The organism is Oligella urethralis DSM 7531, from assembly GCF_000372065.1.
Classification (GTDB): domain Bacteria; phylum Pseudomonadota; class Gammaproteobacteria; order Burkholderiales; family Burkholderiaceae_B; genus Oligella; species Oligella urethralis.
The window spans coordinates 1-57,671 of sequence record NZ_AQVB01000014.1 but is presented as its reverse complement, the minus strand read 5'-3'; the positions used below and the strand labels follow the sequence as shown (position 1 = coordinate 57,671).

Here is a 57,671-nt window from a genome sequence, read left to right as displayed (position 1 = left end):
TGCGTCACCGATGTAGTGGAGTCCAGTGCTTCCGTTGACATTGATGTAAATCGAGTACAGCCAATTTATCCTGAGGATTTTGAATTACCAGCAGACGGTTTAAATATCCGCTGGCCTGATACACCATTAGCACAAGAAGAACGTCTTAATAACTACCGTTGGTACGCTGCCCTTGCCTATGTACGTGCCAATAAAATTGACCGTATTGTGTTTGATTCACCTAATGCTAAATTCGGCATTATGACCGCCGGTAAGGCCTACCTGGATGTGCGTCAGGCCTTAATTGACTTAGGTTTAGACGAAAAAAATTGTACTACCCTTGGTATTCGCCTCTATAAGGTAGGCTGTGTCTGGCCCCTAGAGGCACAAGGGGCGCGCGAGTTTGCGACGGGTTTAGATGAGATTTTAGTCGTTGAAGAAAAACGTCAAATTATGGAGTATGCCATTAAGGAGGAGCTCTATAACTGGCGTGATGATGTACGTCCTGAGGTCTATGGTAAGTATGATGCCAAGGACGGTGGTGGCGGTGAATGGTCGGTACCGCGTGGGCCTTGGTTACTACCGCCAAATGCCGAATTATCGCCAGCCATTATTGCCAAAGCCATTGCTCAACGTCTATTAAAGCGTGAGATACCGGCAGAAATCCGTGCCACCATTGAGGCACGCATTGCCATTATCCGCGCCAAGGAAAAGGATGCGGCCCGTATCTCTGTGGTGAGCGAGCGCAAGCCTTGGTTCTGCTCTGGCTGTCCGCACAACACCTCAACTCGGGTACCTGAAGGCTCCCGTGCCGTTGCGGGCATTGGTTGCCACTATATGACCATCTGGATGGATCGCAATACCGACACCTTTACCCAAATGGGTGGTGAGGGCGTGACGTGGATTGGCCAACAGCATTTTACTAATACCAAGCACATTTTTGCCAATCTCGGCGATGGTACTTACTTCCACTCAGGCATTCTGGCCATTCGTGCCGCCATCGCCGCTAAGGCTAATATCACCTACCGGATTCTATACAATGACGCTGTTGCCATGACGGGTGGACAGCCAGTCGACGGCACCCTGACGGTCCCCATGATTAATGCCAGCTTGGTTGCCGAAGGGGTAAAAAAGGTGGTGATTGTCACGGACGAGCCTGAAAAATACAAAGGCGTTTCATTAGTTAATAACCCAGAAATTCGTCACCGTGATGATTACGATGCGGTCATGGAGGAAATGCGTAGCACGCCTGGTACTACCATTATCATCTACGACCAAACCTGTGCCACCGAGAAGCGTCGCCGCCGTAAGCGTGGCACCTACCCGGATCCGGCGCGCCGTGTCTTTATTAATGATGAGGTTTGTGAGGGCTGCGGTGATTGCAGTGTAAAATCGCATTGCTTATCGGTTGAGCCCTATGAAACACCGCTCGGCACCAAGCGTCAGATTAATCAATCGAGCTGTAATAAGGATTTCTCGTGTTTGAAGGGTTTTTGCCCAAGCTTTGTCACCGCTGAAGGTGCACAAATGATCAAGCCCAAGGTTGACGGCACCAGTCTGCCTAGCCTTGATAAAAACCTGCCCGCACCACAACTACCGGCCATTGACCGTGCTTTCAATATTCTAGTACCCGGCGTGGGTGGTACTGGCGTAGTAACAGTGGGTGCGATTTTAGGCATGGCGGCGCATTTAGAGTGTAAAGGCGTACATGTGTTGGATATTACCGGTCTTGCCCAAAAAGGCGGGGCGGTGATCAGTCACGTACAAATCGGTGAACAACCCGCAGATCTCTATGCCACACGGATTGGTATTGGTGAGGCAGATGTGATTTTAGGTTGCGATTCCTTGGTTGCAGCCTCTAAGGAAATTACCTCCAAAGCACAAAAAGGCCGCACCTGGGGTGCAATTAACCAGGCTAAAACGCCAACCGCAGAGATTATTGCCAACCGCAAATGGCGTTATCCAAGCAAAATCACAGAGCATGACATCCAAGATGTCCTCGGTGAAGATAATGTGCTGTTCTTTGACGCCAATCGTATGGCTTTAAAGCTACTAGGCGACACCATCTACGCCAACCCACTCTTGATGGGCTTTGCTTGGCAACATGGCAAAATCCCGCTTCATTACGAAAGCATTATGCGTGCCTTTGAGCTGAATAATGTCGCCGTGGATAAAAATAAAGAGGCCTTTGAATGGGGCCGTCATCTAGCGGTTCACGGCACCGATTCAGTTGTACCGGCCGCAGCTGAGGCACAGCTGAACATTGCAGATGAGCAAGGCCGCTCGACCCAAGCCATTCACTTTGCGGAAAACTTAGATGGTTTAATTGAGCGTTTAACTAAGCGTTTAGTGGACTATCAAAACCAAGCCTATGCCGATCGCTTTACGCAGGCGGTGGCTGCCGTGCGCGAGGTAGAACAGCGTGTTGCTGGTAAGCACGCCCGCCGTCTGACACAAACGGTGGCGCGTAATCTGCATAAGCTGATGGCTTATAAGGATGAGTACGAGGTGGCTAGGCTCTACTTAAGACCAGAGTTCTTTGAGCGCTTAAGACGTCAGTTTGAGGGTGAGCCTGGTAAAGACTATCAGCTTTATGTACATCTCTCGCCCCCGAGCTTAAAGCTTAAAGATGGTGAGGGTGCGCCGCGCAAGAAAAAGTTCGGCCCCTATATCTTTACCCTCTTTAAGGTGCTGAGCAAACTGAAGTTCCTCCGCGGTACCGCCTTTGACCCCTTTGGTAGACATCCAGACCGGGTCTTAGAGCGTCGACTGATCACGGATTATTTGACCATGCTAGATCAACTCAAATTATCACTCAATGAGAATAACTATGACCTAGCCTTGGAATTAGCCAATTATCCGGATGATATTCGCGGTTATGGCCACATCAAAGAGAAATCGGTTAAGGCAATGGAGCAAAAACGCGAGACGTTGCTAAAACAATTAATTTCCGGGAGAAATTTAGCCGCATAAGCCATTTTACTTGCACAAAAGTAGCTTAAAATAGGAAAATGGATCGTTGGATAAGGATAGATATAGATGCATTTTATCTATCTTTATCCACGGCCTTTTAATCTATTTTCCTATCACTATCATGAGCTATTTAGAAAATACTTTCACTCGATTTCACAAAATTAACCCGCATGAACCAGAGTTCACACAAGCGGTACACGAGGTTCTGGAGTCCTTAGAGCCTTTATTTGCTCGTGAGTCAAAATACGAAGATAATGGTATTTTAGAGCGCATTGTTGAGCCGGAGCGACAAATCGTTTTCCGTATTGCTTGGACTGATGATAGGGGTCGGGTTCGCGTTAACCGCGGCTTTCGTGTGCAGTCCAACTCAGCCTTAGGCCCGTACAAGGGCGGTCTTCGCTTCCACCCTAGCGTGTGCTCCAGTGTGATTAAGTTTTTAGGCTTCGAACAAATTTTCAAAAATGCACTCACTGGTTTAGCCATTGGTGGCGCCAAAGGGGGTGCAGACTTTGACCCCAAAGATAAATCCCCTGCTGAAATTATGCGTTTCTGCCAGGCCTTTATGACAGAGCTTTATCGCCATATCGGTGCGACCATTGATGTGCCTGCGGGTGATATTGGTGTAGGCTCACGCGAAATCGGCTATATGTTTGGTCAGTATAAGCGTCTCACCGGTCACTACGAGGGTGTACTGACTGGTAAGCGCCCGCTTTGGGGTGGTTCCTTAGCACGCACCGAGGCCACGGGCTATGGCTGCGTTTATTTTGCACAAAACATGCTCAAAGCCCATAATAAGGACTTAGAAGGTCGCATCTGTACCGTTTCCGGTGCCGGTAACGTAGCCATTTACACCATTGAAAAGCTGCAACAATTAGGCGCCATTCCAGTGACGTGTAGTGATTCCAGAGGCTTTATTTGGGATAAGCACGGCATCAACCTAAATACGCTTAAACGTCTCAAAGAAGGGGCCAATGAGAGCCTAGAAAGCTATCTTAAATACCGTCCAGATGCTGTGTATACACCTGTTGAGGACTATCCAGAGGGTCGAAATCCAGTGTGGTCGGTGCCTTGTGAATTAGCCTTTCCTTGCGCAACGCAAAATGAGCTTAATGAGCATGACGCAGAAACACTCTTAGCCAATGGCTGTATCTTGGTTTCAGAGGGCGCCAATATGCCAAGCACGCCTGAAGCGGTGCATAAATTCTTACAGGCAAAAATCCTCTATGGTCCAGGTAAGGCGGCTAATGCCGGCGGTGTCGCCACCAGCCAACTGGAAATGGCACAAAACGCAAGTATGCAACAATGGACTTTTGAAGAGGTTGATCACCGTCTCCGAATCATTATGGAAAATATTTACCGCCAATGCGCTAATACCGCTGAGGAGTTCGGTGAACCACATAACTTGGTTTTAGGTGCTAATATTGCCGGCTTCCGCAAAGTGGCCGATGCCATGATTGAACAAGGCGTGTATTAAGCGGAGTGCTTAGCTGACTTCGGCAATCTCAAAAGCGCTGCCCTGAATCATCAGAGGCAGCGCTTATCGTCTGATTCAAGACTCAATTAGTGCGGCTTTGCCCCGCTCACTGGGGCACCTAACATAAAATCAGGATGCCCTGAGCCTGAGCTGGGGCGAGTCCCAGTCGCAGGCGAACCCATCACGGACTCCGACATCATACTGCCCATGGCACCACTCGGATGGCCCCCACCCGCACCAAATATATCCGCCTCACGCTGTTTGATTAATTCAGCATAGGCTTCCGGATCACTAGCGGCTAATTTGGCTTCCTCAAGCTGCTCTTTAATCCAGATTTTATCTTCTTCTTGGATGCTTTTATCGGCTAATAATCGCTCCCAACTTTTGATCGCTTCAGCGTAATTACCCTGCTGGAACATGGCCCCACCTAAGAGCATCAAGGCATCAGGGTTATCCGCCTCCAGCGCCAATGCCTGACCGATCAACTCCAATGGCTTACCTTCAAAGCCACCGCGGTAAATAGCTAGGGCACCGGCAAAAAGGGCCAAATTATTCGGATCCTTTTCGATTAAGGGCCAAGCCTTACCAAAACGAGCGACAGACTCCTCGTAACGACCCATTGCCCGATAACTATGCGCTAACATCAACTGCCCCTTGTAGTCTTCAGGATTGGCCTCCACGCGCTGTTCTAACAAGGACACCGCATCAATAAACTGCGCGACATTACCCGTTCGCTCAAAAGTGGCCGCCGGATCCCGTTGATCCTTAAGATAAAGAAAGTAAAATACCCCACCGGCTATCAAGGGGATCACTAAAAAGCCCAAATACCAACTACGACCACTTTCTTTAGGTCGTAAACGCAAAAACAATACACTACAAATAAGCAGCGCTAAAATGACGCCGACAATAATCCAATAAGAACTATTCATTATTCTGCTGACTCCGAATCTCGCATATTTAAACCCTTACCCTGTTGACGGATGGTTCTGATTAAAAGCACTAACATAAGGCCTAACACCAGAGCAGGGCCCACCCATAATAAAAAAGTAGTGCTATTAAAGGCGGGTTTGTAATTAATAAATTCACCATAACGCTCAACCATATGCTGCACGATCTCCTCATCACTTTTGCCTAAGCTAAGCTGTAAGCGAATCTCTGCCTTCAGATCATCGGCCAGCCCCGCGCCCGAATCTGCGATGGATTGATTTTGACAGACTAAACAACGTAAATTCTTCGCCAACTGATGCTCACGTTGCTCCAGTTCCGGACTTAAGGTGATTGGTGCCATGCCCTCCTGAGCCTGCGCAGTTAGGGTCATTAAACTCAAAACAGCCGCAAAAAGGAGGCTTAATAATGTATGATTAAATAATTTTTTCATATCAAAATGACAACAATTAATCTGCCTGCTGTTGCGCTAAGGCACGCCGTACCGCTGGTAACAAATCCTGCGTCCAACTCTCTTCATCCAAAGCACCCACATGACGATGTGTAATGATGCCACGCTCATTAATCACAAAGGTTTCAGGCACACCATAAACACCCAAATCCAAGCCCAAACGACCCTGTTCATCTTGTAAGCTAAGACGATAAGGATCACCCCAGTCACGCAACCAACGTAAGGCTGGGCCACTTTGATCCTTATAATTCAAACCCACCAAGGCCACATTCTCGGGTAATGGCTGTTCAACAAAAATTTTATGCTCGTATTGACACGCCTCACACCAAGATGCCCAAACATTCAACACAAAAACCTGTCCACGAAATAAGGATTGATCATAGCGTTGATTTTGATTTTTCAACGACGGTAAATTAAATGCTGGCATCGCCTTACCGACCAAGGCCGATGACAGCGGCTTTTGCTCCCTACCCAAGCCTATCGCCAATAACAGTACTAGGGCGCCCAATAACAATAAGGGCCAAAAACGTTTAAGCCACATACTTACTCCGTTTGCTGTCGCTGCGTGTTCATCTTTGGACGCCGTAGCCCTTTAAAGGACAGTAAAGCGGCTAAGGCCATCATCATAAACCCAGCCCAGACCCAATTCATTAAAGGTTTATAATAAAAACGAATGGTCCAAGGACTAGTTTCAAAATCCGTGCCTTGCATCTCGCCCAAACTCATATATAAATCACGGAATACACCCCGATTAATCGACGTTTCTGTGGTCGGTTCGCCACCGGAAAAATACTGCCGCTTCTCTGGCCGTAGGCGTGCCAATAGCTTATCATCTTCCCACACCTCAAAATGCCCGATAAGCGAATCAAAATTAGGGCCGACCTTACCCTCTAGGTGCATAAAGCGAATCTCATAGTGCTCGATCTGTAGGCTTTGACGCGGATAAATCACCCGATTATATTCGACGGCATAGTTTTTAGCTGCTAAGGCGCCGATCACAAAAATTGCCAAGCCCAAATGCCCTAAATTCATGCCTATAAAATGTAACGGCAACTTCCACAGTGGTTGCTGGTTCCGTCGCATCCGATCAATTAACAAATAAATTGAGGCAAAAGCTACCCACCAGGCCGTTGTAAAACCTAGACCTAGCCACCAAGAAAAATCCTCCCACCACATTGGCATGCTCATACCAATGCAGCTGGCTGGTACTAGCGGAATAATTAAATCCTTAGACATACGTGCAACGCTGTCATACTTCCAACGGGCAAAAATAGCCAGCGGTATCAGCAATAACAACAATAACCACAAGGGTGCAAGCACCGACTCAAAATACGGTGCGCCTACCGAGAACTGACCAAGTTGAAAAGCTTCGGTAAGAAGTGGAAATAAAGTGCCCACCATCACGCTGACACAGGAGACCACCAGCAACACATTATTCAGCAGCAATAACGACTCGCGCGAAAATAAGGCAAAACCTTGTGCATTTTCCTGTAGTTTCGGAGCACGCCAAGCATACAGTGTTAAAGCCGCACCTATCACCACACATAAGAAGATTAAAATAGCGACCCCGCGAGTCGCATCGCTAGCAAAGGCATGCACCGAGGTTAACACACCTGAACGCACTAAAAAAGTACCCAATAAAGCCAAGGCAAAGGAGGCAATGCTTAATAAAATGCTCCAATGGCGGAATACCTGCCGTTTTTCTGCCACCAACAAGCAATGAATCAATGCGGTCAAACAAAACCAGGGCATTAAGGAGGCATTTTCCACTGGGTCCCAGAACCACCAACCACCCCAGCCTAGTTCATAATAGGCCCACATACTGCCGATTAAAATCCCAATCGATAAAAAGCCCCAAGCCGCCAATGCCCACGGACGACAACTGGCTGCCCAAGCTCTTCCCGCATCACCGCTAATTAAAGCGGCTAAGGATAAGGCAAAGACATGGGTTGTACCCACATAGCCCAGATATAAAAAGGGCGGATGGATAACCAAACCGATATCTTGCAATAAAGGATTTAAATCAGCCCCCTCAGGTGGTGCGGGTTCAATTAACTCAAAGGGACTGGAACCGGCCAAAATAAACAGCAAAAAACCGCTCATCACTGCGCTCAACACGCCCAATGCATTCAGTGCCATGCTTGCTGATAAAGCCCTGGCCCAACGCAAAAACACTTGATTCCAGATACCTAAGAGCAGCGCCCAGAATAAGAGCGAACCCTCATGGCCACCCCAAGCCGCTGAGATTTTATAAAACACAGGCAATTGACTATTCGAATGCTGAGCCACATAGCGCACATAAAACAGATCATTCAACAGCACAACGATGAGGGCAATAAAGGCGATTAGAACCAGTAAATTAGTGAGACTGCCACTTAGTCTAACCAAGGGCATCAGCACCTGTCGCTTCGCTGCCGCATAAAAGGCAGCAACAGCGGCAAACAATGAAAACATGAATCCTAGCAATAAGGCAAAGCTACCTAAATTCACCCAAATCATTGCGTCTCCCCTGCCTTAGATCCCTCAAGCGGGAGCGCACCACCAGTATATTGCTGATGCATCGTGGAGGCAGCTTTTTCTACCTCAGGAGGCATGTAGTTTTCATCGTGCTTAGCAAACACCCGTTGAGCGATAAATCGCTCACCATTCCACTCTCCTTCAAGCACTGCCCCCTGCCCCTCACCAAAGAGATCTGGCAATAAACCCTCATAGCTGACTGGAATCGCATCGCCATCATCAACCAACTCGAAGTCAATTTGTACCGAGTCCTTGTGCTTGACTAAACTGCCTGGTCTTACTAAACCACCGACACGCACGTACTGATGGGGGGCGACTTTGTGCGCCCGCACCTCGCTAGGCGTGTGAAAGAACACCATATTATTGCGTAAGGCATTAACCACTAAAACAGTACAAGCAATTAAACCAAGCACAAATACCAACACCCAAAGCAATCGCTTTTGTCGCTTATTCATTGAACACCTTTTTTGAAGCTAAGCGCTGAATTCTACGAACACGCTTCCGTGTTTTCTGCTTTAATTGCCTCAGGGACAGCCCCTCGACGACTAGCATCAACACGCACAATAAAACAACAGACCAGACATATACCCCATGACCACCCATGGTTAAAAACTCATTGACGGATTGCCAGTGCATTAATGACCCTCCTTCGCCAAGATGATTTGCTGTGCCCAATCGCTATGGGCATATTTATTTAAGAGCAGCCAACGCGCACGCGCCAAAATCATACCAATCGCATAGGCCCACGCCGCAAAGCTCATAAAAAGCAAGGCATATAACATATCGGGATGAATCGAAATGCCACGGCTCATGGTGATACTGGCGCCTTGATGTAAGGTATTCCACCAAATGACGGAGAAATAAATAATCGGCACATTCACGACCCCAACAATAGACCACAGCGCAGCCACTAAGTTCGCTCTTTGCTCGCTACGAATACTTTGCAACAAAGCAATTAAACCCAAATACAGAAACAATAACAATAACATGGCGGTTAAGCGCGCATCCCAGACCCAATAAGTACCCCACGTTGGTTTACCCCAAATGGCCCCACTCAGCAACGACAATAAGCACATCAAGGCCCCTGTAGGTGCCATAGCGCGCACCAATAAAATGGAAGTATGGGTGCGCCAAACCAAATAAATAATGGACCAAAAAGCCATCGCCACATAAATAATCATTGCCATCCAACTGCTGGGCACATGCAGAAACATGATTCGATAGCTATTACCCTGTACTGCATCTAAGGGCGCAAATAAAAAGCCGTAAACACAACCAATGATACCAAGCACGATGGCAATGCTCCAAGCCACGACTGCGCCACGTTTAGCAAAGCGCTCAAAGTACAGAGGACTGGCAAAACGACGCCAAGTGCTCGGTTGAGCTGAGGATTGATTGAAAGAGCTCATGTGTTTATTCATAGGTAGTTTTAAGCGCAAAACGCGATGCCCATGGAAAAAATAACCAAGAAAATAAAGCGCAAGCGATTAATAATTGCAAGTGGGCTAAATAATTCTGCTCATCTAAGGCCCCTGCCGCAAAAATCAGCGCAGGAACACACAGCGGAATATACAACAAGGCGGGCAATAAACTTTGCGATAAACCCACCGTCAACGCCGCCGCTAAGGTACCGATCGCTGTGAGAATCAAGCTAAAAAAGCACAATAAGGGCAAAACCAGAACAAATTGTTCAAACTCAAAATGATACTGTAGCGCTAATAACAAGGCCCCGAGTAATAAAGGCACGCAAATGCACAACCAGTGCGCAAGCATCTTACTATAAATAAAGTAAACCGCATCAATCGGCGACAACAACATTTGCGCTAAATTACCATCTTGAAAATCGTCCTCAAAGATCAGTGAAAGTGATAATAAATTAGCTAATAAAGCTGCAATCATCATCACGCCTAAGCCGATTTGTCGCAAAAACGCCGGCTCGCCACTGATGGCTAAAGGAAATAAGGCTGCTACCAATAACAAAAAGAAAACGCTTCGGTATATCGCTGAACGATTTTTGAGCATCAATCGCACTTCATGCGCAGTCAATGATAAAAACAACATCACGCCGCTACTCCCTCTCTCATACCGTGCCCGATAACCGCAATGTATGCACCGGCAAGGTCTGACATTGCTCGGTGTGACTCACCAAAATGGCCGCCCCACCGGTAGCGATATGCTCAGCTATCCAATGTTCAAGACGCTCAACCGCTAGCTGATCCAGGGAATTAAACGGCTCATCCAGAAGCCACAAAGCCCGTTGTCCAAATAAACGCAGTCGCGCTAAGGCGATTTGCTTTTTTTGACCTTGGGATAAGAAGGCAGCCGGCTCATCTAACAGTGCTAACAGCTCCACTTCCTCAGCCCACGTCAAAAGTTGTGCTGTCGAGAAGCGACTATTAGCCCACAGGGCTTGTCGCTCGATATTCTCACGCACGCTCAACCTCAGATTCACCGCCGTTTGTTGACGGCAATAGTGAAAGCACGCACGGCGCCTTGCGAGAGCCGGAGCAAAAACACCGTCCCGGGACGCTTGAGCGCCTGCTTCATACCAAAGCACCTCACCGCTATCAGCGCTCGTTAAACCGACTAAAACATCCAATAAGGAGCTTTTACCACTACCGTTCGGGCCACGTAGATGCCACAGCTGCGACGGGTAAATCTCAAAGCATAGCTGCTCAAAAAGCAATCGGTCTCGGCGCCTAAGACTCAGGTCTTGTGCCTTTAATAATGCCTTTGCCACGATTAGTGGAGGGTCTGCTTGTGACTCGGGGAGGCTGAAACTGCTGTATCGTCTTCAGTCAGCGCTTGCTCATTCGCAGGCTCATAACGCATGGCTTGGGCATCAGCACGCACATAGCTTAAGAGTAACTGACCCATGGCAGGATAAAAGGTATAACGCAAATGTGGAATTTGTTCGAGCCGTTCTGCCCACTGCGGCAACCAAGAAAGCAAGGCCTCGCTGAGGAATTCATACTGCTCATTGACCTGACGTTCAATCTCGTGCGGATCGTTTAACTCGGCCACCTCGCTACACCAATCCGCCATCACCGCCAAATAAACCACCAAATGATCAGCCGGTTCTCTGAAATCCTCGTGCAACTGCAACTGATTCCCTTGTAAAAAATCACTCATGCGCTGATTGGCTTCGCCGTAAAGCAACTTTTCTTCACTCAAATAATAGGAGGCATAGGGTAAGGCGGATTGACGACTATCCAACAAAAAGCAGGAGGCAAAATCCGCCATTAGCTCAATGCGCTCATCCTCTGTTCCCTCAAGTGTTGAGGTAAAAGCTTGCAAGCGTGCCACTTCCTGCTCGAAACCAATATGCTCAAGCACTGCCAATAAGCTATCTAGCTGTGCGCTGCTATAAAAGGCAAAGGCCTGTTTTGATAACTCGCTCGCAAAAGCGCCAGCAAACCAGCCATAAAAAGCGGCGCGTTGTTGGTTGATTTGTTTCCAGTGTTGTTCTAGCTCTAAATCCATCATTTGCTTAGCGTAAAAATAGAAAATCCAGCCTGTTGTTAGCGGATAATGTAATTGAATGCTTCAGTCACAAAAGGCTGCGCCACTTGTGCAGCCTTTTAGTAATTAAGTACTAATAGCGAAAGGCTTGACCTGTAAGGCTCCTGACGACGCAGGAGCCATTACACGCCCTAAGACAAGGCTTAAAGCGCTTTCTCCTCTTCCGGCTCCGGCTGTCGCTCCACTGGGTTACCATGGATATCGACCTCAATCGGACCACCGAAAGAAGTGACTGGCGGCGCTTCGCCACGGAAAAACTCCACTTCCACCAAGCAAGTATTGGCACTTGGTCCCTGCGCTAACTGCGAGGTACCAATATCCAGGGTCAAGGTATTCGGGTCACCGTAGGTATCCAAGGCGCCGATTTCTGGCCCTGTCGGACCATACCATGCCCCCTCTTGAATGCGTACAATACCCTTAGGGAAGTTAGGCGACACCACCAAACCGGCGAGCAATTGGCCGCGGTCATTAAATACCCGTACTAAATCACCAGACTTAAGACCGCGCGCCATCGCATCTTCGGGTCCCATATAGATTGGCTCTCGACCTTGCACCGTATAGACGGCACGACGAGTTTCGGATTCATTCGTTTGCGAGTGCAAGCGCGTATCCGGGTGCACCGACTGTAACCATAAAGGATACTTGTCAGAACCAGGTCCCCCATGCGAACGCTCGATCTTCTCCATCCAAATCGGATGGCCCGGGCAATCCTCGTAACCGTAGCTCGCAATACGACGACTAAAAATTTCAATGTAGCCAGACGGTGTCCCTAAGGCATTCACCTCTGGATCCTCGCGGAAGGCGGCATGACGTACCCAATTCGGCCCTTCTGGAAACAGCACATAGCCGGTTTCCCAAAACTCCTCAAACGGCGGCATCGGGATATCTTTGCGCATATTTTCTGCACGACACTCATCGTACAAGAAACGCACCCATTGCATCTCGTCCATATTGCGACTGTATTCGATATCGCGATTCATACGACGGGCAAAATCACGCCAAATATCAAAGTCGGAACGGGAGTGATACAAAGGATCGACTAATTTATGCATCGCAATAATCCCACGGTTCGAGTAGGAACCATAAGCATCTAAGTCATTGCGCTCATAGGGGGTACACGCCGGCAACACAATATCGGCAAAACGACATGTAGCGGTCCAGTTATAGTCTACTGATAGTACTGTCTCCAGCTCTAAATACGCCCGCTTCATGCGGTTACGATCCTGGTGACGGTGCCACTGGTTACTACCGGAGAAAACGGCCATTTTATAAGGTGGTAAGGTCACCTCATTGCCATTAAAGTTGATCTTTTTACCAGGCTCCAACAAGGCATCAACTACTCGAGCAACTGGAATCACTGAACTATAACCCTTATAGTCGGTGCTATTATGCTTTGGCGTACGTCCGGTATCCAAGTTTAAGGGGAAGCTACCCGGCATTGAGGCACCGGAGGAGTTAACCCCCACCGAGCTATAGTGGTGTGAGTAACTAATACCGCCACCCGGCAAACCAAACTGACCCAGCATGGTGGCAATAATCGCCCCCATCCAATATGGTTGCTCACCATGCTGTTGACGCTGAATAGCCCAACCAAACATCAATTGCGTGCGACTACCGGCCATTAAACGTGCTAATTCACGGATGCGTTCAGCCGGCACACCACAAATCGCTTCAGCCCACTCTGGCGTCTTTTCAACCATATCAATGGTTTTACCCATCAGATACGGTGTAAAGTCGTCAAAGCCCATAGCGTAATCATCAATAAACTGACGGTCATACAGCTCTTCGGTATAGAGGGTATGCGCAATCGCCAACATCAAGGCCACATCTGTCATTGGATTAACATAGAGCTGCTCACACTCAAGGTAATTTTGCGTTTTACTCTTGACCGGATCAACCGTGATCACCTTGATCTTGCCCTCGGCAATACGTGCTTTGAGCCTTTCAAGATAGGCAAAGGCCTCGTGTGTTTCGGTATTCCAACCGACTTGCAAATTCTTCACCGGGTCACTAGCCCAGAAAATCAAGGTCTCCGTTTCTTCTAAGATAATATCCCAGGAGGTACCCTGAGAATAAACCTCGGTCGAACCTAAAATATAGGGCATAATCATCTGCCCAGCCCCAGTAGAATAGTCACCTGCGGTACCAACACCATGACCATGCATACCCACCGCACGCAACATGTGGTTACCACAGCTATGTACCTGACCTACCGAACGCCAACCGACGTTAGCAATGTGTAAAGCCCACGGACCGTATTGGGTTTGAATGCGCTCTAGCTCTTCGTACAACAGATCCAGCGCCTCATCCCAACTGACGCGAATAAAACGATTATCACCACGTTGACTACGATCGCTATGTTGACGCTTACGATACCAATCCAAGCGCACCATAGGATAACGCACACGCGAGGCACTATAAATCACATCCATGGTGCCATCTAAAATAGGCGTCGGGTGCTTATCAAACTCAAAAGGCTTAATTTCAACCACACGGTCAGCTACCACACGGGCGCGGAAAGCCCCCCAGTGAGCACCAGAAAAGCGCCAACGACCCAACTTGGCATCAGGCATGGTCGTGCTTTCTTGTGCCTTAACAATGGAAGAACCGAGTAAAAAACTAGGCACTGAAGCCACACCCGCAGTGGCTGCCAACCCCTTAATAAATTGACGACGTGTAAACATAAAAATCCTCCTAAACCCTATGGACGCGCAGATTGAATCGTACCCTCAAGCGCTGATTGACTCGCGGTAGCAAAGTCAGAAGAATTCAGCTGTAAGTACTTAAGCACCACGTCGGCTGTCTCACTATCCATATTGGTGAAACCCACCATACCGGCAAATAGGCCCGGCCATTGGTTCGCATCATGCGACGCAGGTTGAGGCTGGCGGTGACACACACTACATGCGCTGTCATAACTATGACGTGCGATATCCCAAATTGGCTCCACACTGTTTAACAAGGTACCGGGCTCAATCCAAACACTCGCACTGACTTTTTGCCATTCCAAGCCAGTCATTTCATCCATGCGTGACTCAAGTACCTCAATAAAATCTGAATCCTTGAGAACATCACGATTTAAAATGGCATTGGTCACGTTCATACCGAAGCTGTTATACCAAACACGCGCTAGCCCCTTGTTTTTACGCCACAAATCCAATTCAACTTCTAAAGCACCATCAACGTTCTGTAAGATTTTGACAGGCGTACTGACTTCAATAGAACCGATTTCCTTAGTTAAGGTCTGATCTGCGTAGATTTTTTGTGGTACCACGGAAACATAATGACCGCCCGCTTTGACCGACACATGGCTGGCTTCAGATAACAAGGAGTCAAAGGCGGGGTTACCTGCACCCTTGATCTCAGGCAATTCGTGCGCAATACCACGGTGACAATCAACGCAGCTGGCATTACGCTCTGCTGCACTACGCATCATCATTTGCGAAGTAACCTTCATCTTGTCAAAGTCCATACTGTCGTAGTCATGGCAGTTACGACATTCCTTGGAATTATTTGCCTTGAAACGTGCCCATTCACGTTGCGCCAAGACGAGACGGTGCTCTAAAAACTTTTCACGGGTACCGATAGTTCCCACCACGTGGCTCAAGACCTCACGTGAGGCTTGCATTTTACGTGCAACTTTATCCGTGAAGCTATGTGGTACGTGACAATCCATACAGTAGGCACGAACCCCTGTACGATTCTTCCAGTGCACCGTCTTTTGAAGCTCTGGTAATAAGTTATCACCCATCGTATGACAGGAAATACAGAATTCCTCGGTGTTGGTGTAATTCATGCCGGCATTAAAACTGGCCCAAAATCCAATCCCAGCAATAAAACCGCCGGTGACCAACAATCCTAAACCAATGCGACGCGCTGGACGCGTAAACCAGTCGTAAATCCAGCGAAATAGATTCGCGATCGCACGAAATATAGCTTTGATAATTTTCATCGCTAAATTACCCTTAATTATGTGTGCAAAGACAAAGCAGACGAGTCAACCCCTTAACTTTGAGCCCATCTACTCTCAATAGAAAACCGCCGCCTATGCTCTCCACAAGCGTCATTAACACGGCGATAAAAACTCCTGCTTATGGTCCAGGCGGCCCCCAAAACAGCATTTGCCCGAACCAAACCGCAAAACCATAAGCACAGATGAGGAGCAAGGTAAAAATAGGCAATACGATAAAGCCCATTAATAAGAAGCGCTTCCACTCTGACACTTTTTTGCCGTCTGATTGAAGCGTCTTTTGATCCTGGATATTGGTAGATTGAGTTTGACTCATAGCGGACTCCAAAAAACTTCAAACAACAACGAAAAGTAGGCTAACAGAAAAATCACAATAACACAAAGGTGTTTATAGTGTAAGCAAATCAAATGACGCAATGAAGTCAATAAATACAACAATGGACTTAAGATTGGCGCTACATAATTTTGTGTCGAAAACCATCGCTAATCGTTCTAATACATCACAATGGCAGATTTTTGTAAAGAGAAATACTGCGTGACAATTAAAAGACTAGGGCTAACCCTAACAATTGTATTCTAAACCCTAGACTCACTGTCAAACGTTGAGCAAAATCAATGAATACACCAGTTTAGAGAGGCCGTATGTGCGCTAGTGTTAAGTTAAGGGAGTGCTTATTGTTTTCAGAAATCATCGATGTAGCAGCGACATCCTTCTTTGAATAGAATCCATGCTATAATTGCCACCACGAATGGTTCCTGAAACTTTTTTATGTCTTTTTTAAGCATCGTTCCTCAATTCTCTACACCCTTTCTTCAACATCACCATTTCTACGAAATCGGCTGGCGCGGCGGCCGATAGCGTCAATTCCTTCCTCTTAGTTGTCTTCCCTTTGTGTGTTTAATCGTCATTAACACACCATCTAGTTAACAATTCAGACGTATTGCAATTACAAGACGCTTATGGCGTGTACCATCACAGCAAAAAGCGACGTCTAAACGAGGTTCACATGTATTATTGGCTCATGTTATTTCTGGCAATCGTGGCAGAGGTAATTAGTACTATTGGCATGAAGTATGCATCCCTAAGTTCGCCGCTCCTTGGTTACCCCTTGATGGTGGCCATGATTTCATTTTCCTTTTATGCCTTTTCCCGTGCCGTCGTGCGCATTCCACTGGCCGTTTCTTACGCCATTTGGGAGGGCTTGGGCTTAAGCTTAACGACCATGGCGGGTATAATGCTCTTTGGCGAGTACCTTAATCTCAAAGAGATTATTGCCATTGGCTTAATGATGCTAGGACTCATGCTTATCACCTTTGATAGCACAGCGGATGAAAGCGCTAGTAAAGCAAAACCATCAGCAGAACAATCCACAAGCACGGAGGTGGCGCTATGATTATTCCCGCCTCTTTATTATTAGGATCCGTGACGCTCGATCTCCTCGCCAATTATTGCGTTAAACGCTCCAAAGGCTTTAAGAAAAAAGTCTGGGCCGCAGGCAGTATTATCTTTATTATCTTGGCCTTTGTTTTACTGAGTTTTGTCGTACGTTATATTCCTCTGGGCATCGCCTATGCTGTTTGGGGCAGCTTGGGTATTTTAGGTACCGTCGCCATTGATCGCATCCTCTTTAAGTCGCGCTTAGGCAGACAAGGCATCACTGGCGTGGCGATCATTGTGATGGGAATTATTATTCTGCAAATTTAGGGGCTATGGAGGCTGCGGCTGCTGATAAGTCTCTTCCAAGCCAAACGCTTTACCAATCTCCCTGAACAAACTAAAAAGGCCGAGATACACAAGCATCCCGGCCTTTACACTATCCGTACAAAAAATGACGGGCTATTCGCCCACTGCCTGTTCAGACTTTTGGGTTAATAAAGCAATCAGATGGGCAACTGTTTCGCGCATCTCCTTACGATGCACCACCATATCTAAGGCACCCTTTTGCAGCAGGAACTCGGCACGCTGGAAGCCCTCAGGCAATTGCTCACGCACTGTCTGCTCAATCACCCGTGGACCAGCAAAACCCACCAAAGCATTAGGCTCAGCCAGCACCACATCACCCATAAACGCAAAGCTAGCGGACACACCACCCATGGTCGGATCGGTCAGAATGCTGATAAAAGGTAAACCAGCCTCAGACAAACGAGTTAGCATCGCATTAGTCTTGGCCATTTGCATGAGCGAAAACAAGCTCTCCTGCATACGCGCCCCACCGGAGGCACTGACACAGACAAAGGCAGTGCGATTTTCAATCGCATGCTGGACCCCGCGCACAAATAGCTCACCCACCACCGAGCCCATTGAACCGCCCATAAAGCCGAATTCAAAACAAGCAAGGGTTGCCGGCATCCGCATAATGGTGCCACCCACTACCACCAGCGCATCACTTTCCTTGGTGTCTTTAACCGCTTCACTAAGACGCTCGGTATAGCGGCGAGAGTCCTTAAACTTCAGCGGATCGGCGGAGCGTAAATGCTCACCAATCTTTACCCTGCCCTCGGGATCCAATAAAGAATCAATCCGGGCACGGGCATTAAGACGCATATGGTGACCACAATTAGGGCACACATTCAGGGCCTTTTTTAGCTCATCACTATAAAGTGCCGAGTCACAGCTTGGACACTTAACCCAAACACCCTCGGGGACGCGTTTAGTATTTTTATCTTCGCGATTAATTCGCGGGGGTAAAATCTTATCTAACCAACTCATGAATATTACTCTTTTTCAAATGTATCAAGGCCTTGGCGAATATCGGCTAACCAAGCGCCGGCAGCGGCAGCTGCCAACTCGGCATGACGCTCCTCAGCTTGTCCCGCTAGTGCATCCTGTACGGTCGTAATTAACTTACTACCAATCACCACCGCATCTGCCACGGCAGCAATGGCGCGAGCACTGTCAACGTCCTGTATCCCGAAGCCCACACCGACGGGAATATTAACAAAGCGCTTGATATTTTGAACCTTGATTTTAACATCATCCGTATCTAAAGCGCCGGAGCCTGTCACCCCCTTAAGTGACACATAGTATACATAACCCTTGGCAATTTCACCGACCTTTTTAATACGCTCATCCGTAGAGGTCGGTGCGATCAAGAAAATTGGTGCCAACTCAGCTGCTTCAAAATAAGGCGCTACCTCAGCGAACTCCTCAGGTGGATAATCCACGATTAGCACACCATCCACACCAGCCTCTGCTGCCGCTTGCGTAAATTGCTCCCAGCCCATCGCTTCAATCGGATTAGCGTAACCCATAAACACAATAGGCGTATGCTGATTATCCTCACGGAACCGGCGCACCACCTCAATCACTCCCTTAAGCGTCATGCCATTAGCAATCGCCCGCTCGGTGGCTAATTGAATCACCTTACCGTCAGCCATTGGATCGGAAAAAGGCACACCCAATTCAATCACATCCACGCCACTTTTAACCATCGCATGCATCATCGCTAGCGTGGCTTCAGCACTCGGGTCACCGCAAGTAATAAAAGGGATTAATGCCGTGCGCTCACCACAACGTGCAAAAGCCTCATCAATTCGTTTAATAGACATGTATTGCCCCTACTACAACTGGATATTGCCATAGTCGGCAACGGTGTGAATATCCTTGTCGCCACGACCAGATAAATTCACCAAAATGATCTGATTCTGCGCCATTTGCGGTGCGATACGCACCGCATACGCTAATGCGTGCGAAGACTCTAAAGCCGGAATAATGCCCTCAATCGCACAACAATCGTGGAAAGCCTGAATGGCTTCGTCGTCATTAACGATTTCATAACTCGCCAAACCAAGCTCTTTTAATAAGGCATGTTCAGGGCCCACGCCGGGATAGTCTAAACCCGCCGAAATAGAATGGGTGCCTTGTACCTGACCATTCTCATCCTGAATCACCATGGTGCGATTACCATGCAGCACACCAACTTGCCCCGCATTAATCGAGGCTGAATGGAGCTTGGTATCGACCCCCTTACCGCCTGCCTCAACCCCGACTAAGCGCACATGCTCATTACTCAGGTAGGGATGGAAAATACCGATCGCATTCGAACCGCCACCCACAGCCGCTGTCACCACGTCGGGCTGACGACCAGCCGCTTCCTGCATCTGCTCAATCGCTTCACGCCCAATCACGCATTGGAAATCACGCACCATCTCTGGATAAGGCATGGGGCCAGCAACCGTACCGATAATATAGAAAGTATTATCGACATTGGTCACCCAGTCACGCATGGCTTCGTTTAAGGCATCCTTAAGCGTCTTGGAACCGCTATCGACAGGCACCACAGTAGCGCCTAACAGCTTCATGCGGTAGACGTTAAGCGCTTGCCGACGTACATCCTCGGCGCCCATATAGACCACGCATTCTAAGCCATAACGAGCGGCAACGGTAGCGGTAGCGACGCCGTGCTGACCAGCACCAGTCTCAGCGATAATGCGCGTCTTGCCCATACGACGGGCGAGTAAAATCTGACCGATACAATTATTAATCTTATGCGCTCCGGTGTGATTTAAATCCTCACGTTTGAACCAGATTTGCGCACCACCCAAGATCTCTGACCAGCGCTTAGCGTGGTACACGGGGCTAGGACGACCGACAAAATGCTTTAATTCATAATGAAATTCAGCTAGAAAATCGGGATCATCCTTGTATTTAGCATAGGCTTCCTTTAGTTCATCCAAGGCGTGCACTAAGGTCTCGGCCACAAAACGACCGCCAAACCGCCCGAAATGTCCTGATTCATCAGGATAGTTATACTCTCTCAAGAGACCTCCGCAGATTCATCGTATTCATATAAACTCTTGATTTTAACCTAAATTGCCCGAAGATATTTCAGACTAAGAACGATTCACAGAATGCACTTCAGGCATTTCCGCAATGGCATTCACAACCTTAGGCACTTGCTCACCGTCTTTAATCTCAACGGTAAATAATAAATTCACCACCCCTTGACGGCTTTGTGTATTTAAAGCGGCAACATTCATTTTGTGCTTAGCAAAAAGCTCGGTAATATCTCGAATCAAACCAGGACGATCGGAGGCGCTCACGGCGATATTGACCGGGTAAATACGGTCCGCCGTATTACCCCAATCTACCTCAATAATTCGCTCTGGATACTTTAGTTGCAAAGCCTTAAGACTTGGGCAGCCCTCACGGTGAATGGTCACACCACGACCACGGGTAATAAAACCATGAATTTTATCCGGCGGCACAGGATGGCAACAACGTGCTAATTGCGTCAGCAATGAATCCACCCCAACCACTAAGACCCCGTTTTTACTATCACTCTGACTGTGGCTATATTGGAGTCGCGCTAGCACCTCATCATCTGGTCCCACCGCTTCAGGCTCGGTAAAGGCTAAGCCGATATTTCTAAGGCTATACTCATCCTTTGCCACCGCCACAAAGAGATCCTCAGCTTGGCTAAAGCCCAGCTTTTCAGCTAAGTGCTCAAGATTGGTGGCGGTCTTGCCGAGACGCTGCAATTCCTTTTCAACCAATTCCTGACCGCTCACAATGCGTTTTTGCAATTCAATGGCATTAAACCAAAGACGCACTTTGGCACGGGCTCTCGGACTGGCCAGATAAGCCAATTGCGGATTTAACCAATCGCGTGAAGGACCACCTGATTTAGCCGCTATAATCTCCACCGTTTGCCCGGTTTGTAAAGGCGTATTAAGAGACACTAGCTGGCCGTCGACCCTGGCGCCCCGGCAACGGTGCCCTAAATCAGTATGCAAGCGATAGGCAAAGTCAACCGGCGTACTTCCCTCAGGCAACTCAATCACTCGTGCTTGCGGAGTTAGTACATAAATCCGTGCCGGCGCCGCCTCAGGCGCTTCGCTGTCTTTGTCAAGCGTTGCCTTAACTGGCTTGGCCTCTTTACTTTTAGGGGTATCGGTGGTGGCTGCCTTTGCCGTACAGCTAGTGCTTGCCGCAGGCTCAAGCGACAGCACCTCGTCCGTATCACCTGCCGCCAAGACCTGCTCTTGTAACTGCGTGGCCTCTTGTTCAGAAATACCCTCTTCACGACGCCACGACAATAACTGCCGCATCCAAGAAATCTGCCGATCGTAAAGACTAGATGCCGTGGTTTCGCCCCCTTTGGCGCCGGATTCCTTGTAGCGCCAATGTGCTGCCATACCGTATTCGGCAAACTGATGCATTTCGTGGGTGCGAATTTGCACTTCAAAATTACGTCCGCTTTCGTCCTGCACCACCGTATGCAGAGAGCGATAACCATTGGGTTTAGGACGGGCGATATAGTCATCAAACTCATCCATCACCGGGGTCCACAATGAATGCGTCAATGATAATACGGTATAACAATCACGCTCGGTCTCGGTGATAATACGTATCGCCTGTAAATCATAAATCTCCTCGAACGAGAGATTTTTATTGCGCATTTTATTGTAAATACTGTAGATGTGCTTCGCTCGCCCCGTCACTTCAGAATGAATATTAAGCTGCTGCAGATTGGTATTGAGCTTATCAATAAAGCGCTGCACCAATTCCTCACGCTCAGTCCGGCGCACCTCTAATTTATTGGCAATATCACGATAAATTGCCGGCTCTAAAAAACGGAAGGAAAGATCTTCTAGCTCCCATTTAATCTGCCAGATCCCCAAGCGATTAGCTAAGGGAGCATAAATATCACGCGTTTGTTGAGCCAATATCAGTGGACATGGCCGCTTGGAATCACTATACCAACGTAAGGTCTGTAGGCGTGAAGCCAAACGCAAGATGACAATGCGCAAATCACTAGCCAGAGCCAGCAGCATCTTACGCAACATCTCCTGCTGATCCTGCACTTGCTCACTGTCTTTTTTTTCAGCTAGCGTGGCTTGAGCCCCAATACGAATTAAGGTACGAGTGCCTTGGACTAAATTCAGCACCTCTAGCCCAAAAAGCGCCAAAATTTCTTGGCGAATCTCGTGTGCTTGCTTTGGATCCGGCTCGCTCGGCAATGAAGCCAAGATACCGGCAATCATTGAGGTCACATCCATTTGCAACAAGGATAAGGAGTGCAATACGCCTTTGGCATGACGCACACAAGGCTCAGTCGTAAACATGGACTTGCCAGTGAGATGCTTTTCAGCCCACTCAATCGCCAGCCGTAGTTTCGCTGCGTCTTCCTCAGTCAAGTCTTCATAAATAGGGCTTAACCAAGACTCACTAAAATGGTGGTCATCCTCACCTGCAAGCACTTTTTTAATCATGTAGATTACTTAAAAAATGGATCAATGAATGTAGTTTGCTACTGCAAGCCATCAGTCTACAATAAGGATTGATAAACTTAGGCTATATACTTATGCACCAGGGTCATTAACCATGGCGGTAGTGCATTACCATGATAACTATTGTACCGCTTACACTCGTTGCAACCGAGATTATTGAAAAGGCTTTGATATTTCATCACACTGCCCCTTAGCATGGAGTTGCCGATGCAAACTAAACATAAAACGCTACTCATTATTTGGCACAGCCGCACGGGCGCCTCCGAACAGGCGGCAAAGGCGGCAGCGGCAGCCGCTGAGGCATTGATTGATGAGTTAGCGAGTATGGATGATACGCCGTACCAAGTGCTCGTAAAAAAGGCGGCTGAGGTGAGCTTGGCGGAGCTACTCAGTGCGCACGCCTATTTATTTTGTGCACCAGAAAATCTCGCTAGCTTAAGCGGTCAAATGAAAGAGTTTTTTGACCATTACTACTATCCACTACTGGGGCAGATCGAGGGGCGCTACTATAGTGCCATTATCGCTGCGGGTACGGATGGCACGGCTGCGCTGAAGCAACTACAACGTATCTGCAGAGGATGGCGCTTAAATGAGGCGGTGCCTGCCATTATCCTAAACACAGCGGCAGCAAGCCAAGCGCAAATCCTAGCGCCCAAGCAACTCGGTGTAGCGCAAGTCGCTCAGGCTGAGGAAATCGGCGCCACCCTGATGGCACTTATCTCAAACTAGGCACTTAACCTGGATCTCTTGCGATGGTGGCAGCCTCATCGGGTGTCGGCATATTAAATACATGCCGTAAATAGGCCAAATAGGCTGGATCATCACACATGGTTTTGCTAGGCTCATCGGAAATTTTAGCCACCGGTTGACCATTGCAACGCACCATCTTCATCACAATCTGTAAGGCCGGCACGCCCATATCATTCGTCAAATTCGTGCCAATACCAAAGGAGGTTTTGCAGCGATCCTTAAAGCGCTCGGCAATTTTCATGGCTAAAGGGATATCCAAACCATCGGAAAAAATTAAGGACTTATTTTTAGGGTCTACACGATGCGATTGATAGTGAGCCAGCATGCGCTCACCCCATTCAAAGGGGTCGCCTGAATCATGCCGCGCTCCGTCAAAGAGCTTACAAAAATAGAGATCAAAATCACGTAAAAACGCATCTAAACCATAAACGTCGGATAAGGCAATCCCTAGGTCACCACGATACTCTCGAGCCCAACGCTCAAAAGCAAATATCTGCGAATCACGTAAGCGCGGTCCCAATGCCTGACACGCCTGCAAATACTCATGCCCCATAGTACCTAAGGGCAAGGTATCATATTCACGCGCCAATAGCACATTGCTGGTACCCACAAAGCATTGACCCATCTGCTCACGCAGGGTTCTGACCACTTCATAATGCCATTCACGAGAAAAACGACGCCGTGTACCGTACTCCGCGACTCGGAAAAACGCCGCTTCTGGGTCAAAGGCATGCACCTGCTCAATTTTACTTTGTAGACGCCGCCGCCCCTCCGCCAAATCCATGCTTGGGTAGTGATTACGAAAATAAACCTCGTTTACAATGGCAAGAACGGGGATCTCAAAAAGGATGGTATGTAACCAAGGTCCCTTTGCCTCAATTGAAATTTCATTAGGTGAGTCGCCCTCGCCGATAAAGAAATGACGCTCGGAGAGTTGGAACAAGCCGAGAAAATCCACAAAATCCGACTTAATAAAGCGTAAACTGCGCAAATAATCTAGCTCATCTTGCTTAAAACGCAGGCTGCATAAATGCCTGACCTCCTCTCGGATCTCATCAATGTAGGGACGTAAATTCACATTGTCGTTACGACACTTGAAACGATACTCTGCATGAGCAGCAGGGAACTGATGTAACACCACCTGCATCATGCTGAATTTATATAAATCCGTGTCCAATAATGAATTAATAATCATTTCATATCCGATAAAAAGCGCAATTATTCAATACATTATCACAGTAAAGGGTTTTCAACACTTCAGTGCTTAGGATTGGTTAAAATAACGTAATTCTAAAGGGTGCACTTTTATCGCCCGATTTTATTTGGAGTTGTCTTCATCATGACACATGTAGTAACTGAAAACTGTATTAAGTGTAAATACACCGACTGTGTGGACGTCTGTCCTGTGGACTGTTTCTTAGAGGGTCCTAACTTCTTAGTGATTGATCCTGATGAGTGCATTGACTGTGCCGTCTGTGTCCCCGAGTGTCCGGCAAATGCAATTTTTGCGGAGGAGGATGTGCCTGAGGATCAAGTCCACTTTATCCAGTTAAACGCTGAGTTGACGCCCTTATTTACCTCCATTACCCGTACCCGTGAGCCCTTGCCTGATGCGGACGAGTGGAACGGGGTTGAGAATAAACTACAATATTTAGAAAGATAATGACATCGCAATGACTGAAGTTTCTGATTTACCTTATACCGTCCAGACTGTTGTAGATAAAAAGATCTGGGTTCCAGGCAAACTTTTCTCAATTAAAACCACACGTAGTCCTGAGTTCAGTTTTAAGCCGGGGCAGTACGCACGCTTAGGTCTAGCCCTGGGTTTAGACGAGGATGAAAAAACACCGCCCGCTGCGGATATGACGTGGCGTGCGTTTTCTATGGTAAATCAGCCGGACGATGAACAGCTTGAATTCTTTGCCACCTTGGTATCCGACGGTCTGTTCAGTCCCAGTCTTTATGAATTAGAAGCCGGTGATACGATTTATATAGACAAATCGGTCTTTGGCTTTTTAACCATTGATCAATTCCCTCAAGGCGGCGATTTATGGTTACTGTCAACAGGCACCGGCTTATCCGCCTTTTTACCCATGCTGAGCGATGAAAAAACATGGCAAAGCTTCGATCGTGTGATTTTATGCCATGGTACTCGTTTTATTAATGAATTTGCTTATACTGACTTGATACAAGATGTCAAGGAGCGATATGGCGATCGTTTTGTTTACTTAGCCATTTCGACGCGCGAAGCACATCAAGACTATCCGCAAAAGCGTCTCACTGACTTAATTGTTAGTGGTGAGTTAGCGGAGCTTGCCGGACATGCGATGGATCCGGAGGTCGCACGCATTATGCTGTGCGGCAATCCAGGCATGACCACTGAAGCGCGTAAGCGCTTGGGCGAGTTAGGATTTAAATCCGGTCGCCGTGGTAATTTAGGCAACTTAGCTGTAGAAAAATACTGGTAGTTCTATCATCATCACCTTCAACTTGCGCTCGTGCTGACGGCTTTTATGGCACACGCTGGAGAGAGCAATCATGCTATACAACATCTATGAAATGAATCGTCTGATGCTGTCGCCTTTGAGCTATGCATCGTCACTAGTAGCAGAAACCTTTACCAACCCTTTCAGCCCCTATTCCTATGTGCCGGGTTCACGTCGCTTTGCTGCACGTTTTGATCTCTTTAACCGGCTTGGCAAGGAGTATGCCAAGCCAGAATGGGGGATTGATGAGGTTGAAATTAACGGTGAAATGGCTAAGGTAAGCATTGAAACCTTGGTTAATAAGCCCTTCTGTAATTTATTGCATTTTAAGCGCAGTGCCTCCAAAGACCCTGGCGGCGATCCTTCTGTGCTAATTGTGGCGCCTTACTCAGGCCATCATGCGACCTTGTTGCGCGACACCGTACGCCGTATGTTGACTGATTTTGATGTGTATGTGACTGATTGGTTGGATGCACGTACGGTACCAGTCAACCAAGGGGCCTTTGACCTTGACGAGTATGTGTACTATTTAATCTCTTTCTTACACTCCATCAATAAGCGTGTACACGTGATGGCGGTGTGTCAGCCAGCCGTGCCAGTGATGGGTGCGGTTTCCCTCATGTCTCAACAAGATGACCCACTCGTGCCACTCAGCATGATCTTAATGGGTGGACCGATTGATACCCGCGAGTCACCGACGGTTGTCAATAACCTGGCCGACCGCCATTCGCTCGCTTGGTTTGAGACGCAAATGATTCAGCGCGTACCGCCCCGCTACCCCGGTAATGGTCGTTTAGTCTATCCAGGCTTTATGCAGCTGATGGGCTTTATTGCCATGAACCCACGCTTACATTTGAAGTCCTACCACGAGTACTACCTTGATCTAATGCGTGGTAATGAACCCGAAGCAGAAAAGCACCGTACCTTCTATGATGAGTACAATGCCGTGTGTGATTTACCGGCAGAGTTCTACTTACAAACGGTCAAAGTCGTGTTCCAAGATCATGCCTTACCTAACGGCACTTGGTATGTAGGTCATCATTTAATCGATCCTAGCAGCATCAAAGCAACCGCCTTATTGACGGTTGAAGGTGAGCTGGATGATATTACTGGCATCGGTCAAACCAGTGCGGCCCTTGAACTGACGCCTAATATCCCAGCAGATAAGAAAAAGGCCTTTGTGGCTGAGGGCAGCGGTCATTACGGTATTTTCTCCGGTAGCCGTTGGCGTAATCATATTTTCCCTGTGGTTGCAGACTTTATTCATGAGGCTCAAATTGATGAAGAGGAGCAGCTGTTGGCACGCCTCAGAGCTGAAGTAGAAATCGCCATTCGCCGAGAAAATGAGGCCAAAGCGCGTGCAGCTGCCCGCCAAGCGGCTCGGGCAGCAAGCAAGGCTGCCAAAGAAGCAGAGCAAGCTAAAGTGCGAGAGCGCGAAGAGGCCATTGAAAAAGCCAAGCAAGAGGCGCTTGAAGCAGCCGAGGCCGAAGCTAAGTTATTAGCAGCCGCCGAGGTCAAGAAAAAAGCAGAGGCAGAGGCTGCGGCGAAAGCTGAGGCTGAAGCAAAGGCTGCTGCCGAAGCAAAAGCACGCCAAGCGGCTGAGGCGCGCGCCCGTGCTGACGCTGCGAAGAAAGCCACTGCCACAGCGAAAGCAACGGCCGAGGCGGCAACGAAAGCAAGCAGCTCCAACACCCCGACCGCTAAACAAGGCAGTCTCGAGGGTGTAGAGCAAAGTGCCAAAGCGCCTGCCCCAGCACAAGCTGCGCCAAGCACGGCGGTCACGCCTCCGGCTGAAGCTCAACGCTCCACCCAAGCGTCTACTACGGCCACCAAGGCAGCAACAAAGACAAGTCCAGCAGCTGCTAATAAAGCCGCCCCTAAAAACGCACAATCATGAGGCAAAACAAGCTAAAGCAATGAATCCATTAGTCGCACAAATTCATTCTGTTTTACCTCAAACCCAATGCACCAAGTGCGGTTATGACGGTTGCCTCCCCTATGCGACAGCCATTGCAGAGGGCGAGGCAATTAACCGCTGCCCGCCAGGGGGTGAAGCCGGCATTGCTGCACTAGCCGCACTCTTGTCTCGCCCTACGCTACCTCTAAATACGGAGGAATGCGGCGAACATGTGCCATTGCAACTAGCACGGATTGAGGAACGTCATTGCATCGGCTGTACCCTCTGTATCCAGGCCTGTCCAGTCGATGCCATTGTTGGTGCGAATAAATACATGCATACGATTATGGCTTCACGCTGTACCGGCTGTGAACTCTGTGTTGCCCCCTGTCCTGTCGACTGTATTAGCATGGTGCCGGCTCAGCGCCAATGGACCCAGGACGATGCAAGCGCCGCTTGGCAACATTACCAAGCACGAGAGGCGCGCCTTGAAAAAGAAGCCGCTGCAGAGCAACAGCGCTTAGCCACCGCCGCTGCACGCAGTCTAAATCAAAGTCGCCCTGCCCAACTCGCTAACACCGTCAGCAAGACAGATGAGCGTACTGACCCCAAGCAAGCTGCCATTGCCGCTGCCCTAGCTAAAGCACGGGCACGCCGTAACGCAATTGCTACTTCAAACGATAAGAACTGATGAATAAACAAAAACGTCAAGCAATTTTTGAGCGTTTTCGTGCTGCCAATCCTAAACCCACCACTGAGTTGGTATTCCACAATAATTTTCAATTATTAATTGCGGTATTACTATCAGCACAAGCCACCGACGTCTCGGTTAATAAGGCGATGGAACCAGTATTCCTTACCGTCAAAACCCCACAAGACCTATTGGATATGGGCCTAGAGCGCTTTACTGAAGCCATTAAAAGCATTGGACTCTACAAAACTAAAGCGAAAAATGCCCTAGCCACCGCCAAGATTCTAGTTGAGCAATATGGCAGTGAAGTACCTAATGATCGTGCTGCCCTTGAGTCCTTGCCGGGCGTAGGTCGTAAAACCGCCAATGTGGTGCTTAATACGGCCTTTTCCGAGATTGCAATGGCGGTGGACACGCATATTTTCAGAGTTTCCAACCGTACAGGCATTGCCAAAGGCAAAAACGTATTGGAAGTGGAGCAACGCTTACTGCGCCTGGTACCTAAGGAGTTTTTATTGGATGCGCATCATTGGTTAATTTTACATGGCCGCTACGTTTGTACGGCACGCTCACCCAAATGTTGGCAATGTGGGATTAGTGATCTGTGCGAGTTCAAAGACAAGCTACCACACCCCGCTGTCCGCAAAAGCGCCGCTAAAAAAGCAATTAGCAAAGCAGCAAAGCAATCTATCAAAAGGATGTAAATGTTAATTCACCTCGTTGGTCTACTGCTTTTTATTTATATTTATATACGTCTGATACGCCCACTGCCGCTACGTTGGTGGTTTAAGCTGAGCTATGCGGGCATCGTACTGCTTGCGTCTCAGATTCACCTTATCCAAAAACTGCTCCCCGGCGGCTTAGCGGCGCCAGAGTTACCCGCTTGGATCGTCATGACCATGGGTTGGACCTATGCTTCCATGATGGTGTTGGCCATTGCCTTACTGTTGCGCGACACCCTGCTGGCTTTAAGCTATACCCTCGATAAAGGTGAGCGAGTGCGACGTGCACTCTTATCACCGCTCAACAGCAGCTTTATGTTGATGTTTTCAACCTTTGTGTGTGCTGTCGGTGTGTGGCGTGCGGTGAGTTTTCCCAATGTCACCCATCTGGAATTAGAGTTTGATAAACTGCCCCCCGCCTTTGATGGTTATCAGGTGGTGCATCTCACCGATCTCCATGCCAGTCGCTTACTGCCGGAATCATGGCTTGAGGAAACACTGAGAATCGCCATGCGTGAGAATCCTGACTTAATCCTAATCACTGGTGATTTAATTGACGGTACCCCGCAACACCGTCACCGCGATATTCGCCCCTTTAAGAGCATCACTGCCAAAGATGGGGTGTGGATCTCCTTAGGCAATCATGAGTATTATTCAGGCCTAGACGAATGGCTAACAACCTTTAAAGAAGAGCTGTTTTTACCGGTATTAATCAATGAAAATGTGCGCATTGTCCGTGGCAGTGATGAAATAGTGCTTGCCGCCATTACGGATCCGGTGGCCAAGCGCTTTGGCAAAGAGATGCCGGATATTGATAAAGCCCTTAAGGGGACTAGTGCTGAGGATATGATTATTCTCATGAGTCATCGCCCCGCTGACGCCAAGCGCCATGCCGCTAAAGGCGTGAGTCTACAGCTCTCAGGGCATACCCATGGCGGCCAACTACTGGGGCTGAATCTAGTCACTAAAATGGCGAATCAAGGCTATTTGATGGGGCTTTATCACATTGGCGATATGTACCTCTACCTTAGTCGAGGGGCAGGCTTATGGGGCGGCTTACCCGTGCGTATTGGGGTAGAATCAGAAATCGTCTCCATCACCCTACGTTCCAAAAAAGCAAAGGCAGAAAGTCAACAACCCTCTGCCTCTACTAAGTAACGCAACAATACCGTGGTGTCGAATGAGCTATTCGGCGTACACAAATTGACCGTCTTTGACCTGGCCCATCACCACTGCACGTGCATCAAAACCCTGATGGTCCTGTGGCGTCACATTTAACACACCAGTGGGTACAATTAAATCCTTAGTCTGCTCTAATTGTTGACGTAAGGCCTCACGGAAAGCTGTGGTACCAGGCTTTAAGCCCTCGGCCAAGGTGCGCGCCACAGCGGAATCCGCTAGCACCCACGCGCCCCACGCGTCGCTGGAAAACTGCGTAGCGGTACCCTCACCATAGCTTGCCTCGTAAGTTTCAGCAAAGTCTAAGGCCTTTTGCTTTGCTGGATGCTCGTCCGGTAGCGTACGGGCCACCACACTGGGGCCAGTAGGGAATAAGGTACCCTCAACCACGGCACCACCTACCTGCAAAAATTCAGGTGTGGCAATACCATGTGTTTGATAAATTTGACCCTCATAACCACGCTCTTTTAAGGTCTTTTGCGGCAACACTGTGGGCGTACCAGCACCGGCAATCAAAATCGCATCTGGCTTAGCGCTGAGCAACTTTAACACCTGTCCCATGGTACTGCTATCAGTACGCTGATAAGTTTCTCGAGCAACGATTTCAAGCTTGCCGTCGGCTGCTGCGGAAAACTCACGCCACCAACTATCGCCATAGGCATCAGCGTAGCCAATATAGCCAATGGTTTTAAAGCCGCGCTTTTGCATATCCTCTACCAAGGCTTGGGCCATGAGGTTATCATTTTGCGACATTTTGTAGGCCCACTCACGCCCGCCTTCATTCACCGGCTGCACCACGGAACCAGAGCCAACCAAAGAAATCATCGGGGTTTTAGTTTCCACCAGCACATCTAAAATGGCCAAGGCACCAGCGGTAATATTAGGCCCTACCAGTAAGTCAATACCATCTTCAGACGTCAGTTTGCGTACATTGCGCACCGCCTTACTCACGTCCGTCGCATCATCCAACACAATATAACGCGCCGCTTCACCCCCTAGGGTGTCAGGCCATAATTTAATCGCATTATGCGATTGAATACCGATGGCAGCCGCTGGACCCGTGCTAGAGACAGTCACCCCAACGACCACCTCTGCATTGACGGCGCCAGCTAGGCTGAATGCTAAGAGCGTGCTAAGGAATTGTTTTTTCATGGTATAAGACAAAATTAAAATAATTGAATAGATAGAAATTATAAGCCTTTAAAAACAAAAATACCCGGTTAGATGCCCTAAAACAAATAACCGGGTAGCTTCTAAACGCCTCTACTAATCGACGACTTCGGCCTTTTTGCGTCGTTTGACTTTTGGCTGCTCAAAATCAAGCAATACCTTGGCCTCCTCATCAATATCCACGCTGACATAACCGCCATTTTCCAAATGACCAAAAAGCAACTCATCAGCCAAGGCGCGGCGGATCTTATCCTGAATCAGGCGGTGCATTGGACGAGCCCCCATTTGCGGGTCAAAGCCATGCTGCGCCAAATACTCTCGCAATCGATCACTAAACACCACCTCAACCTGCTTTAAGCGTAACTGCTGCTCAAGCTCAATTAAGAACTTATCAACCACCCGCAGAATAATGTCGCGGTCTAGCGGTGCAAAGGAAATAATGGCATCTAAACGATTACGGAACTCCGGTGTAAAGGTGCGATTAATCTCCTGCATCTCATCACCCTGCTGCGAGCTCTCAGCAAAACCGATACTGCGTTTACTAAGATGCTGCGCACCGGCGTTAGTCGTCATCACAATCACCACATTACGGAAATCGGCCTTGCGACCATTGGTGTCAGTCAAGGTACCGTGATCCATCACTTGCAATAGGATGTTGTAAATGGCTGGATGGGCTTTTTCTATCTCATCAAGTAGCAGCACGCTGTGTGGATGCTTATTAATCTGCTCGGTTAATAAACCCCCATCATCGTAGCCCACATAGCCCGGAGGCGCACCGATTAAGCGTGATACCGCATGTGCTTCCATATACTCAGACATATCGAAACGTATCAGCTCAATGCCTAAACTCTGAGCGAGTTGCTTAGTCACCTCAGTCTTACCCACACCGGTTGGACCGCTAAATAGAAATGAACCAATTGGTTTATCCTCTCTACCTAAACCCGAGTGCGCCATCTTCATTGCTGAAACCAGGGCCACAATTGCATCGTCCTGACCAAAAATCGTCGATTTAAGCTCAGACTCCAAGCCCTGCAACTTCGCTCGCTCATCATTAGAAACAGCAGCCACCGGAATTCGTGCCATGCTAGCGATCGTGGCTTCCACCTCGGCCTTACCTAAGAGCTTTTTCTGGCGTGATTTAGGCAATAGGCGCTGAGCGGCACCGGCTTCATCCAACACATCAATGGCTTTATCCGGTAAATAGCGATCATTTAAATAGCGCACGGATAACTCCACCGCCGCTTCAATCGCTGCTTGGCTATAACGAATTTCGTGATAATCCTCAAAGCGTGTTTTTAAGCCCTTGAGAATATCAATGGTTTCCTCAGGTGTAGGCTCAACCACGTCAACTTTTTGGAAGCGGCGTGATAAGGCGTGATCCTTTGCAAAGATACCGCGATACTCCTTGTACGTAGTCGCACCCATGCAGCGCAACTTACCTGAAGACAAGGCGGGTTTAAGTAAATTACTGGCATCCATGGTGCTGCCAGAGGTCGAACCGGCACCAATCATGGTGTGAATCTCGTCAATAAAGAGTATAGAATTATCAATCGTCTCTAATTGCTTGAGCAAAGACTTAATACGTTGCTCAAAATCACCGCGGTACTTAGTGCCAGCAAGCAAGGAACCCATATCAAGCGAGTAAATTTTGGCGCTTTTTAAAATCTCGGGTACCTTGGCAGCGACAATACGCTGTGCCAAGCCCTCGGCAATGGCCGTTTTACCGACGCCAGCCTCACCCACGAGTAGCGGATTATTCTTGCGACGACGACATAGCACCTGCACCACTCTATCGAGTTCATGCTCACGCCCCAATACCGGATCCAGCTTACCCTGCTCGGCCAGCTCGTTTAAATCAACCGCCCACTGCTGCAAGGGCGTGCTTTGTTCCTCCTCAGCTGCCCCCGCTCCCTCCTGCGCATTGGCCTGCGATGCTGGATCCTTGCTCGCTTTATCCTTGCTTTGGCCGTGCGATAGGAACTCGATAATATCAATGCGATTAATCTCCTGCTCTTGCAAGAAATAAACCGCATGCGCATCCTTTTCAGAAAACAAAGACACCAAAATATGCGCTCCGGTGACCTGACGTCTGGCTTTATCGGCGGCAGAGCCCTGGACCGCATTGACATGCATCACCGCTCGTTGAATCACCCGCTGAAAGCCAAGCGTAGGCTGCGCATCCGTGCTATCCCCCTCGGGTAGCGTGGGTGTATTATCCTCAATAAAGCTGCGTAATTGCTTTTGCAATAAAGGGATATTGGCGTGGCAAGCGTGCAAAGCCTCAAGCGCCTCATTATTATCCAATAAGGCCAGTAGCAAATGCTCAACTGTCACGAACTCATGACGTTGCGTACGAGCCGAGACAAAGGCTAGGTGAATCGTCACTTCGAGTTCTTGGGAAATCATATATATACCTCTGTAAATTGAGTCGACGTAGGGCTACCTACTGACTATGCTACTCGTTTATTTAAACCGGTTCACAGCTGCAACGCAAGGGATACTCATGCTGCCTAGCATAATCCCTAACCAATTCAACCTTGGTCATGGCAATATCACGGCTAAAGACGCCACACACTGCCTTACCCTCATGATGTACTTTAAGCATAATGGCCACCGCACGCTCAATATCTAAGGCAAAAAACCGCTGTAACACCTCCACCACAAAATCCGTGGTGGTGTAATCATCGTTATGCATCAAAACCTGATAAAAAGATGGTGGCTTAAGCTTGGCTTTTTGCTTTTTAGCTGCGTGGTAAATTTCTGTATTGGTCGACATTTTCTAAATTAAAAATCAAATCGGCACCGATAATTAACAAGCGATAAATACTAGAGTAGTCTATTATCTTAATACGATGTTTAAAATGAAGTCTAAACACGAATAATTCAAGTTATGTGGTTGAACTTAGGATTAATTTACAAAGGAATAGGTCGGCGGTCAATGCGATATATTAAACCCCTCTTCTTTAGTCTTAGTCTAATGCTGGCTAGCGTGCTGATGCCAGCCACAAGCCAAGCTGCCACTACTGAGTCAGCGCCTCAACTACCAACGCAACTGCTACGGCTTGGCAACAGTACCTTAGAAGTGGAGATTGCCGCTACCAATCAAAGCCGTCAACGTGGTTTAATGCATCGCCATGTTATGGCGGAGGAGCGCGGTATGCTCTTTGTGTTTGAGCAAGCAGAGCGCCTCTGCTTTTGGATGCGTAATACCTACATCCCGCTTAGCATTGCTTATCTGGATAAAGATGCCACTATTATTGAGATTTTCGATATGCAAGCGCTTGATGAGCGTAGTGTTTGCTCCACTGCACCGGCACAATTTGCCTTAGAGGTAAATCAGGGCTGGTTTGAGCGTCATCATATTCAGGTGGGGCAGCGCGTGGAAGGCATTGTGCCTTAGGGGCACTGTATTTTTACGATTTGGAGCATGATATTTATGAAAAAACGATTATTACCGGCAGTTGCCTTAGCTAGCGGCTTATTACTCACGGCGTGTGGCTCATTCGGTACCCAGACTGTGGGCAATGAAACGTATGTACGTACCTTCGATCAAGGCACCGACAAAGTACCTGAAGTCCTAGCCATGTGCTTAAATGACAAGCTCAAAGCCTATCAGCAAAGCGCTTATGTACGTCCTCGCACAACCGATATTTGGAGCGGTGCGGTACCTAGCCCAGACAGCAATCAACCACAAGCCATCATTGAAATTGCCCTCCCCACCCATGGTCAAGGCGCCATTCATGCGCACCTCAAGGTATTTCAGCGTGAGCCTGTGGTGCCTGCAATTAATGATGTCATTCGAGCGTGTTTATAAACAGCGACTTGATCCGGATGAGGCCTCGCCCTCATCCGGCGCCTCAGCGCGACCATGCGATAATTTTTTGCCTGCACCGGTAGCTAACCAGCATAAAATCGCCCCGACGCAGACCATGATCGCCCCTTGCCAAAAGGTCCATGAGAGCGGTGTACGTAATAGCACCATCGACAAGGCAGCCGATAACACAGGGATAAAGTAGGAAGCGCCCGCAAGAATAGTGACATTACCGTATAAAATACCCACATTCCATGCAGCATAACCAAAACCCATGGCAATGGCAGCCAATATCAAATAAATCAATGCCTCAGTGCTAAAGTGAATGGTTTGGTTCGCCTCTAGCCCGTATTTAAGCCACAAACTGAGCGCCACCAGCATAAAAAAGAGCGTAATACCATTATGCCCCTGCGCCATTCTTGCCGTCACCACACAATAAGCCGACCAAATCAATGTGCCTAAAAAAGCTAAACCGTAGCTTAAGGGATTCGTCTGAATATTACTCAGCATGCGGTAAAAATCGACGCCATGCTCAGCCCCCAAAACCCAGAAGATGCCTAAGATTGAAATTAAAAAACCGGGGATAATTAAGAGATTGGCTCGCTGACGATTAAATAGGATCGCTGCCACAATGGTAAAGGTGGGCCATAAATAATTCACCATCCCCACCTCAATCGCTTGTATGGCATTTGAGGCATAGCCAATGGACAAAGCCAGGCACAGCTCATAGGCCACAAATAACACACTTCCCCAAACTAAATAGCGCTTAGGAAAGTCCTTAAGCCGCACAAAACCCACAGAGCACAGCAATAACACCGAAGCGACCGTGTAAATCATAGCGGCCCCACCGGTAGCACCCATATACTCACTGACGCTACGAATTAGGCCGACGATTGAGCTCCAGAGAAAAATAGCCACAAGACCGATTAAAGTCGCTTTATTTGTACTCATGATGTTGAATGATTGGCGGCATAAAAAGTCGCGATATAAGCGCCGCAAGATAAGCACAGCAAAAAGCGCCCCAACTGGTAGACAGTTAAGGCGCCTTGCGAAAGACTTAAACTAAGCTAGCAATTAAGCGAAGTTTTCCTCAGCAAATTTCCAGTTAACAAGTGCCCAGAAGTTCTTTAAGTACTCAGGACGAGAGTTACGCGTATCGATGTAGTAAGCGTGCTCCCACACATCACAGGTAAGTAAGGGCTTATCGTCCGTGGTTAAAGGCGTACCGGCATTGCTAGTATTCACAATATCAACTGTACCGTCAGACTTTTTCACTAACCAGGTCCAACCTGAACCAAAGTTACCCGCAGCAGAAGCGTTAAACTTCTCAACGAAGGCATCGTAACTGCCCCACTTAGCATTAATCGCATCTAATAAAGCACCGCTAGGCTGACCACCGCCATTAGGCGATAAGCAGTTCCAGTAGAAGGTGTGATTCCATACCTGAGCTGCGTTATTAAAAATACCACCACTTGAAGACTTAACGATCTCCTCTAGCGATTTACCCTCAAACTCAGTACCAGGTACCTGATTATTTAAGTTAGTCACATAGGTTTGGTGGTGCTTACCGTAATGGTACTCAAGTGTCTCCTTAGAAATGTGGGGCTCTAAAGCGTTCATCTCATAGGGTAATGGAGGTAAAGTAAAGTTACTCATAAATCATTGCTCCTTAAAATTTAATGATTTGACATGTACTGCAGCACGACCGCTGGCAAACTCTAACTGAAGCTCATCATCAACGCGCAATTGATCCGCATCTCGGACTACCTGTCCCTCAGCATCATACACAATGGAAAATCCGCGCTGCAAAACCTGCTTCGGATTCATATTATGCAACAGCTGACGTTGTTGCTCAAATACTTGTTGATGAGTTTTTAATTGCTGCGCAACGGCTCGATGGAGTCGCTCCTGCCACTGGCTTAAGCGATCGCACTCTACTTCTATATTAGGCTTTCTAGATGCTAAACGCAAACATAACCCCTCCAATAGCTTGTGTTTATTTGTAAATAAATTAAGCCATTGACGTTGCAACGCTTGTTGCATTTGTAGGCGTTGTGCATCATATTGCGTCAATAAACGTTGCGGTGCCACTAAACGCTGCTGTAACTCATCATAACGCAAGCTTTTATCTAGCAAAATACGTTCCATATGACGATTTAAACGTGGCTGCAATTCATCAAAACGAGCTTGTCGCTCAGCTAGCAGCTGCAGCATCACCCGACCAATCCGCTGATGATAATCCTTTAAGATCGCTGGTAAGGTATAGGCCGCTTTACTAATAAGCTCAGCCGCCGCCGTGGGCGTTGCCGCACGTAAGTCGGCCACATAGTCCGCAATAGTCACATCCGTCTCATGCCCTACCCCGCTCACAATCGGTATCGTACAAGCGGCTATCATACGCGCAAGGCGCTCATCATTAAAGCACCATAGATCTTCTAAACTACCACCACCCCGCACCAGTAAAATCACATCCACTTCCTGACGTAATTCAGCCTGCGCTAAGGCTCGCATCAATGCATCAACCGCTTCTGCCCCCTGCACCAAACTAGAATAAATCGTCACTTGAAATTGCGGCGCTCGACGCCTTAACGCTGTTAGCACATCGTGTAAGGCAGCGGCCTGTAAGGATGTAATAATGCCCACGCGCCGAGGATAGGCGGGAATGGCGAGTTTACGATCTTCATCAAATAAGCCCTCTTTTTTAAGCTTATCCAGTATCTGCAAATAGCGCTCAAAGAGCGTGCCTAGACCCGCGCGCCGCATCTCGTCGACCTGAATTTGCAAAGAACCTCTGGCCGCAAATAAAGACAACTTGCCTTTGAGCTCAACCATATCCCCCTGTTTCGGCTGAAAATCCAAGGCCATCGCACGCCCGCGAAACATCACTGCATTCATAGCACTAAACTCATCTTTTATCGAAAAGTAATAATGCCCTGAAGAGGCTTTGGTGATTTGAGAGATTTCGCCTTCCACCCGGAATAGGGGTAGTTGATACTCCAAGGTTTGACTAATCAGATGACTTAATTCTGTAACAGAAAGTACTTTTTCCAAGTCCATAGCAAATAATTACGCAAAAATCCACTCATTTATTAAAAAAGACAATTACTTTTCCACAACTGCGAAAATAGTGGTTTAACACAGAAAAAATTGATTCCTTAGCGCTCAATTCTAATTTAATACCTTAATAAATCCCCATAAACTATTGAAAAATAAGGTATATTAATATTTCAAAAATATTGCGCCCTTTTTAAGCAACTGCCCTGAGGATACGTATAACTACGGATACTCGCTAAGTTATTCACAAAGTTATCCACATTTTTTGTGGATTAATGATTTTTACAAAATCAAATCCCAAAAGCGCTCATGAAACTAAGCACTTACACGTACATCCTCAAACTTCACCCCTATTTGGCTTCTACTATCTTACAAGAATTCTTAAAAAATGATGAGATGGAGGATTTTTTTGAAAATTAATTATAGCGATTGCTTGATGCGATTTTATTCGGTAGTATCAACGCTTTTTTCTAAAAATTATTTGAAGTTGTCCACAAGCTAAGAGAATGTCTGTTTTTTATCAAGAAACAGCTAGTTTACAGCAACCTCCTCAAGCTTCGCTTAATAAAACCATCACAAGCTATTGATTTTAAATAGTAAATTCCATTTTTGAGATTTTGCCCAGTAATTGAACAATCATCGCTAGGCTACGTATAATAACAGACATCTTGTGATTTATTCACAAAGTTATCCACAGCTTTTGTGGGTAAGTTCCCTAGCTAATTGATTGTCCAATGAAAACGCATTCTTACACCACCACAAGTCAATCGAACAACACGCTCAGCACGCGCTTGCAGGCGCAGTGGCAAAGTGGTGGTGCATTGAGTACAGCCCTACTTCCCCTGGCAGCGCTCAACGGCGCGCTTCAAAAGCTTAGAAAGCGACTCTATCAAACAGGCTGTTTGCGTGTTTATCAGGCGCCCTGCCCCGTGATTGTCGTGGGCAACATCTACGTTGGCGGCACGGGTAAAACGCCAGTCGTGGCAGCGCTGACAGAAGCCCTAAAAAGCAAAGGTCGAGTACCTGGCATTATTTCCCGAGGGTATGGGGTAAGCATTGGCAAGGAGGCTAGGCTCGCCGCTGGCCCTCATGCTAAAGCCGAGCTTATTGGTGATGAGCCAGCGCTGCTTGCGCAATACGCACCCATTGCCGTGCACCCTAAACGCGCTCTGGCAATTGAAGCCCTGCTCGCCCACTACCCCCAGACTGATGTGATTATTGCTGACGATGGCTTACAACATCTCGCCTTGCATCGTGACGTAGAAATCCTGCTGCAGGATGAGCGTGGCATTGGCAATGGTCGTCTTTTACCTGCGGGTCCATTAAGAGAATCTGCCGACAAGCTTGCTGAAGTCGATTTTATTATCACCAATCGCAACCACAAACTCGCACCCAGTGCCAGCTCAAGCTCAACGACTAAGCCTTATCAGCTAGCGATGCACTTAAGTCCGACCGACATGATCAATCTGCAAAGCGGTGAATCCATCGCCGTCGCAGCGTGGCAAGCGCAGTTCCAACACCGCCCTATCGCTGCCTTAGCCGGTATTGGTAATCCACAACGTTTTTTTAACAGCTTAAAAGAACTGCAAATCCCTATGCAAAAGCAACTCGCTTTTCCTGACCATCATGCCTTTAGCGCGGCGGATTTTAGTGGAATACAAGAAGAAATTATTCTAATGACGGAAAAGGATGCCATCAAATGTCGCGACTTTGCCGATGCCCGTTTTTGGTTTTTAAAAGTGCGCGCAGAATTTTCAGATAGCAAATTCTTCGATAGGGTTGAGCAACTGATTCAGAATTGACTTATACTTAAGCCTCTATTTGTTGAATCAATTAAAAAAATGCACGAACTAATTACTAAAAAATTGCTTTGCCCTATTGCCAAAGCACCGCTACGCCTAAGCGAGGATCGCAACTACCTAATTTGTGATAAAAATGGCAAGGCCTACCCTATCGAAAATGGGCTGCCTATTTTGCTACCCGAGCGTGCGATTGATAGCGCTACACTGAAATCGAAGTAGTTGTAGTTAGACCATAGCGCCATGAGCTTAGCCAAGCAACAGCCCGATTTTATTGCCGTCGTGCCCGCACGTGCCGCCTCAAGTCGTCTACCTGGTAAGATGTTGGCCGATATTGCCGGCACCCCGATGGTGGTCCATACGGCACGCCGTGCTGAAGCCTCAGCGGCCAAAGCCGTCTATGTAGCAACCGATGATGAGGCCATTTTTGAGGTCGTCACTGCCCATGGCTTTCAAGCCTTGATGACCAGTGCAGCGCACCCCTCTGGCACCGATCGGCTGGCCGAGGTAGTACAGCAATTAAAGCTTAGCCCCGACACGATAGTGGTGAATGTACAAGGCGATGAGCCCTTAATTGAACCAAGGCTGATTAATCAAGTAGCGACCACGCTAGCTGCCTCTCCAGCGGCAGCCATTGCCACTGCCGCCTATCCAATCCAACAACTTGAGAAGCTATTTAATCCCAACGTGGTTAAGGTGGTATTAACGCAAACTGCTGAGGCCTTATACTTTTCTCGTGCGCCGATTCCTTGGGCACGCGATAGCTTTAACGCAGAACCTAAGCGCTTGCCTGAGCAGATGCAAGCCTATCATCACATCGGTTTATATGCCTATCGTGCCCATTTTCTGAGTGCGTTTCCTAGCTTAAGCCAAGGCCCTTTAGAACAACTTGAGTCCTTGGAGCAATTAAGAGCCCTAGAGCACGGCTATAAAATCCAAGTCATGCTCACCGATTCCGCACCCGCACCGGGCGTGGATAGCGCAGAGGATCTTGAAATCGTTCGTAAATTTTTTTAATATCTTGAGACAGATAGCAACCTTGATTAAGGACTTCAATTAAACTTAGGTTGAAGCATATGCTTTTGATGCAATTATAATTATATAAGTAGAGGAAAAACCATGCGTATTATTTTATTAGGCCCTCCGGGTGCTGGTAAAGGCACACAGGCCAATTTTATTACTCAGGAATTCAATATTCCCCAAATCTCTACCGGCGATATGTTAAGAGCCGCTATCAAGAATCAGACGCCATTAGGCATCGCCGCCAAGGAGGTGATGGATCGAGGCGATTTAGTCTCTGACGATATTATTATCGGTCTGGTCAAGGAGCGCTTACAGCAGGACGACTGTAAAAACGGCTATTTATTTGACGGTTTCCCGCGCACGATCCCTCAAGCAGATGCGCTTAAGGAGTCGGGCATTGATCTAGACTTTGTGGTTGAGATTGATGTCCCTGCCGAGGATATTATTGAGCGCATGAGCGGTCGCCGGATTCACCCTGCAAGCGGTCGTTCTTACCATATTCGTTTTAATCCACCCAAAACTGAGGGTGTGGATGATGTGAGCGGTGAGCCTTTAGTTCAGCGTGATGACGACAAAGAAGAGACCGTTCGCAATCGTTTAGAGGTTTACCAAAAACAAACCCGCCCTCTGGTCGACTACTATTCTCAGTGGGCTGCTGAGGCCGACCCTAAAGCCCCTAAATACGTGCGTATCAAGGGTGTGGGTCAGGTAGAAGAGATTACCAAGCAAATTATGGACGCCCTAAAAGGCGGCAAGTAATTATTCATTTTTCATAAGAAAGAGATGATAGCGGATTAGGCAAACAGCATTTGTTGCCTTTTACCGCTATTATTTTTTGTAAAACAATGGAGACAACTCATGGAAATTAAGGATAAAGTCTTTATCGTCACTGGTGGCGCCTCAGGTCTAGGTGCAGGTACAGTCAAGATGCTAAGCCAACAGGGCGCCAAGGTGCTGATCGCCGATCTGAATGACGCCGCTGGCGAAGCCTTGGCCCAGGAACTCGGCCAGCGCTATTTTCACTGCGATGTTACTCAGGCAGACGATGCGCAGGCCGCCGTTGATGCTGCGCTCGAATTAGGTCCACTCTACGGTTTAATTAATTGCGCAGGCATTGCTCCAGCAGCGCGTGTGGTCGGTCGTAACGGCCCGCATGATCTGGCAACCTTCCAAAAAGTCATTAACATCAATCTTATCGGCAGCTTTAATATGATCCGTTTAGTAGCTGCTAGTATGGTGGATAATGAGCCACTGGACACTGGCGAACGCGGTGTCTTGATTAATACTGCCTCAGTGGCCGCCTATGAAGGACAAATTGGCCAAGCGGCTTATGCTGCCTCTAAAGGTGCGGTGGTAGCCATGACCCTACCCATTGCTCGCGATATGGCACGTCATGGCGTCCGCTGCGTGACCATTGCCCCCGGCATTATGGGCACACCGATGCTTTACGGTATGCCGCAAGAGGTGCAGGATGCACTGGCTGCGGATATCCCCTTTCCATCTCGCCTCGGTCAACCAGAGGACTTTGCCAAATTAGTGCAAGCCATCATTACGAATGAGATGATTAACGGTGAGACCATTCGTCTTGACGGTGCGATACGCTTACAACCTAAATAATGAGTCTTTTCAAATCTGCCGCCACCATTAGTGGCTTAACCTTTTTATCACGCATTACCGGGCTGGCACGCGACATTATTATTGCGCGTGCTTTCGGTGCCAGTGCCTTAACCGATGCTTTCTGGGTCGCTTTTAGAATCCCCAATCTGCTCCGTCGCCTCTTTGCCGAAGGGGCTTTTTCACAGGCCTTTGTGCCGATTTTAGGGGCTTATAAGGAGCAGTACAGTGAGGCTGAAGTCAAAGGTTTACTTAATCACGTGAGCTTAATTCTAGGCGCTACGCTTCTCCTGATTAGCATCTTAGGGGCAATTTTTGCGCCGTTGATTGTTACCTTGATGGCAAGCGGTATTGCACGTGATGGTGGCGAGCCTTATGCGGCGGCCATTTGGATGACACGGGTGATGTTCCCTTACATCTTTTGTATGTCCCTGGTGGCCTTGGCTTCTGGGGTACTAAATACTTGGCGCAAATTTGCAATACCGGCCTTTACACCGATTTTATTAAATCTCTCCATGATCGGTGCTGCGCTTTTACTGGTCGAGCACGTTGCCTTACCAATTTATGCCCTCGCCGTAGGGGTGATGATTGGTGGCGTGCTGCAGCTTGGCACACAGTGGCTAGCACTCGCAAGAATCGGCATGCTACCACGCCCCAGTTTAAACTTTAAAGCGGCTTGGCAAAATAGCACGGTGCGCCGCATTATCAAGCTGATGGGGCCAGCCACCATCGGCGTTTCGGTAGCGCAGCTTTCCCTTCTGATTAATACCAATATCGCCACCTGGTTACCGGGTGGCAGTGTCAGCTGGCTTTCCTTTGCCGATCGCCTGATGGAATTTCCCACAGCCCTCCTAGGCATTGCCTTAGGCACTGTGCTACTGCCTAATCTGGCGGCTGCCCATGCTAATGAAGACCATCAACGCTACAGTCAATTGATGGACTGGGGCTTACGTTTAATTTGTTTACTTGGTTTACCCTGCATGCTGGGCCTTGCCTTACTGAGTGACGGTTTAGTGGCCGCCTTATTTAACTATGGCGCTTTTAGCAGTACCGATGTGGCTCAAACGCAAAAGGCTGTCATCGCCTACGGCTTTGGTATTTTAGGGATTTTAGCGGTCAAAATCCTAGCCCCTGGCTTTTACGCTAAGCAAGATATTCGCACGCCCGTTAAAATCGCCGTGTTGGTGTTAGTTATGACGCAAGCAATGAATTTAGTGTTAGTGCCTTTGTTACAGCATAGTGGCTTAGCACTTTCTATCGGTTTGGGTGCGACACTTAATGCTTTTTTGCTCTATCGTGGCTTACGTAAACGCAATATTTATCAACCAAGTGGCGCTTGGCTCAGCTTCTTTTTGCGCTTACTACCTGCGCTACTACTCATGGCGCTCTGGCTCGTAGCCTGTGGCCATGTGATTAGTTGGGAGCAAGACAGCAGTCACGGTCTGATTTACTATCTTAGTCAGCAATGGCCGTTAGCCGCTCAAAATAGCTTTGTGCTGTGGCGCTTAGTGATATTAGCGCTAGTATTACTATGCTGCGTAGCGATTTACTTTGCGACCTTATTGCTGAGTGGATTCAGAGTGCGAGATTTTCTGAAGCGATAATCTAAAGCAAAGCAGGAGTTTTTGTGCCCTTATCCCTACAAAAAAGCTAAAAAAAGCAATTAATTAGCAGAAATGGCTCCATTTAATTGAAATTATCCTGTGCTATGCTAAAATTTATAGCTTACCGTTAGCACAACAATAATTATCTTTGGCAGTGGTACGTCCTTTTGCCACGCAAGCATTTTATTTACTCACGAAGAGAAGATTTCTAGGAAAGTTTTACTACTATGGCAAATACTAATCAAGCTCGTAAGCGCGCACGCCAAGCTGATGCGCGCAACAAACATAACTCTAGCTTACGCTCTATGATGCGCACTGCTATCAAGCGCGTACGTCAAGCTATCGAAAGCGGCGATCAGGCCAAGGCAAATGAAGCCTTTGTTAAGGCCACTAGCATTATCGACCGCGTTGCTGATAAAAACATCATTCACAAAAACAAAGCAGCTCGTCAGAAAAGCCGCTTATCAGCAGCAATTAAGGCTATCTCTGCCTAAGAGATTCTAAGCCTTCTCTTCTTCCAGTGGCGCATCAGACCGATGCGCCTTTTTCTTTTTCAACCCATATTAAGTTGCTTTAAATCGCCTCCAAAATTTAGTTTAAGCGCCTGCATTTTTCGTAGAAAAAGCTGTGCTCTTTATGTTAAGCTTTACGATTATGACTATTGAGAGATATGTAAATCATGAGCTCAAATCAAAGTAAAAGTACGATTCGCCATTTTCTACAATTAACCGACCTCAGCTTGGACGAGCTTAAATATGTTCTCAAGCGTGCACAAATTATTAAGAATAAGTTTAAGCGCTATGAGCCGCATATGCCATTGTATGACCGTACCTTGGCGATGGTCTTTGAAAAGGCCAGTACCCGCACTCGCGTTTCTTTTGAGGCGGGCATGTACCAGCTAGGCGGTATGGTGATTAATCTAACCTCTTCCGACTCACAACTTGGTCGCTCAGAGCCGATTGAGGATACTGCCAGAGTGGTTTCACGCATGGTCGATTTAGTGATGATTCGTACCTTTGGCCAAGAGCGTTTAGAGCGTTTTGCCCATCACTCACGCGTCCCCGTCATTAACGGCCTGACCAATGAATATCACCCTTGCCAGATTCTGGCCGATGTGCTGACTTACATTGAAAAGCGCGGCGATATTGAGGGCAAGATTGTCACTTGGATTGGTGATGCCAACAACATGGCCTACACCTGGTTACAAGCCGCGCATATGCTTAACTTTAAACTGCATATCTCTGCCCCACGCGGTTATCAATTAGACCCTGCACGTATTCAAAACATTCCACAAGAGTATTATCAGGAGTTTGATAATCCACTCGATGCATGTAAGGATGCGGATTTAGTCACCACAGACGTTTGGACTAGTATGGGCTATGAGGAGGAAAATGAGATTCGTCGTCGTGCCTTTGCCGATTGGCAGGTAAACCGTCAAATGATGTCACGTGCCAAACCTGACGCACTCTTTATGCACTGCTTACCAGCACATCGCGGAGAGGAAGTTACTGCTACCGTGATCGATGGTCCACAAAGCGTGGTGTGGGATGAGGCTGAAAATCGTATGCACGCACAGAAAGCCTTGATGGAGTTTTTATTACTCGGTCGTTTAGATGAGGAGGAAGAGGCTACCCAAGCTTCTTAAATCCCTCAGATAAGCCACTCAAGGCGCCTCACTGCTAAGCCTCATTAAGCGATTTAATGAGGCTTTTTGCTATTTGCAAACTCAATCGTAAAGCGAGTACCCTCAAACTGCGGACGCGTTTCCAAACGTAGTTCAGCCCCATGGGCGCGCGCAATTTCCTGCACTATCGCAAGCCCTAAGCCTGAACCGGAGGCATCGTTATCATTACCCCGATAAAACAATTCAAAGGCCACATGCTCATCACCCGCTTTGATGCCAATACCATCATCCTCAAGCACTAAACGTGGCGGCTGAGACATAACGCTTATCGTCACCAACTTGGCATTGCTGGCATACTTTAAAGCATTATCCAGTAAATTACTCAGCAGCTCCTCTAACAACATGGGATCCACTTTGACCATAACCGGCAGACCATCACTAGGCCCCTCAAATTGCAATGCCATGCCCGCTTTACGCATTTTAGGCACCCAACTAGAACCCACGTCTAAGGCCCATTGACTTAAGTCGACCTCAATAAAGCTGTCCTTAATATGCTGACCAGAGTCGGCCTTGGCAAGCACTAAGAGCTGCTGACCTAAATGGATTAAACGATCGGAAATTTGATGGATACGCTCGGCACGCTCTCGCACCTCCTCGTCGTAATCCTGACTAAGCATCAGCTCCGACTCCATCCGCAAGGCAGTTAAGGGCGTACGAAATTGATGCGAAGCCTGATAGACAAAACGCCGTTGCGCTTGTAGCACCTCCTGCAGATCCGCCAGCAGTAAATTAGTACGAGTGGCTAAGGGCTTTAGCTCATAGGGCAAATCCGCCACCTCAATAGGTGATAAATCATCCTGACTACGTTGCGATAACTGCACCCCCAAATCGTCAATGATGGCTAGGGCTTGTCGCACAAAAAAAGTGACCGCTGCTGCACCGATAATGAATAAAAATAACTGACCACTCAGTACTAATAAGAGTAAATTATTATCATCCATCGTACGCACAGAAATCGCACGCACAAAGGACCAGGTCAAAAACCAATCCAGCACAACCACCACCACTAGACTTTTGGCGAGGGTTTTAATTAAACGACTAAAAAGGCTATCATGTCGGTATAAAAACCACAGCCGCTTGGCTTGGTCGGCAAAACTTTTTTTGATGGGTTTAGACATCATCAATCATCACTGGACATCAAGCAAATAACCAAAACCACGAATCGTATGAATCTCGACATTGACATCTTCTAGACGCTTACGCAAGCGATATACATAAACCTCAATGGCATTATCACTGATTTCACCGTCAGCCGCCGATAAAGACTGCACCATTTGCTGCTTCGTCACCACATGCCCAGCTCTGGCCATCAAACGCTCTAATAGTGCAAATTCACGTGCCGAAAGTGTTAAATGCGCACCTTTATACAACACCTCACGATGCTTTAAATCCAGTGTCAACTCACCGACGCTCAACACATCCGTCAGCTGCCCTTCGGCACGACGACTTAGGGCGCGCAGCCGTGCCGCTAGCTCCTGTAACTCAAATGGTTTGGTGAGGTAATCATCCGCCCCCGCATCTAAACCCTCGACTCGGTCATGCAAGGTATCACGCGCAGTCAAACTCATCACGAACATCTGCATTTTGTCGCGACGAATCATGCGCAGCACCTCTAAGCCACTCATGTCGGGCAAATTCAAATCCAAGATAACCAACGGATAAGTCGCTTGCCGCACCCGCTCCAATGCCTCACTACCACGTTGAGCCCAATCCACCTCATAGCCCTCACGCGCAAGAAATTCACTTAGGGAACTACCTAAGAAAACATCATCTTCGACCAGTAATAATCGCATAATCTTTCCTTATTGATTGCTTAGTTGATTATACGCTTATGACAGGAAAAAATTCCGAAGGAGGACTGAATTTGTACGGTGTCACCTTATAAGGCGAGCGATTGCATCACTTGACACTTGCCACAAAATAGGCCACGCAATGCTCAAGGGACAAATTAAATAGACATAAAAAAAGCAGCGCTATGGCTGCAATGACGGGGCACTTGATGGAATTGATGGTGGGTGCTACAGGGGTCGAACCTGTGACCTACGCCTTGTAAGGGCGCCGCTCTACCAACTGAGCTAAGCACCCATCAGTGCTGAACTAAAGATATAATTATAGGTAGGTTTTTTATTTAACGCAAGCCCTTTTTTCTAAAAAATGATTTTCTATGGATTAAATGGCAAAAAAGCGACAATATAGTTAACTATTTACAACGCTATTTACCATAAATTGACATTAAAAAAGCCCGATAAACCTATCGAGCTTTTAGTAAAGTAATTCTTAAAAATTACTTTTTCTTCTTCTTGCTGTTAACCGCATCCTTAAGTGCTTTACCCGGACGGAATTTAGGCACAACGGCCTCAGCGATTTTAATCTCAGCGCCGGTTTGTGGATTACGACCAGTACGTGCTGCACGAACAGAAGTATCAAATGTACCGAAACCAATTAAAGTAACAGCCTCACCCGCTTGTAATGACGCTTTAACTTGGTTGATCATGGCATCTAATGCACGGCCTGCAGCTGCTTTAGAAATTTCAGCTTCGTTAGCGATTGCTTCGATTAACTCTGTCTTATTCATTCAGGTAACCCCTTATATCATTAATATTATAAAAAAGTAGTAAAAAGATGCGACAGCAATACTAATGCCTACCGCGCCACTAGCACTATAATCGCTAGAATTCAGGGAGTTGTCAAGAAAAATAACATCTAAACTTCCCTAACAACCGCAGAATATGGTAAATCTGAGTCAGATCATTCAAAAACGCTCATCATCGCCATATCCTCACCCCTATATTAAGCGATTATTGATTGCTCTACTAGCTATAATAGTCCAAAGCTTGCGCAAAATCACCAATTAAATCACTTTCATTTTCAATACCCACTGAAACCCTAAGTAAACCGTCGGCAATTCCCATCGCTTTACGTTTTTGAGGCCCCATTTCGTGATAAATCGTTTTGGCCACGGGTAAACTTAATGTACGGGTATCACCCAAATGTGTTGCCAACAACACGATATCTAATCGATTCAGAAAATCAATACAATCAATACCCTCTGCTAATTCAAAAGCTAATAAGGTACCATAGCCTTTATCACCAAATAAGGCCTTAGCGCGTGCATGTTGCGGATGTGAGGCTAAACCTGGATAGCTGACGGACACCACGCCCGGATGTTGCTCTAAGAAATGCGCTAAAGCCAAGGCATTGGCACAGCTTTTTTGCATTCTTAGCTCAAAGGTCTCCGCCCCCACCGCGATACGATGTGCCGCATCAGCACTGAGGGTCGCTCCCATATCACGGAGCCCCTTTTTACGTACCTGTAGCAAGCCCCAAGTCCTTGGATCATCCTTTTTATAGTCTTCATAGATATTGTCATACTCGCTCCAATCAAAAAGACCGGTGCTGGTCACAGCGCCGCCGAGCGCATTCGCATGACCACAAATCATTTTAGAGAGCGAATTCACCACCAGACCAGCTTTCACCTCCCTGCCCTTAAGCAAATACGGTGTGGTCATGGTGTTATCAATTAAATACAAGAGCTTATGCTCTTCGCATAAATCACCGATCGCCGCCAAATCAACCAACTGCGTACCGGGGTTAGCGATCGTCTCCATAAACACCATGCGAGTATTAGGACGGATAGCGGCTCTAACCTGCGCCACATCACGGCCGTCCACATGCGTTACCTCAACCCCTAAGCGAGCCAGACTGATTAATAGACTATTGGTATTACCAAAAATGAACTGACTGCTGATCAGATGGTCGCCAGCCTTTAACAAGGTAAAAAATACCGCGCTTAGTGCGGCCATCCCCGTAGCAAAGGTGCAAGTACCTGCACCAGCTTCCATCTGATTAATCACTTTTTCTAAGCTGGCCGTGGTGGGTGTACCCTGACGCGCATAGGAAAAACCTGGTTGACCTTGGAATACCGCTACCAAATCATTGGCATCGTCATAGGCGTATTGACTGGAGGTATAAATGGCTTTGTGAACAGCACCGTTTTCAATCTGTTGACGACGCTCTGCATGCACGATTTCCGTGCTTAATCCGTATTTTTCCATCACTATCTCGGGATTTAATCGACTGCTAAATCCTAGTATTATTCAATATTTTTTTTATTTAGGGCTAATAAACTTATAACCGCAGTTTATATAGACTATGGCTTGCGCTGACGCACGGTCTCATAAAGACAAACCGCACTGGCAACACTGACATTTAAACTTTCTACCGTGCCCGCCATCGGGATACTCACCAGCTCATCACAAGTTTCTTGAGTTAAACGACGCATACCCTCACCTTCAGCGCCCATCACCCACGCCATAGCACGCCTAGCATCGATTGAGTGCAAATCACCCTCAGCCTGATCAGAGGTGCCGACTAACCACACATCGCGCTCCTTTAAAGCACGCATGGTACGCACTAAATTAGTCACCGTGATGTAGGGTACGGTCTCCGCAGCACCGCAAGCAACCCGTCTCACCGTGGCATTTAAGCCAACGGCACGGTCTTTGGGAGCAATCACCGCATGCACACCAGCCGCATCCGCCGTTCGTAAGCAGGCGCCTAAATTGTGCGGATCGGTGACACCATCTAAAATTAATAACAAGGCCGGCTCATCTAGCACGTCCAGTACTTCATCCACCGTCACCGCTAAGGGACTAGGCGTTGCCAAAGCGACGACGCCCTGATGACGCATCCCCTTGGCTAAGTCATTGAGCGCATCAGCGCTTAGTGGTACTAATTCTGCACCAGCTGACTGCGCCCGATCCACTAATTGTTGCATGCGCTTATCGCGACGCTTTTGATCAAAATACACTTCCTTAATGGATTCTGGATGATGACGTAAGCGGGCTTGTACCGCATGGAAGCCCGCCAAAATATGTGTTTCACTCATGTAGATTAATTGATATCAAAGTTAACGTGATTTTCGGCCGGACTTCTTACTACTTTTACTACGAGCAGCGGCGGCTTTTTTCTTAGCCGCTTGGCGTTGTGCCTCACGCCGTTGCTTAGCCGTTGTGCCACGCAATGCTTCGGGTTTAGGCTTGGCGGGTTTTTTATAGCGTCGACTCGGTTCCTCACCGCCTCGTTGAATCTCGCGCTGCACCGCCTCGTAGCTTAGGGGGTTTTTAACCAAGCTAAAATCAATGCGTCTAGCCTCCAAATCAACCCGACTAATTTGCACATGTACTTCATCCGTTAAGCGATAACGCTTACCCGTACGCTCACCCCGTAACTCATGCATCGCCTCATTATATTGAAAGTACTCAGAACCCAATTCAGAAATATGCACTAAGCCTTCAACATACAAACTATCCAAAGTCACAAATAATCCAAAACTGGTGACACCGGTTACCTTGCCGCTAAAGACGCCACCGATATGCTCACGCACATACCAGCACTTTAACCAGGCCTGCACATCATAGGAAGCCTCATCTGCACGACGCTCATGCGCCGACAGCACCACCCCTAAACGATCCCACACACTGAACTCATACTCTTTGAGCGGTTCACCCTTAGCGCGCACAACGCCGTCTGCCTTGGGAGTGTATTTGCGACGATTTAAGGTCGCCTTAATCACCCGATGATTCAACAAATCCGGATAGCGTCGGATCGGCGAAGTAAAATGCGCATAATCGCTATAAGCTAAGCCAAAATGACCAGAGTTTTCTGGGGTATAAATCGCCTGCGACATGGAGCGCATAATCATGGTTTGGATCACTTCATAATCCTCACGCTCCTTGGCTTTAGCCAAGAGGGCTGAAAAATCCAAGCTACTTGGCTCATCACCACCGCCCAAATGCAATCCCAAAGCACGCAGATACTCACGTAATTGACCTAGTTTTTCAGGCGTTGAGCTCTCATGCACGCGATAAAGACCCAAGCGCTTATGACGCGTCAGAAAATCAGCAGCGCAAGTGTTGGCCGCCAACATAAACTCCTCAATCATCCGGTGCGCATGATTGCGATGTAAGGGTACAATCTGCTCAATCTTACCCATCTCATTGCAGATAATTTGCGTCTCCACCGTATCAAAATCCATGGCGCCACGATTCACTCGTTGCTGCGCAAACAGCTGATATAACTCATACAGCTGTAGCACCTGTTCTTTGATCTCGGCAAACTCCCTAGCCGTCGGTCCATCTGGCTGCTGAATCATATTCCAGACCTGGGTATAGGTGGTACGAGCGTGTGAGCAAATCACCGCCGGATAAAACTGATACCCCTGCACCGTGCCAGCATGCGCACCGCTAGCATGCACGATCATGTCACACACTAAGACCAAACGATCCTCATGCGGATTTAAAGAGCAGATGCCGTTAGACAAACTTTCGGGGAGCATTGGTATCACTCGGCGCGGAAAATACACACTAGTACCCCGCTCCAAGGCATCCTCATCAATAGGATGATCTGGTTTAACATAATGCGACACGTCGGCAATGGCGACTAATAAACGCCATGCCTGCTTGCTGCCACGACCGCTAGGAATCTCCGTTAGCTCACCATACACAGCATCGTCAAAATCACGTGCATCCTCACCGTCAATGGTAAAAAATGGCACCTCACGCAGGTCTACCCGCCCCTGCAGATCGGCCGCCATCACCCGCGTCGGTAGTTTAGCTGCTTCGGCTAAAGTCGCTTCACTAAATTGATGCGGCACATCAAATTTACGCACCGCAATCTCAATCTCCATACCGGGGTCATCTATCTCTCCGAGTATCTCAGTGATTTTGCCCTGCGGTGGCAAGTGGCGACTCGGTTGACGGATAATTTCACAGCTCACGACCTGACCATGCACCGCACCGCCTAAATCACCAGGTGCAATATACACATCATGCTTAATGCGACGATCCTCAGGCACCACCACATAACCACCGTCCTCGTGCAATAATCGTCCCACTAAGGCAGTGGTGCCACGCTCCAACACCTCAACAATACTGCCCTCTAACTTACCCTTATAGTTGCCCGTGGGATTAACACGCACCCGATCACCGTGCAATACCTTGCGCATTTCAATGGGTGGTAAAAAAATATCCGGCAACTCTGGGTTGTCCGGGATAAAAAAGCCGAAACCGTCACGGTGACCTTGAATCCTACCTTCTAAAATGGCCGGATTGGATTTGACCATATGCCAAACACCAGCACGGGTGATTAACTGACCGTCACGTGCCATTGCCGTCAAGCGACGCTTCAGACCAATCAAAGTGGCTTCGCGCTCGACCCTAAAGTGCGCTATCAAATCATCTAAGGCAAGGCCATCAGTATGCGCTCTAAAATACGCCAGAATATCCTCACGGCTTGGTACATCCGGATCATAGGCAGAGGCCTGATCGCCCGGTATCAGTAATAAAGGGATTTCGGCGTCTAAATCTGCTTTGCGATTACTCACAATCATCCTTGTGCTAATTTAAAGATACTATCTATCATAAGGGAAAAGCGACCGCAGTAGCGTGCTAAGCCATTGTAAAACTGAGAAAATCAGAATTTGTCCCATAAATAGCGTAGCACCATCAAAAAGCAGACGCTCACAATAATGGGGCGAATGATTTTGGCGCCATGACTAATCATCACCTTGGAGCCTAAGGTTGCTCCAATCACTTGACCTATCATCATCGCAATACCGACCGACCACACCACCTTACCGCCAACAATAAACACCACCGCCGAAGCAATATTGCTGGCAAAGTTAAAGGCCTTAGCGCGGGCAGTAGCCTGAATAATTTTTTCACCGCGCAGGGCGACATTTGCCAAGGAGAAAAACGAACCAGTGCCAGGACCAAATAAACCATCATAAAAGCCGATGATAGGCACCACCGACAGATTAAAAGACCTTTCTGCCATGCGTGGTTTACGCTCAACTGCACCCGCCCCTTTGGCTAATAAAAAATACAATCCAATCAATACCAGCACGATAGGAATCACAATATCCAGCACCGCCACATTCAGCTGTTGCACCAATAAGGTGCCCAATGCGGAGCCGATTAAGGACATCATAAAAGGGAATCGAATCGTCTCAAACTGGATTAAACGACTGCGCAGCATATTGCCAGTGGCCACCATGGTCCCGAAAGCACTTTGAATTTTATTCGTCGCTAAGGCATGAATTGGTGGCAAGCCGCTTAACAATAATACCGGCACGGTAATTAAGCCACCCCCACCGGCCAAAGTATCCACAAAACCAGCAAGCATTGCTAATGCAAACAACAGCAATAGCACTTCCCACGACAAGACAAAATCCATTGCGATGACTCACGAAAAAAGGAGCTAATAAAAGCTCCTATTGTAATGCTTGGCAACTCAGCAAGCGGGGATTTTTTAGGCAAAGCAAAGAAATCTAAACGACCTAAGTTGAGTCTCAAAACCGCCGTTAACAGCCTTGAACCTCAATTTGCGCAAGCAGCTCCTGAATCTCACGTAAAAAGTCGGCATTACCCGGCGCAAACTCCAATTTATTTTGTAGCTCATACAGTTTAAGACGCAATTTCTCGCATTGCTCCTTCTTATCATCCCTCAAAATAATCACATATTGTGGTAGCTCCGGAATATACTTTAAGCTAAATTCTTGGCCCACCGCCGGGTAGCGCACCGAATTGCGGAAAGGATAGAAATTAAAATCATCACTATCAAAAAAGGTCTCAATCAATTGACCATCCACCGTTTTATAAATAATATGACTTCTAAAAACGCGTTGCTCATTATGGATACGACTAAGCCCAGCACTTGAAACCACCTTGCCCTGCGCCACCTCACCATAATAATTGGTTAAAAAGCCCACAATCATTGGTCGCAAAAAAAATGCTGACACTACACACAGCACAAGCAACAAAAAGCCAACAACTACGGTCATGGCGTGGCGCTTAGGAGGCGGTGCTAGCCGATTCACAATAACTAATGCCAGCACAATAACTATAAATAAAGGCCAGACTTTATAAAGCGCCCAAATAATCGCTATGGATAGAATTTTCATGATGACTTAAGGTCCTAAAATACGCTACTGCTACTTGTTATGAATTGCTTGGGGCATCACCGGGCTTCTTGCTCCCTACTCTTGATTGAACTCATTGGCTTGCAAAATAATAAACACAGACAGTCTATATGGCAAATACTTAATATCGATCACACTCCCTTCAACGGGTAAACGATAGACTTCTCGAATTGGATAATAGCGATAAGACGAGGACAAATAACTACTCTCAACCACTTGCTGATCGGCGGTGGTATAACTCAATGTGAGCCTGTCAGTGGGTTGATAATTGACCTCAACATCTGCCACTTCACGCTTAATCACCGTTGCTTTAGTCGCTTGGCCCAAGCGACTAACCGCACGTACCACCGTGTTTTCTACCAATAAAAGGGAGCATAATACGCAGACAAAACAAAGGCATAGGGGTATGATCCACCAAAAAACAGAGCAAATATCACTTAACTCTGGCCTCAACAAGCGCCCACGATTTTTATTCAGGATGGGCAAGGTGGAATATAAGGCGACACGTATGACATGCCATAATAAATAGCTAATAAGAACCAGGATCGGCACTGGCCATACTTTATCAATAGCCCAGATCAACGATTGTAAAATAGATTGGAACATGTTGCGATTGTATGATCACCGAATCGGTAGCGTATTTAGAATAACAAAATAACGCGGTATCTTAGGCAGGTACCTCACCTTAAATTCTTCACCTGGCCTAGGATAAACGGCAGGACCATCTTTAGGGTAGAGGTTAAACTCATCAGTTCTAAAAGAGCTCCTTTGCAATTCGCCATCCGCCCTCACAAACACCACGTTCATTTGCAGGACTCGCTCGTAATTACGCAATGTCCTTGTTTGCTCTTGAGAGATCACTTTAGCGCTTGCCTCTATGCCCGTGTAATAAATCAAAGGATTACTAATATATGAGCCTAGCAAATAAACTACGCTTGGCAACACGACTACCCATGACTGAAAAAATGCTCGCAGTCTTTTCAGCCTCTTTTGTTCAGCTGGCGGCTGCTGGATCGATGGTTGAAAACGCATCGTCGCCCAAAAACCCACAAGCAAGCCAATAATAACAAATGGCCAAATCTGTTTAATTAAAAAAACAATGAGCGATGCTACAAAAGACAAATCACGCTCCTATGCTAGGGACAATGTAAAAGCTGTTTTATCTAGAGGATGGTTACCACACTACCTCATTCTTCACAAAAATTATCGCCATACAGTAGCCTTTCTAAATAATCACGCTTTAACCACAGATAATCTCGTTTTTCCGATAAGGCTTTAAAGCGTTGCTCAGCCTCATCCAAATCCTTGGCGCGACGAATTTTACGCAGCCTAGCGTCTGTCTCTTCTTCCGATAAACTCCCAAATAAACTCTGCTGCAGGTGCTGAACCTCCTGATCTACAAGCTTTCTTTCTTGCAGTATCTTAGCTAGTTCGTCCTTTATTTGAGGGCAATAGCGCTTTTTATCACCTTCGCTAAACTTAGCAATAAACACAAATTCACTGGGCTTTATAGGCATGTATTTCGCCACAAAAAATGACTCCTTACCCGTCGGTATGCCGTAACCCTCAAAGACCGGATACACGCGCCAACGCATATCCCAATAACGAATTTGCTGGGTCTCACCATCCAAAGCCTCAAGTCTTGCACTAACAGAGGAGTAATTCTTATACGTTGCTGAGAAAAACATCGTCTTCTCTGAAGCGGTGACGTAGCCAATACCCAACTTCCCAAAATGATGAATCACTGGCGCCGACAATACCCCGCTGAGAAAAAAAGACAACACAATGATAAGACCTAAGAAAGAAAACACACTGAGTGCCAAAAGGGATGGACTGCCCGATCTTTTATAAAAAATAAAATAAGCCAATGGCATCGCAATGATAGCGAGTAGCCACCATCGGTTGAATAGATAAATCAATGCAGTAACAACACAATCCATTTGAACCTACCCCATTCTTAACACAGCCCGAAAGTAGAATGTGCTCTCAGCCTGTAGTTAACAGGACTTAAGCGTTCCAACGACTCATGAGGTCTTTCGGTATTATAAATGGTTATCCACTCTTCGGTATACCAACGAACCTGCTCTAGTGTACTGAAGAGGTGCATATTCAACACTTCTTCGCGATAGGTTCGATTAAATCG

The 57,671-nt window shown here is 47.6% G+C and carries 56 protein-coding genes, 1 tRNA gene and 1 pseudogene (1 of these 58 running past the window's edge); 21 read left to right on the top strand and 37 right to left on the bottom strand.

The annotated features are described in order from the left end of the window. A protein-coding gene (locus A3GA_RS0108590) for an indolepyruvate ferredoxin oxidoreductase family protein (protein WP_018026992.1) crosses the window boundary here: on the top strand, window positions 1–2,952 show its 3' portion. Its footprint begins 714 nt before the window's first position; the window shows 2,952 of its 3,666 coding nt (coding positions 715–3,666); its start codon lies off the left edge, out of view; it ends in the stop codon at window positions 2,950–2,952. 121 nt (window positions 2,953–3,073) lie between these two features. Further along, window positions 3,074–4,426, top strand: coding sequence for an NADP-specific glutamate dehydrogenase (gene gdhA / locus A3GA_RS0108585; RefSeq protein WP_018026991.1), 1,353 nt, complete (start codon window positions 3,074–3,076; stop codon window positions 4,424–4,426). An 86-nt stretch (window positions 4,427–4,512) separates the two neighbouring features. On the opposite strand, the gene A3GA_RS0108580 is transcribed toward gdhA, so the two are convergent. The 13 genes from A3GA_RS0108580 to A3GA_RS11535 all read right to left on the bottom strand — a co-directional run bounded on the left by A3GA_RS0108580 (window position 4,513) and on the right by A3GA_RS11535 (window position 16,147). Further along, entirely contained in the window at window positions 4,513–5,355 is an 843-nt protein-coding gene (locus tag A3GA_RS0108580) for a tetratricopeptide repeat protein (RefSeq protein ID WP_018026990.1), read from the bottom strand. Further along, window positions 5,355–5,804: a cytochrome c-type biogenesis protein gene (locus A3GA_RS0108575; RefSeq protein WP_018026989.1), complete on the bottom strand. Its 450-nt coding sequence runs from the start codon at window positions 5,802–5,804 to the stop codon at window positions 5,355–5,357. Before A3GA_RS0108575 ends, A3GA_RS0108580 begins: the two co-directional genes overlap by 1 nt. 16 nt (window positions 5,805–5,820) lie before the next feature. After that, on the bottom strand, window positions 5,821–6,363 hold the full coding sequence (locus A3GA_RS0108570; protein WP_018026988.1) for a DsbE family thiol:disulfide interchange protein: 543 nt from the start codon (window positions 6,361–6,363) through the stop codon (window positions 5,821–5,823). 2 nt (window positions 6,364–6,365) lie between these two features. Further along, the gene (locus A3GA_RS11540; protein ID WP_018026987.1) at window positions 6,366–8,321 is read right to left on the bottom strand and encodes a heme lyase CcmF/NrfE family subunit; all 1,956 of its coding nucleotides are present in this window, start codon (window positions 8,319–8,321) and stop codon (window positions 6,366–6,368) included. Further along, a complete protein-coding gene (gene ccmE, locus A3GA_RS0108555) occupies window positions 8,318–8,794 on the bottom strand; it encodes a cytochrome c maturation protein CcmE (RefSeq protein ID WP_018026986.1) in 477 nt (158 codons plus the stop codon). Before ccmE ends, A3GA_RS11540 begins: the two co-directional genes overlap by 4 nt. Further along, a complete protein-coding gene (gene ccmD, locus A3GA_RS0108550; protein WP_018026985.1) occupies window positions 8,787–8,975 on the bottom strand; it encodes a heme exporter protein CcmD in 189 nt (62 codons plus the stop codon). Before ccmD ends, ccmE begins: the two co-directional genes overlap by 8 nt. After that, window positions 8,975–9,748 (bottom strand): heme ABC transporter permease CcmC, encoded by a 774-nt coding sequence (gene ccmC, locus A3GA_RS0108545; protein ID WP_026156902.1) that lies wholly within the window; start codon window positions 9,746–9,748, stop codon window positions 8,975–8,977. Before ccmC ends, ccmD begins: the two co-directional genes overlap by 1 nt. A 4-nt stretch (window positions 9,749–9,752) precedes the next feature. Next, window positions 9,753–10,400: a heme exporter protein CcmB gene (locus tag A3GA_RS0108540; protein WP_018026983.1), complete on the bottom strand. Its 648-nt coding sequence runs from the start codon at window positions 10,398–10,400 to the stop codon at window positions 9,753–9,755. 19 nt (window positions 10,401–10,419) lie between these two features. Beyond that, window positions 10,420–11,079, bottom strand: a complete 660-nt coding sequence (ccmA, locus tag A3GA_RS0108535; RefSeq protein ID WP_113062171.1) for a heme ABC exporter ATP-binding protein CcmA — start codon at window positions 11,077–11,079, stop codon at window positions 10,420–10,422. Between the two features lie 2 nt (window positions 11,080–11,081). Next, window positions 11,082–11,825: a molecular chaperone TorD gene (gene torD, locus A3GA_RS0108530; protein ID WP_244264056.1), complete on the bottom strand. Its 744-nt coding sequence runs from the start codon at window positions 11,823–11,825 to the stop codon at window positions 11,082–11,084. A gap of 179 nt (window positions 11,826–12,004) precedes the next feature. Beyond that, complete coding sequence (torA, locus tag A3GA_RS0108525; protein ID WP_018026980.1) at window positions 12,005–14,545, bottom strand: trimethylamine-N-oxide reductase TorA; 2,541 nt, start codon at window positions 14,543–14,545, stop codon at window positions 12,005–12,007. Window positions 14,546–14,562: 17 nt separating this feature from the next. Continuing rightward, entirely contained in the window at window positions 14,563–15,813 is a 1,251-nt protein-coding gene (torC, locus tag A3GA_RS0108520; protein ID WP_018026979.1) for a pentaheme c-type cytochrome TorC, read from the bottom strand. Between the two features lie 139 nt (window positions 15,814–15,952). Further along, the gene (locus A3GA_RS11535; RefSeq protein ID WP_018026978.1) at window positions 15,953–16,147 is read right to left on the bottom strand and encodes a periplasmic nitrate reductase, NapE protein; all 195 of its coding nucleotides are present in this window, start codon (window positions 16,145–16,147) and stop codon (window positions 15,953–15,955) included. 691 nt (window positions 16,148–16,838) lie between these two features. Between A3GA_RS11535 and A3GA_RS0108510 the strand changes: the two genes are divergently transcribed. Together A3GA_RS0108510 and A3GA_RS0108505 are read left to right on the top strand one after the other, a co-directional pair. After that, window positions 16,839–17,225: a DMT family transporter gene (locus A3GA_RS0108510; protein ID WP_018026977.1), complete on the top strand. Its 387-nt coding sequence runs from the start codon at window positions 16,839–16,841 to the stop codon at window positions 17,223–17,225. Next, a complete protein-coding gene (locus A3GA_RS0108505) occupies window positions 17,222–17,536 on the top strand; it encodes a DMT family transporter (protein WP_018026976.1) in 315 nt (104 codons plus the stop codon). The genes A3GA_RS0108510 and A3GA_RS0108505 overlap by 4 nt, the downstream gene beginning before the upstream one ends. 132 nt (window positions 17,537–17,668) lie before the next feature. On the opposite strand, the gene accD is transcribed toward A3GA_RS0108505, so the two are convergent. The 4 genes from accD to A3GA_RS0108485 form a co-directional block, all read right to left on the bottom strand. Then, window positions 17,669–18,541: an acetyl-CoA carboxylase, carboxyltransferase subunit beta gene (gene accD / locus A3GA_RS0108500; protein ID WP_018026975.1), complete on the bottom strand. Its 873-nt coding sequence runs from the start codon at window positions 18,539–18,541 to the stop codon at window positions 17,669–17,671. Window positions 18,542–18,546: 5 nt separating this feature from the next. After that, the gene (gene trpA / locus A3GA_RS0108495; protein WP_018026974.1) at window positions 18,547–19,380 is read right to left on the bottom strand and encodes a tryptophan synthase subunit alpha; all 834 of its coding nucleotides are present in this window, start codon (window positions 19,378–19,380) and stop codon (window positions 18,547–18,549) included. 12 nt (window positions 19,381–19,392) lie between these two features. Continuing rightward, window positions 19,393–20,592, bottom strand: coding sequence for a tryptophan synthase subunit beta (trpB, locus tag A3GA_RS0108490; RefSeq protein ID WP_018026973.1), 1,200 nt, complete (start codon window positions 20,590–20,592; stop codon window positions 19,393–19,395). Window positions 20,593–20,664: 72 nt separating this feature from the next. Further along, complete coding sequence (locus A3GA_RS0108485) at window positions 20,665–23,046, bottom strand: RelA/SpoT family protein (protein WP_018026972.1); 2,382 nt, start codon at window positions 23,044–23,046, stop codon at window positions 20,665–20,667. 225 nt (window positions 23,047–23,271) lie between these two features. Between A3GA_RS0108485 and A3GA_RS0108480 the strand changes: the two genes are divergently transcribed. Continuing rightward, a complete protein-coding gene (locus tag A3GA_RS0108480; protein WP_018026971.1) occupies window positions 23,272–23,793 on the top strand; it encodes an NAD(P)H-dependent oxidoreductase in 522 nt (173 codons plus the stop codon). Window positions 23,794–23,797: 4 nt separating this feature from the next. On the opposite strand, the gene pncB is transcribed toward A3GA_RS0108480, so the two are convergent. After that, window positions 23,798–25,009 (bottom strand): nicotinate phosphoribosyltransferase, encoded by a 1,212-nt coding sequence (gene pncB, locus A3GA_RS11530; RefSeq protein ID WP_018026970.1) that lies wholly within the window; start codon window positions 25,007–25,009, stop codon window positions 23,798–23,800. A 144-nt stretch (window positions 25,010–25,153) separates the two neighbouring features. On the opposite strand from pncB, the gene fdxA reads away from it, so the two are divergent. The 6 genes and pseudogenes from fdxA (at window position 25,154) to A3GA_RS0108445 (ending at window position 30,768) form a co-directional block, all read left to right on the top strand. Next, window positions 25,154–25,477 carry a ferredoxin FdxA gene (gene fdxA, locus A3GA_RS0108470; protein ID WP_026156897.1) on the top strand — a complete coding sequence of 108 codons (324 nt, stop codon included), beginning with the start codon at window positions 25,154–25,156 and terminating at the stop codon, window positions 25,475–25,477. A 10-nt stretch (window positions 25,478–25,487) separates the two neighbouring features. Further along, window positions 25,488–26,282, top strand: coding sequence for a ferredoxin--NADP reductase (locus tag A3GA_RS0108465; RefSeq protein WP_018026968.1), 795 nt, complete (start codon window positions 25,488–25,490; stop codon window positions 26,280–26,282). Between the two features lie 70 nt (window positions 26,283–26,352). Then, window positions 26,353–27,573 (top strand): annotated as a pseudogene (locus tag A3GA_RS11525) (polyhydroxyalkanoate depolymerase); the annotation flags it as partial. A gap of 643 nt (window positions 27,574–28,216) precedes the next feature. Continuing rightward, complete coding sequence (gene rsxB, locus A3GA_RS0108455; protein WP_018026966.1) at window positions 28,217–28,888, top strand: electron transport complex subunit RsxB; 672 nt, start codon at window positions 28,217–28,219, stop codon at window positions 28,886–28,888. Continuing rightward, window positions 28,888–29,592, top strand: coding sequence for an endonuclease III (gene nth, locus A3GA_RS0108450; RefSeq protein ID WP_018026965.1), 705 nt, complete (start codon window positions 28,888–28,890; stop codon window positions 29,590–29,592). The genes rsxB and nth overlap by 1 nt, the downstream gene beginning before the upstream one ends. Beyond that, window positions 29,593–30,768 (top strand): metallophosphoesterase, encoded by a 1,176-nt coding sequence (locus A3GA_RS0108445; RefSeq protein WP_018026964.1) that lies wholly within the window; start codon window positions 29,593–29,595, stop codon window positions 30,766–30,768. A gap of 27 nt (window positions 30,769–30,795) precedes the next feature. Here the strand turns inward: A3GA_RS0108445 and A3GA_RS0108440 are convergent, their stop codons facing one another. From A3GA_RS0108440 to clpS, 3 genes are all read right to left on the bottom strand, one after another. Continuing rightward, window positions 30,796–31,941 carry an ABC transporter substrate-binding protein gene (locus A3GA_RS0108440; protein WP_040614223.1) on the bottom strand — a complete coding sequence of 382 codons (1,146 nt, stop codon included), beginning with the start codon at window positions 31,939–31,941 and terminating at the stop codon, window positions 30,796–30,798. A 114-nt stretch (window positions 31,942–32,055) separates the two neighbouring features. Beyond that, window positions 32,056–34,365 (bottom strand): ATP-dependent Clp protease ATP-binding subunit ClpA, encoded by a 2,310-nt coding sequence (clpA, locus tag A3GA_RS0108435; protein ID WP_018026962.1) that lies wholly within the window; start codon window positions 34,363–34,365, stop codon window positions 32,056–32,058. A gap of 61 nt (window positions 34,366–34,426) precedes the next feature. After that, window positions 34,427–34,735 carry an ATP-dependent Clp protease adapter ClpS gene (clpS, locus tag A3GA_RS0108430; RefSeq protein WP_018026961.1) on the bottom strand — a complete coding sequence of 103 codons (309 nt, stop codon included), beginning with the start codon at window positions 34,733–34,735 and terminating at the stop codon, window positions 34,427–34,429. A gap of 162 nt (window positions 34,736–34,897) precedes the next feature. Here clpS and A3GA_RS0108425 point away from each other — a divergent pair, with 162 nt between their 5' ends. Together A3GA_RS0108425 and A3GA_RS0108420 are read left to right on the top strand one after the other, a co-directional pair. After that, window positions 34,898–35,359 (top strand): DUF192 domain-containing protein, encoded by a 462-nt coding sequence (locus A3GA_RS0108425; RefSeq protein WP_018026960.1) that lies wholly within the window; start codon window positions 34,898–34,900, stop codon window positions 35,357–35,359. 36 nt (window positions 35,360–35,395) lie between these two features. Continuing rightward, window positions 35,396–35,773, top strand: a complete 378-nt coding sequence (locus tag A3GA_RS0108420; RefSeq protein WP_018026959.1) for a hypothetical protein — start codon at window positions 35,396–35,398, stop codon at window positions 35,771–35,773. Here the strand turns inward: A3GA_RS0108420 and yddG are convergent. The 3 genes from yddG to xseA form a co-directional block, all read right to left on the bottom strand. Continuing rightward, a complete protein-coding gene (gene yddG / locus A3GA_RS11520; protein WP_081606605.1) occupies window positions 35,768–36,724 on the bottom strand; it encodes an aromatic amino acid DMT transporter YddG in 957 nt (318 codons plus the stop codon). The genes A3GA_RS0108420 and yddG overlap by 6 nt on opposite strands. Window positions 36,725–36,844: 120 nt before the next feature. Next, window positions 36,845–37,426, bottom strand: coding sequence for a superoxide dismutase [Fe] (gene sodB / locus A3GA_RS0108410; protein ID WP_018026957.1), 582 nt, complete (start codon window positions 37,424–37,426; stop codon window positions 36,845–36,847). Between the two features lie 3 nt (window positions 37,427–37,429). Then, a complete protein-coding gene (gene xseA, locus A3GA_RS0108405) occupies window positions 37,430–38,827 on the bottom strand; it encodes an exodeoxyribonuclease VII large subunit (RefSeq protein ID WP_018026956.1) in 1,398 nt (465 codons plus the stop codon). A 731-nt stretch (window positions 38,828–39,558) separates the two neighbouring features. Here xseA and lpxK point away from each other — a divergent pair. From lpxK to argF, 8 genes are all read left to right on the top strand, one after another. Further along, window positions 39,559–40,626, top strand: a complete 1,068-nt coding sequence (gene lpxK, locus A3GA_RS0108400; protein WP_018026955.1) for a tetraacyldisaccharide 4'-kinase — start codon at window positions 39,559–39,561, stop codon at window positions 40,624–40,626. 39 nt (window positions 40,627–40,665) lie between these two features. Further along, a complete protein-coding gene (locus A3GA_RS0108395; RefSeq protein WP_018026954.1) occupies window positions 40,666–40,845 on the top strand; it encodes a Trm112 family protein in 180 nt (59 codons plus the stop codon). Between the two features lie 21 nt (window positions 40,846–40,866). After that, entirely contained in the window at window positions 40,867–41,640 is a 774-nt protein-coding gene (kdsB, locus tag A3GA_RS0108390) for a 3-deoxy-manno-octulosonate cytidylyltransferase (RefSeq protein ID WP_018026953.1), read from the top strand. Between the two features lie 102 nt (window positions 41,641–41,742). After that, window positions 41,743–42,405, top strand: coding sequence for an adenylate kinase (gene adk, locus A3GA_RS0108385; RefSeq protein WP_018026952.1), 663 nt, complete (start codon window positions 41,743–41,745; stop codon window positions 42,403–42,405). A 99-nt stretch (window positions 42,406–42,504) separates the two neighbouring features. Beyond that, a complete protein-coding gene (locus tag A3GA_RS0108380) occupies window positions 42,505–43,263 on the top strand; it encodes a 3-hydroxyacyl-CoA dehydrogenase (RefSeq protein ID WP_018026951.1) in 759 nt (252 codons plus the stop codon). Continuing rightward, entirely contained in the window at window positions 43,263–44,864 is a 1,602-nt protein-coding gene (murJ, locus tag A3GA_RS0108375) for a murein biosynthesis integral membrane protein MurJ (protein ID WP_018026950.1), read from the top strand. Before A3GA_RS0108380 ends, murJ begins: the two co-directional genes overlap by 1 nt. 227 nt (window positions 44,865–45,091) lie before the next feature. Next, window positions 45,092–45,358 (top strand): 30S ribosomal protein S20, encoded by a 267-nt coding sequence (rpsT, locus tag A3GA_RS0108370; protein ID WP_018026949.1) that lies wholly within the window; start codon window positions 45,092–45,094, stop codon window positions 45,356–45,358. A gap of 185 nt (window positions 45,359–45,543) precedes the next feature. After that, window positions 45,544–46,509: an ornithine carbamoyltransferase gene (gene argF / locus A3GA_RS0108365; protein ID WP_018026948.1), complete on the top strand. Its 966-nt coding sequence runs from the start codon at window positions 45,544–45,546 to the stop codon at window positions 46,507–46,509. Between the two features lie 53 nt (window positions 46,510–46,562). Here argF and A3GA_RS0108360 read toward each other — a convergent pair whose 3' ends face one another. From A3GA_RS0108360 to A3GA_RS12470, 13 genes are all read right to left on the bottom strand, one after another. Then, the gene (locus tag A3GA_RS0108360) at window positions 46,563–47,669 is read right to left on the bottom strand and encodes a sensor histidine kinase (protein WP_018026947.1); all 1,107 of its coding nucleotides are present in this window, start codon (window positions 47,667–47,669) and stop codon (window positions 46,563–46,565) included. Window positions 47,670–47,675: 6 nt separating this feature from the next. Next, entirely contained in the window at window positions 47,676–48,341 is a 666-nt protein-coding gene (locus A3GA_RS0108355) for a response regulator (protein WP_018026946.1), read from the bottom strand. Window positions 48,342–48,557: 216 nt separating this feature from the next. Then, a tRNA-Val gene (locus A3GA_RS0108350) sits at window positions 48,558–48,633 on the bottom strand. Between the two features lie 199 nt (window positions 48,634–48,832). Beyond that, on the bottom strand, window positions 48,833–49,123 hold the full coding sequence (locus A3GA_RS0108345; RefSeq protein WP_018026945.1) for an HU family DNA-binding protein: 291 nt from the start codon (window positions 49,121–49,123) through the stop codon (window positions 48,833–48,835). 238 nt (window positions 49,124–49,361) lie between these two features. After that, window positions 49,362–50,603, bottom strand: coding sequence for a cystathionine gamma-synthase family protein (locus tag A3GA_RS0108340; RefSeq protein ID WP_018026944.1), 1,242 nt, complete (start codon window positions 50,601–50,603; stop codon window positions 49,362–49,364). 95 nt (window positions 50,604–50,698) lie between these two features. After that, window positions 50,699–51,436 carry a 23S rRNA (guanosine(2251)-2'-O)-methyltransferase RlmB gene (gene rlmB / locus A3GA_RS0108335; RefSeq protein WP_018026943.1) on the bottom strand — a complete coding sequence of 246 codons (738 nt, stop codon included), beginning with the start codon at window positions 51,434–51,436 and terminating at the stop codon, window positions 50,699–50,701. A 21-nt stretch (window positions 51,437–51,457) separates the two neighbouring features. After that, entirely contained in the window at window positions 51,458–53,938 is a 2,481-nt protein-coding gene (rnr, locus tag A3GA_RS0108330; RefSeq protein ID WP_018026942.1) for a ribonuclease R, read from the bottom strand. Window positions 53,939–54,021: 83 nt separating this feature from the next. Continuing rightward, window positions 54,022–54,783, bottom strand: coding sequence for a TSUP family transporter (locus A3GA_RS0108325; RefSeq protein WP_018026941.1), 762 nt, complete (start codon window positions 54,781–54,783; stop codon window positions 54,022–54,024). 127 nt (window positions 54,784–54,910) lie between these two features. Next, a complete protein-coding gene (locus tag A3GA_RS0108320; protein ID WP_018026940.1) occupies window positions 54,911–55,510 on the bottom strand; it encodes a hypothetical protein in 600 nt (199 codons plus the stop codon). 75 nt (window positions 55,511–55,585) lie between these two features. Next, entirely contained in the window at window positions 55,586–56,134 is a 549-nt protein-coding gene (locus A3GA_RS0108315; RefSeq protein ID WP_018026939.1) for a hypothetical protein, read from the bottom strand. Between the two features lie 15 nt (window positions 56,135–56,149). Continuing rightward, window positions 56,150–56,650, bottom strand: coding sequence for a hypothetical protein (locus tag A3GA_RS0108310; protein ID WP_018026938.1), 501 nt, complete (start codon window positions 56,648–56,650; stop codon window positions 56,150–56,152). A 65-nt stretch (window positions 56,651–56,715) separates the two neighbouring features. Further along, window positions 56,716–57,468 (bottom strand): hypothetical protein, encoded by a 753-nt coding sequence (locus tag A3GA_RS0108305; RefSeq protein WP_018026937.1) that lies wholly within the window; start codon window positions 57,466–57,468, stop codon window positions 56,716–56,718. 17 nt (window positions 57,469–57,485) lie between these two features. Continuing rightward, a partial coding sequence (locus A3GA_RS12470) for an integrase core domain-containing protein (protein ID WP_155966280.1) occupies window positions 57,486–57,671 on the bottom strand: 186 nt, incomplete at its 5' end.

Coding starts and splice junctions, on each gene's coding strand:
- gdhA (WP_018026991.1), top strand. CDS start 3,074: ATGAGCTATTTAGAAAATACTTTCACTCGATTTCACAAAATTAACCCG.
- A3GA_RS0108580 (WP_018026990.1), bottom strand. CDS start 5,355: ATGAATAGTTCTTATTGGATTATTGTCGGCGTCATTTTAGCGCTGCTT.
- A3GA_RS0108575 (WP_018026989.1), bottom strand. CDS start 5,804: ATGAAAAAATTATTTAATCATACATTATTAAGCCTCCTTTTTGCGGCT.
- A3GA_RS0108570 (WP_018026988.1), bottom strand. CDS start 6,363: ATGTGGCTTAAACGTTTTTGGCCCTTATTGTTATTGGGCGCCCTAGTA.
- A3GA_RS11540 (WP_018026987.1), bottom strand. CDS start 8,321: ATGATTTGGGTGAATTTAGGTAGCTTTGCCTTATTGCTAGGATTCATG.
- ccmE (WP_018026986.1), bottom strand. CDS start 8,794: ATGAATAAGCGACAAAAGCGATTGCTTTGGGTGTTGGTATTTGTGCTT.
- ccmD (WP_018026985.1), bottom strand. CDS start 8,975: ATGCACTGGCAATCCGTCAATGAGTTTTTAACCATGGGTGGTCATGGG.
- ccmC (WP_026156902.1), bottom strand. CDS start 9,748: ATGAGCTCTTTCAATCAATCCTCAGCTCAACCGAGCACTTGGCGTCGT.
- A3GA_RS0108540 (WP_018026983.1), bottom strand. CDS start 10,400: ATGTTGTTTTTATCATTGACTGCGCATGAAGTGCGATTGATGCTCAAA.
- torD (WP_244264056.1), bottom strand. CDS start 11,825: ATGATGGATTTAGAGCTAGAACAACACTGGAAACAAATCAACCAACAA.
- torA (WP_018026980.1), bottom strand. CDS start 14,545: ATGTTTACACGTCGTCAATTTATTAAGGGGTTGGCAGCCACTGCGGGT.
- torC (WP_018026979.1), bottom strand. CDS start 15,813: ATGAAAATTATCAAAGCTATATTTCGTGCGATCGCGAATCTATTTCGC.
- A3GA_RS11535 (WP_018026978.1), bottom strand. CDS start 16,147: ATGAGTCAAACTCAATCTACCAATATCCAGGATCAAAAGACGCTTCAA.
- A3GA_RS0108510 (WP_018026977.1), top strand. CDS start 16,839: ATGTATTATTGGCTCATGTTATTTCTGGCAATCGTGGCAGAGGTAATT.
- A3GA_RS0108505 (WP_018026976.1), top strand. CDS start 17,222: ATGATTATTCCCGCCTCTTTATTATTAGGATCCGTGACGCTCGATCTC.
- accD (WP_018026975.1), bottom strand. CDS start 18,541: ATGAGTTGGTTAGATAAGATTTTACCCCCGCGAATTAATCGCGAAGAT.
- trpA (WP_018026974.1), bottom strand. CDS start 19,380: ATGTCTATTAAACGAATTGATGAGGCTTTTGCACGTTGTGGTGAGCGC.
- A3GA_RS0108485 (WP_018026972.1), bottom strand. CDS start 23,046: ATGATTAAAAAAGTGCTTGCAGGTGAGGATGACCACCATTTTAGTGAG.
- A3GA_RS0108480 (WP_018026971.1), top strand. CDS start 23,272: ATGCAAACTAAACATAAAACGCTACTCATTATTTGGCACAGCCGCACG.
- pncB (WP_018026970.1), bottom strand. CDS start 25,009: ATGATTATTAATTCATTATTGGACACGGATTTATATAAATTCAGCATG.
- fdxA (WP_026156897.1), top strand. CDS start 25,154: ATGACACATGTAGTAACTGAAAACTGTATTAAGTGTAAATACACCGAC.
- A3GA_RS0108465 (WP_018026968.1), top strand. CDS start 25,488: ATGACTGAAGTTTCTGATTTACCTTATACCGTCCAGACTGTTGTAGAT.
- rsxB (WP_018026966.1), top strand. CDS start 28,217: ATGAATCCATTAGTCGCACAAATTCATTCTGTTTTACCTCAAACCCAA.
- nth (WP_018026965.1), top strand. CDS start 28,888: ATGAATAAACAAAAACGTCAAGCAATTTTTGAGCGTTTTCGTGCTGCC.
- A3GA_RS0108445 (WP_018026964.1), top strand. CDS start 29,593: ATGTTAATTCACCTCGTTGGTCTACTGCTTTTTATTTATATTTATATA.
- A3GA_RS0108440 (WP_040614223.1), bottom strand. CDS start 31,941: ATGAAAAAACAATTCCTTAGCACGCTCTTAGCATTCAGCCTAGCTGGC.
- clpA (WP_018026962.1), bottom strand. CDS start 34,365: ATGATTTCCCAAGAACTCGAAGTGACGATTCACCTAGCCTTTGTCTCG.
- clpS (WP_018026961.1), bottom strand. CDS start 34,735: ATGTCGACCAATACAGAAATTTACCACGCAGCTAAAAAGCAAAAAGCC.
- A3GA_RS0108425 (WP_018026960.1), top strand. CDS start 34,898: ATGCGATATATTAAACCCCTCTTCTTTAGTCTTAGTCTAATGCTGGCT.
- A3GA_RS0108420 (WP_018026959.1), top strand. CDS start 35,396: ATGAAAAAACGATTATTACCGGCAGTTGCCTTAGCTAGCGGCTTATTA.
- sodB (WP_018026957.1), bottom strand. CDS start 37,426: ATGAGTAACTTTACTTTACCTCCATTACCCTATGAGATGAACGCTTTA.
- xseA (WP_018026956.1), bottom strand. CDS start 38,827: ATGGACTTGGAAAAAGTACTTTCTGTTACAGAATTAAGTCATCTGATT.
- lpxK (WP_018026955.1), top strand. CDS start 39,559: ATGAAAACGCATTCTTACACCACCACAAGTCAATCGAACAACACGCTC.
- A3GA_RS0108395 (WP_018026954.1), top strand. CDS start 40,666: ATGCACGAACTAATTACTAAAAAATTGCTTTGCCCTATTGCCAAAGCA.
- kdsB (WP_018026953.1), top strand. CDS start 40,867: ATGAGCTTAGCCAAGCAACAGCCCGATTTTATTGCCGTCGTGCCCGCA.
- adk (WP_018026952.1), top strand. CDS start 41,743: ATGCGTATTATTTTATTAGGCCCTCCGGGTGCTGGTAAAGGCACACAG.
- A3GA_RS0108380 (WP_018026951.1), top strand. CDS start 42,505: ATGGAAATTAAGGATAAAGTCTTTATCGTCACTGGTGGCGCCTCAGGT.
- murJ (WP_018026950.1), top strand. CDS start 43,263: ATGAGTCTTTTCAAATCTGCCGCCACCATTAGTGGCTTAACCTTTTTA.
- rpsT (WP_018026949.1), top strand. CDS start 45,092: ATGGCAAATACTAATCAAGCTCGTAAGCGCGCACGCCAAGCTGATGCG.
- argF (WP_018026948.1), top strand. CDS start 45,544: ATGAGCTCAAATCAAAGTAAAAGTACGATTCGCCATTTTCTACAATTA.
- A3GA_RS0108360 (WP_018026947.1), bottom strand. CDS start 47,669: ATGATGTCTAAACCCATCAAAAAAAGTTTTGCCGACCAAGCCAAGCGG.
- A3GA_RS0108355 (WP_018026946.1), bottom strand. CDS start 48,341: ATGCGATTATTACTGGTCGAAGATGATGTTTTCTTAGGTAGTTCCCTA.
- A3GA_RS0108345 (WP_018026945.1), bottom strand. CDS start 49,123: ATGAATAAGACAGAGTTAATCGAAGCAATCGCTAACGAAGCTGAAATT.
- A3GA_RS0108340 (WP_018026944.1), bottom strand. CDS start 50,603: ATGGAAAAATACGGATTAAGCACGGAAATCGTGCATGCAGAGCGTCGT.
- rlmB (WP_018026943.1), bottom strand. CDS start 51,436: ATGAGTGAAACACATATTTTGGCGGGCTTCCATGCGGTACAAGCCCGC.
- rnr (WP_018026942.1), bottom strand. CDS start 53,938: ATGATTGTGAGTAATCGCAAAGCAGATTTAGACGCCGAAATCCCTTTA.
- A3GA_RS0108325 (WP_018026941.1), bottom strand. CDS start 54,783: ATGGATTTTGTCTTGTCGTGGGAAGTGCTATTGCTGTTGTTTGCATTA.
- A3GA_RS0108320 (WP_018026940.1), bottom strand. CDS start 55,510: ATGAAAATTCTATCCATAGCGATTATTTGGGCGCTTTATAAAGTCTGG.
- A3GA_RS0108315 (WP_018026939.1), bottom strand. CDS start 56,134: ATGTTCCAATCTATTTTACAATCGTTGATCTGGGCTATTGATAAAGTA.
- A3GA_RS0108305 (WP_018026937.1), bottom strand. CDS start 57,468: ATGGATTGTGTTGTTACTGCATTGATTTATCTATTCAACCGATGGTGG.